The following is a 57,671-nucleotide window of genomic DNA, read 5'->3' as shown; positions in this document are numbered from 1 at the left end:
ATTCGTTATATTTTCTAAAATTCAAACTTCTTTATAACCGATGAATGGATGAAAAAATCAGGAGGAAACCTTATGAAATTCGATATCATTGGCGATATCCACGGCTGCTACGAAGAGCTGCTTACTCTCATACACAAACTAGGATACGAACTCAAACATGGATTACCCGTCCATCCTGATAAGAGAACGCTGGCCCTTGTTGGTGATCTAACAGATCGTGGACCTCAGTCAGTAGACGTCATGCGATTTGTCATTCATGCCTATTCACACGGCGCAATCCGCTATGTACCTGGCAACCACTGCTTTAAGCTTTATCGCTACTTAAAAGGAAATCCCGTCAAATTGCTTCATGGCATCGAAACAACAGTGAACGAAATAAAAAAACTGCCAATCCATGAACAAAACAAATTGTCACATGAATTTAAGCAGTTATTCGAGAAGGCTCCGCTTTATGATGTACTCATTCCTGATGAGCTGATCATTGCACACGCAGCGATGAAGGAAAAGGATATTGGAAAAAAGCCGAATAAACAAATGCGGTCCTATTTATTATTTGGTGCCGTCACAGGAGAAACATGGCCAGATGGACGGCCTGTTCGCAAGGACTGGGCAAAGGAATATCACGGAAAACCGTGGATTGTGTATGGCCATACACCAGTAAAAGAACCTCGATTCGTTGGCAGAACGGTCAATATTGATACAGGCTGCGTATTTGGCAACAAGCTGTCTGCCCTCACATACCCTGAGCTTAAAACGGTCTCCGTTCCTTCATCCATGCCTTATGACGATTCTAGATTTCAGCATTTCACATCATAAAAAAACCCGGCCCTGCGCTCCAGGTGACCGGGTTTCTCTATTTAAAAAAGCAATGATTTCATATCATCAGGAAGCGGGGCTGAAAATGTCATTTGCTCACCTGTCATCGGATGAGGAAACACAAGGGTTTCACTATGCAGTGCCTGCCGGTCTATCCGCTCGGTCGTTCCGCCATACAGCGTATCTCCGATGAGCGGATGCCCAAGAAATTGCATATGCACACGAATTTGATGTGTTCTCCCGGTTTCAAGTGAGAGAGACACATCCGACATGTTCAACTCAGCGATTACCGCTCGCACGGAATAATGCGTTACTGCCTCCTGCCCAGCATCATCAACCATCCGCTCGATAATACTATCCCCTTTTCGGGCAATTTTTGCAGCGATCGTTCCATGTTTTTCTGTGATCATGCCATGTGTAAAGGCTCTGTATGTTCGTTTAACCGCTCCACTTTTTTGCGCCTTTGATAAAAGGCTATGGGCAAAGCGATGCTTCGCCACAAGCATGACACCAGATGTATCACGATCAAGACGGTTCACCAAATGAACCGTATGCCGAACAGACTGCTTGGCATAATGATGCAGTAATCCATTCGCAATACTGTGCTCAGGGTGCTCCCGAGAAGGGATCGAAGGAATATACGGCCTTTTATTCAGCACAAGGACATGCTCGTCCTCAAATATAATATCAAGTGGAATCGGTGCAGGCTTCAGCCCTTCACTCACTTTTTCCTCGGGAAATAAAATGGTGAGTCTGTCCCCTTCATGCAGCTCGCACTTCACGGTAACATGCTCTCCATTAATGAGGAGGTCACCGCCATCAAACTTAATATCCGTCAACATTCTTTTCGAAATGCCAAGATCAATTAAATATTCCTTTAAAAGCAGCCCTTCTTCTTTGGCTGTTATGGTTTTGTTTAACGTAAAGTATTCCAGCGGGAACAACCTCTTTCTTATTCTCCTTTTCCGATAAAGGAATCTTGCACCCTTTTCCAAAACGGAAACGGTCTAAATCTGGCAAAACGGACATTCTCGTCTGCCACCCGGCATTGAATGGATTTGACGTCTTTATGAAGCAGTGTCAAATGATCAATGGTCACCTGAAAATCGACATCATTCCTCGGTTTAATCACACAAGTATGATGGTCAGGCAAAATAAGCGGTGAACCGACCGTCCGAAACACTCGGTTGTTGATTGAAGCCATTTCTGCCAGCTGAATGGCTCTAATGGAAGGATGAATAATGGCGCCACCCAGTGCCTTATTATAGGCCGTACTGCCAGATGGTGTAGACAGACAAAGGCCGTCACCTCTGAATGTTTCAAACAGCTGGCCTCTAATTTCAACATCTGCTACAAGTGTCCCTTCCATGCTTTTAATCGTACATTCATTCATTGCTAAATATTTCTCTTCTCTGCCGCCGTCGTTGTATCTGACAATGACTTCTAAGATCGGATATTCCACAATATGATAAGGCGTTTTCGCAATGGCTAAGACGAGTTTTTCAATTTCACTCGGCACCCAGTCAGCATAGAAGCCAAGATGACCTGTATGAACACCGACAAAAGCTGTTTCATTTAGACGGTCGCTATAACGGTGAAACGCATAAAGAAGGGTGCCGTCTCCACCAACCGTAATGACAAGATCCGGTTCCTCTTCATTTAGTTCCATCCCAAAATCCAATAAGTAGGTCTGAATTTTACTTTTGAGCGTGTCAGATACAGAATTCCCTTTTGAAGAAACTGCAAATTTCATGAATTCTTCTCCTTTTTCACCTTGCTGCTATGAGAGGGCAGCATCATATTTGATCAAACTGGCTCAGCTGTCGTTTTTCTTTTTCCGGGAAAATGCTACTTGTGCTTCTTGAATTTCCCCTCTGATTTCGGACATTTCTTCATCGAGACGAGATGCTGCCTCAGATGCTCTTTGAAGGCGCAGCTTGACCTTCTCCGGGATATTCCCGCTATATTTATAATTCAGAGAATGCTCAATGGTCGCCCAAAAGTTCATCGCAAGCGTACGAATTTGGATTTCGACGAGGAGCTGTTTCTCTCCACTTACGGTTTGCAGCGGATATAACACAACAAGGTGGTAAGAGCGGTATCCGCTTTCTTTATGTTCTGCAATATAGTCGCGTTTATCTACAACCACAAAATCTTTACGTGACTGGAGCATTTTTTTCACGACTTGTATATCTTCTACAAACTGGCACATAATGCGAAGCCCAGCAATATCCTGCATCGTTTCAATCTCATGCATCGGGATGTTTTTACGCTTTGCCTTTTCTAATATGCTGGCAACGGGTTTCACTCGGCCTGTGACAAATTCTACTGGTGAATGGTCATCCTCGAATTCATACAGCTTTCGAATGCCTTTTAGTTTCACTTTTAATTCTTCGACTGCTTGTTTATACGGTGCGAGGAATTGATCCCATTGTTTTTTGTCCATGAAACTTCCCCCAATTCCATATACCTAATTATTTCAGAGGAATGTGCTTTTCACTTTCTCTTCCATATCTCCGTAATTGGCATTGTCTTTAATATTGTCGATTAAATAATGTAATTCCTGTTGAAGCTGAATGAGTTCCAGCGAATATTCATCCGATGCCAAATAGACAGGGATGTCACGATTCATTGCTTCTTTTAATGGAGCCCATGTATGTTCCCCTAAAATAAGATACGAAAAGGACTCCTCGGTTTCAAGTATGTAAACGAACGCAAAGTGATCAGAATCAACAAGCATTTGTCCTGATGCTTTTGCTTTTTGAATTTGCTCTTCTGACTGGATTGTCAAAATCAGCCTGTCTTCTTTTAAAGTTGCTTCTGTGATTTCAATTCTGTTTTGCATCATGATCTCCTTTACAACAAAGTACAGCTTTATTTTATCATATCAAGTTCAATATTGATAAACCGAACTTTTTGAGAAAATCCTGTTTTTCTCTTTTAAATGACCCTTTCCCAAGATTCTTCATTCATTTTGGTCCATACCTAAATTGAAAATAGAGAGAAAAAAACAGTCTTTTACATGGTGAACACACTTCATGTACAATAATCATATTTCCTCTAATGAAAGGTTGATGTCAAAATGGCACAGGAAATTGAAATCGAACTAAAGCAATTATTAATGAAAGAAGAATTTGAACAGCTGAAACAGCATTTTCAATTGAAGGATGCGGATTTCCACACGCAAACCAACTATTATTTTGATACACCTCAATTTAATATAAAATCTCAATTGGCTGCATTAAGAATGAGAGAAAAAAACGGTCAATGGGTGCTCACATTAAAGGAACCTCACGAAATAGGCTTGCTCGAAACCCACCAAACGATCGCTCCCCCATCTCAACTTGACGATTTTGAGCTGCCAGATGGTGAAGTTGCGGAAAGATTAGACCACCTGAACATTCAAAAGGATCAAATTGTGTACTTTGGTTCACTTGAAACGTCAAGAGCAGAAAAAATGATCCAAGAAGGCTTAATTGTTTTGGATCACAGCCGATATTTAACAGTAGAGGACTATGAACTTGAATTTGAAGTGAGCGACCTGGAAATCGGACAAGCCGCTTTCTCCGCATTGCTCCGCAAATTTCATATTCCAGTACGAAACACGAAAAACAAAGTCGTTCGTTTTTATGAAGAAAAAATGAAAACACAGAATAGATGAATTCCTTGAAGGAGGAACATGATGAACGTCAATCAACTTCAATCCTTTATGCAGCTTCAAGCGCTTAAAACGTTACAGACAGATCCAGCACAAACGCCAATGTCTGCAGGTCAAGAATCGAATGCCCAAGCTTCATTTCAGTCGCTGCTGCAAGATTTTTTAGGCGGATCAGAATTATCACGTCTCCCGCTTTCCATCTCTGCTTTTATGGGCACGGACCCATCAACGGCTCCGAACACGCAATATGCGCGTACAAATCCATATTTATCTGCCATTTCCGGCAGTGAGCAGCTTCAGGCCCAATCTTTGTACGCAAATGACAATCAATTAAATACAGCGAATGGCATTGGAAATGTCTTAAACAACAGCTACACACCGCCGCTTCAAAAGGCAGTCTCAAGCGGCTCATCATCAAAAGAGATTAATCAAATCGTGTCACAAATGGCTCAAAAGCATGGCGTTCCCGAAAAGCTGATTCACGCGGTCATCAAGCAGGAATCCGGCTACCGCACAAATGCTGTCAGCCATGCAGGAGCGCTTGGACTCATGCAGCTCATGCCATCTACGGCTAAATCACTTGGCGTCAACAATGCCTTTGATGCCGCCCAAAACATTGAAGGCGGAACGAAGTATTTAAAACAAATGCTCCATAAATATAACGGAAATATCTCACTCGCCTTAGCGGCCTATAATGCAGGTTCAGGAAATGTTGATAAATACGGAGGCATTCCTCCATTTAAAGAAACACAAAATTATGTAAAGAAAATCACAGCTCAATATTTCGCTTAAACCGAAGAGAATAACCTCTTCGGTTTTTTGTATGTCGCTTTTCCCCCTTTTTTGACTGAATGTGTTATGATATGGTCAATTGATCACAGAATCCGATTCTCTCTTTATTTCGAGCAGACCAAAGCGGTTTGTTTGTGGAATTGAGATGAGGTTGTTAAAATAAGTACAAGAATAGAAACAATAAAATAGAACAAACTGAATATCACTTTTGAAATAAATGAAATGCGCAATAGGGTGAGTCATCCTATTAACTACGAGTAAAAGGAGTAGTCAACATGGTACAATCGTTTAACGCACCTTACGAAGCGGTTGGAGAGGAACTTCTATCGCAACTTGTTGATACTTTTTATGAAAATGTAAAGTGTCATCCTTTGCTTCATCCTATTTTCCCGGATGACTTAAAAGAAACAGCAAGAAAACAAAAACAGTTTTTAACGCAATATTTAGGCGGACCACCGCTTTATACAGAAGAGCATGGCCACCCAATGCTGCGGGCGAGACATCTCCCTTTTCCGATTACTGAGGAGCGGGCTGACGCATGGCTTGAATGCATGGAGGATGCAATGGATCAAGTAGGATTAACCGGCGATATTCGTGACTTTTTATTTGAACGGCTTTCTCTGACGGCTCGTCATATGGTCAACCAAACACCTGAAAAGGATGGACGATCTTGAGCTGCAATACGCACGATCAATATTTCTCACACTGTCACGGACATCCTCAAAAGCCGATTGAAATCTATGTATTCATTGATCCTCTAAGCCCAGACTGCTGGTTATTAGAGCCATCCATTAAAAAGTTGAAAATGAAATATGGCCGTTTTTTCACTTTACGAACGGTAACAAGTTCTAGTATTAATGCTTTGAATCGGAAAAGAAAGAAACATTTACTGACTGAAGCATGGGGGAAATTTGCCACTAAAACGCAGACCAAAAAAGAACAAATGCTGTCTGAACAAATTGTGACATCACCCTACCTCGCCTCACTCGCACTAAAAGCAGCGGAGCTTCAAGGCAGAAAATGCGGAATGAAATTTTTGCGTCTTATTCAAGAATCACTTTTTTGCCATCAGCAAGATGTCACAAGTGAGCAGGTACTGATAGAAAATGCAAAAAGTGCTGGTCTGGACATCGAGGAATTCCAGCGGGACATTCATTCTCAAAGTGCTGTGAAAGCCCTGCAATGTGATATGAAAATTGCAGCTGAAATGGACGTATCTGAGCTTCCGACCTTCGCCTTTTTTAATACCGTAAATGGAGATGAAGGATTAAAAATTTCAGGTGCCTACTCTTATGATATATACGAGGAAATCCTTTTTGAAATGATTGGTGAAAAACCAACACCATCAGAACGGCCTCCAATTGAATGGTTTATTGCTTACTTTCAATTTGCTTCCGCAAAAGAAATAGCCGTTGTCTATGACCTGACGCTTGAAGAAGTTGAACGAGAAATGAAGAAGCTGGCTTTCGCTCAAAAGGTAGAACGTGTACAAGTGCAGCAAGAAATGTTTTGGCGCTATAAAGAGAATGACCACCATACAGATCTTGATGTCTATCGCTGTGAAAATGAACATGGGTGCTGACCCATGTTTTTCTTTACCTTCACCAGGAACATGTGTTCTGTTTATAAATACGAAGAAACCGCGCCGGGATAAGCGCGGTTTCACTATGTCTTAACGACAACAAAGGGGATGGGAGAAATTTTTCACGGTCAAACAAAGGGGTAATGTTTGTATGTGATTAATTTCACATCTGTAGTATATCAAATTTTGTCGACTTATGACAACAGATATACTATATGTTCATATTTTTGTCACAAAACATAAGAGGGTTGTCACTTTCATATAGTAAAAGTAACAAAAAAATGGGGGGATCTGCATGCGCAGCACAACTATTGGACTTGTTGCCATTGGCTTATGTTTCTTTTTAAATATATTAGGCTTAATGAAGATGCTTCCTCTTTATTTGACGTCTCCACTCTTATTTGCTTCGATTCTTTTTACGCTTTATCGAATGAATCACCGTAAGACCTTTAGAGGTTTTAAAGGATGATTGACATGGAACGGCCTCGACATCTGAAGAGGTCTTTTTTTATGAGAAAAAAACTCCTGTCAAAAGATGAGATAGCACTCACACGTCTGACAGAAGTCTTTTCATTACTCACCTGTTTTGGAGATGAGCTCTTCCATTTCTTTTAGTTTTTCTTCGAACAATTGACATGCTGCTTCGATTGGTTCTTTAGAAGCCATATCAACCCCTGCCTTTTTCAGCACATTGATTGGATAATCAGAGCTTCCCGCTTTAAGGAAATCGGTGTAGCGCTCTACCGCTGGTTTTCCTTCTTGTAATATTTGCTTGCTTAATGCCTGCGCCGCACTATAGCCTGTCGCGTATTGATACACATAATAGTTGTAATAGAAATGAGGGATTCTCGTCCACTCTAATCCGATTTCCTTATCAACCACCATACCGTCACCAAAGTACTTCTTGTTCAGGTCATAATAAAGGTTCGTCATAAATTCTGGCGTTAAAGCCTCTCCTTCTTGTGCTTTCACATGAATAAGATGCTCAAACTCAGCAAACATCGTTTGTCTAAATACCGTTCCTCTAAATCCTTCTAACAAGTGGTTTAATACATACAAACGCTGTTTTTTATCGTCTAAATGATTAAGCAGGTATTCACCTAGTAACGCTTCATTTGTAGTGGAAGCCACTTCAGCTACAAAGATACTATAGTTTCCATACGGATATGGCTGGTGCTTTCTTGTATAGTAGCTGTGTACAGAATGCCCAAATTCATGAGCCAGTGTAAACAAATTATCAATATTATTTTGCCAGTTCATGAGGATATATGGATTTGTACCATAGCTCCCAGATGAATAAGCACCGCTTCGTTTCCCTTTATTCTCATAAACGTCTACCCAGCGATTTTCGAGTCCTTCTTTTAACACGGACACATATTCTTCTCCTAATGGGGCTAACCCTTTCAGCATATAATCCTTTGCTTCATCGTAGGTGAGCTTCATGCCAGCATCTTTCACAAGTGGTGTGTACAAGTCGTAATTGTGCACTTCATCAAGCTTTAATACCTTTTTACGTAATTCAATATAACGGTGTAATAACGGTAAATATTGATGAACTGTATCAATTAGATTGTCATACACTTCTTCCGGGATGCTGTTTCGTGATAATGCCGCTTCTCTTGCCGATTTGTAATTTCGTACTTTTGCATAAAAATTATCCTTCTTAATTGAACCGCTCAGTGTAGAAGCAAGTGTATTCTTATACTGATCATACGTTTTATACACAGCTTTAAAGGCATTCTTTCTCACTTCACGATCATCACTATTTAAAAATGTGATAAAGTTGCCGTGGGTAATCTTCTTTTCCTCCCCATTCTCATCCTTTACAGAAGGAAAAGAAATGTCGGCGTTGTTAAACATACTAAAAGTAGTAGATGAAGATGAAAGTGGTTCAGAGGCCTCAGCTAATAAAGCTTCTTGCTCCTCACTTAAAATATGTGGACGCTCTTTATTAATTTCTTCGAGAGCATGTGAGTACAGTTTTAATTCTTCTTTTTCTAGTATGAATTGCTGCAATTTATCTTCTTGAATCGATAAAATCTCTGGAACAATATAAGCAGATGTACTAGACAGCTGTGTAAAAAGATTTGATGCCTTATCATTTAACGCCTGAAATGATGAGTTCGTTGTATCTTCATCGTATTTCATGTGCGCATATGTATAAAGCTTGCCAAGCTTTTCAGAAAGTTGATCCTGAAAGGTTAGGGCTTCATACAGGACATCAGCAGAATGGGCCAGCTTGCCTTTAAACTGAGCCAGCTTCGGAATTTCTTTTTTGACCGCTTCGAATTCCTTGTTCCATGCATCGACGCTTTCAAAAATATCTTCAAGACGCCATTTGTTTTCTTCTTTTACTTCGCTTCTGTCTGGTAGATGATTGTTTTTGTTTTGTGAAGTCATATGAATCCCCCTTGCTTGAGTTGTGTTGAACCAACCTTTCGGAAAGTGAAAGAAATTGGTGTTGTATTTATCTTCTTTGTTTTGAACTATATTTGTCAAATCATATGCAGAAATAAATACCAAACAGACTAAAAAAATGAGAAAAAAGCGTTTCTTTTGATTCAATAGCAGCACCACCTTTTTCTTATCATGATCAAAGTGGTTATGAAACATGCTAATGAAATAAGAAAGCATCTCGTTTTAACACTTCATCTAGTGTTCGTATTGGCATTTGATTCGACGATACTTCATAATTACCCTCTTTCGTCATACGTAAAAACCCTTGTCTTACAAGCGCATTTACATATGCAGTGACCACCTCTTTTATTTCTTCTCTTGAAACATCGCCATATCGGAGTTTCACTTCTTTCATTTGCACACATCGATTGATTTCCATCATTAGCTGCTGAATTGTCACTCTTCCGCTTCCTTTTTTCCTCATCATCCAATCATAGAGACACCCCTGCCAAACATACACGGGACTTGTAAAAATATACGCTTCTTGCACTGGAATAAATAATTCAGTTGGCAAAAAAGGGAATGCTGTTTGATGATGCTCATAAAAAATATCTCTCAAACGTTTGCTTTCATTTGATAAAATGCGAGGAGGGCGCTGCCTAAATTGCTGTATACATTTAATCCATTGTTGGTTTACTTGACGCTTGCTTGAAGGCGGAGATAGAAATGCCGGAATTTCGCGGTATGCTGAAGGTGGTCTGACAGTCATTGCCGCACATATTTTCGTTGATTGAAAAACAAGGAATTGATCAAGATGGATGAACCTATTCTGGATCGGGCAGAAAAAAATCAACCGCCTTTCCTCTGATTCCCTTAAAATTCCCCAATGAATGGAGGAGAAAGAAAAAAGCTGGGCAGATTTTCGGTTTAAACGATTTGCCCCTATCATCCATATGGGAAAGAGCCCTGCCTCGCGGAGACCTGCTGTTCTTCTGCGAAGCTCTTGCCCGGAAATATTTGCACATTGAAATTCAATGGCATAAGTTTCATTTCCTATAGAGACGGTCACATCAGGACGCTGATGAATCTTTGACATATACTTTTCCAGCGCCGGTTTATGTCCAAGCCCCTTCAGCCAATTCATAATAGCTTCCTTTCCCGCCTGATGATAAGCCGTTTCGCCAGAGGCTAACGGACATGCTGTCAGCTGTTTATGCGCAAAATGATAGACACGATGCTCCCCTAGCTTTAATTGCACCTCCTCCCTGCACTCAGGACAATAAAATTTGCACGTCTTTCTTACATGCTCCAGACGGCTTTTCGATAAATGATGTGTCATTCGGATAAGCTTACCGTTATCCATCATTGCTGTATTCATTCAGTTCGCCCCTCGCTCTTTGATGACCGTATTATAGCTTGTTCGTTATAAGGAAGCGAAAAGGCAAAATGAATTTTTACCGTGTCAAAAGATGATTTTAATAATCATCTCTTCAGGAAAATCAAAAATCCCCCTTATAGAAAAGGGGGAAAATACAATCTTTATAAAAGTGGTGATAATAATCTTGCTGTTGATTCAAACAGTCTGACCCCCAAAGGTCTCTTTGCAAACTCTTCTGGAACAATTTCATGTGACTGCTCTAAATCACCTAAGAAATCGTTGACGAGCTTCTCGGTGCTTTTTGTTTTATAGAGGAAGGCATTCACTTCAAAGTTCAAATGAAAGCTTCTCATATCCATGTTTGCCGTTCCTATCGAAGCCAGCTCGCTATCCACAATAATAAATTTACTATGCATAAAGCCTTGATCATACTCGTACACCTTTGCCCCTGCGTCAAGAAGCTCCGGGAAGTATGAACGAGACGCATGGAAAACAATCCGTTTATCTGGATTCTTTGGAGCAATAATCCGTACATCTACTCCGCTCAATGCGGCAATTTTCAATGCGGACAAAATATCATCATCCGGCACAAAATACGGTGAAGCGATCCAGATGGACTTTTTGGCGGAGATGATCATGGAGAAAAAGAGATTTTTAATGACCTCCCACTGCTTGTCAGGCCCGCCAGCAATCATTTGTACGCCTTCTGTTGTACTCTCAAGGTGGCTGAAATCTTTGAAATAGTCCACACCAGAGCATCTTTCATTCGTCATATAATACCAATCCTGCATGAAAATCTGCTGGAGGTCACGAACAGCTTCGCCCTTAATCATCAAATGAGTATCACGCCAGAATCCATATTGTCTGCTTCTGCCCATGTATTCGTCTCCAATGTTAAGCCCGCCGACAAATCCCACTTCCCCATCAATTACGACAATTTTTCTATGATTTCGGAAGTTGATTTTATTATTTAAAAGGGGGAGCCTTACTGGTAAAAACGGAACGATCTGAACGCCAGCCTTTTCTAGGTCAGCAATATATTGACGGGAGAGATTTAAGCTTCCTACATCGTCATATAAAAAGCGGACAATCACACCATTTTTCGCTTTTTCAATGAGAATGTCCTTTAATTCTTGGCCAAGGTCATCGTGGCGGAGAATGTAATATTCTAAATGAATGTGGTGTGTTGCTTTTTTAATCTCTTCAAAAATATGAGAGAATGTTTCTTCACCATTGGTTAAGACTTTAGAGGACGTGCGATATGTAATAGGAGTATGTCCAAGTCTGTGGGCCAGCTTAAATAAGAGCTGCTGATGATCACCCATATGCGTCATTTTTTCAATTGCTTCTCTATGGATACTTTCATCTTCCTGGATTAACTTCTCGTCCAATACCGCCTTCTTTTCAAACAGCCGGCGCTTTTTAATATTGCGTCCAAAGAAAATGTAGAACAAAAAGCCGAATAACGGAAAGCTGCCAAGCAGGACAAGCCATGTAATCGTTTGAGACGGATTCCGGTTCTCCAAGAAAATAACAAATCCGATGAAAATAATCGATAAAGTAAATAGAACACTGACAGAACTTAATACACTTACCGCTAAATCACCGACAATCAATTGGATGATTAAATAAGCACCTATCGTAATGATTAGAAAAAATAGAACTTTGACTACATTTCTCATTTCATTTTTCTCCTTGCCGATCTCTTTATTTACCTATTCATTCAGATAAAAAAGCCGATTCCTCTATAGAAATCGACTTTTTGTGAGTTACGAGAAGTGCTGTTGAATCGTTTCAAGGGCATTCCCTTCGATAATCAGCTGACCGTATTCTTTCAGTCTGTAGATGCTGACCACTGATTCATGAGCATATTCAAGCAAAATGCTGAGCTTATTCTCCACTTGCTCATCTGACAAATCCTCGTGGAAGTCAACATATAGATAATAACGGTTTTCAAACGAATATAAACTTGTGGTAAAATCCTGAATATTTAATTGAGAAAGTGCAATCAAATCTTCAAAGTCATCCATTTTCAACACGAATTGAAGTTGAAGTTTTTTGTCCTTCTCATTATGGTCTTCTTGATCTTGCTCTTCTTTATGAAAATCATCAAGCAGTGCGTCTAAGCTTTCTTCATCTGTTTGATCTTTTTTATCTTCTGGAATCGGCAATTCGAGCTTTTGTCCATCTTTAGAAAGTTGGGCTTTTGTCACGACAATTTCAAGACCTTTATCAAGTGCCTGTACTTGAATCCAAAGCGGCCCCTCTACTGCAAATTCTTCTTCTTCGTGCACTTCGTCCATTACTTCCCAAAACAGCTCTTCACTGCGCTCACGATTATACCAAATTTCTTCACGGTCAAATCCGCGATCTTCAATATCACCGTAGGAAATATAAAATTTTACTGTATGTTCATTTATTCTTTCGATTTCCATTTTGCCAACCTTCCCTTCTATATAAGATGTTGAAGGGACATACAAGCTCCCAATTAATAGTACTTTACTACACTTTACCCGTTCCGTCTACATGTTAACCGTTTAAAGAATTGAGGTATTGCTTCGTACTGTCTATTTTATGATAAAACATGAATAAAAGAAATAAAAACGCATTTTTTGCAGAGAAAACTTGCAGAAACATATATTTGAATTGTCCTCATATATTGGTTGTACGAGCTTTATTAGGACAAGAGGTGAAATGGATGGAAACAGAGTGGATCGTATCCTTACTGATGATTATTGGCATAGACCTGATTTTAGGCGGAGATAATGCACTCATCATTGCGATGGCCAGTCGAAGTTTATCACATGACAAACGCAATAAAGCCATTTGGATCGGCACTCTTTTGGCCGTTCTGATGAGAATTACAATGACTGGTGCCGCAGTTTATTTATTGACTATCCCTTATTTGCAGTTTATTGGCGGTCTTTTTCTCCTTTATATAGGATACAATCTGTTAATTGAACAAAAGAAGGAATCCATTCGGATTAAGAGCAGCGGCTCCCTTTGGCGTGCAGTTCAAACCATTGTGATTGCCGACCTCTTTATGTCACTTGATAATGTCATCGCAGTTGCAGGTGCAGCAAAAGGGAACATGCTTCTGACCGCGTTTGGCCTCATGATTTCCGTACCGATTATTATTTGGGGAAGCAAACTGATTCATGCAGCTTTAACTAAATTTCCGTTTCTTTTATACGGAGGAAGTGCGCTTTTGGCCTATACTGGCGGTGAAATGATTGTGCGTGATGTGAAATTGACTGAATTTATGGCACAGCATGCCACGCTTGAATTGATGCTTCCGTTTTTAACCGTCATAGTGGTCATATTAGCCAGCCTCTTTTACGAACAAACGGCTGAAAACAAATAAAAAAAGCTGCCAAATGATCGGCAGCTTTTCGCGTTTTTATTAGTTAGCAAGTCGCTGAGCTTCTCTTAGTTGGAATGTACGAACCGTTCTTGGTAAGAAACGTCTAATTTCATCTTCATTGTACCCAACTTGTAATCTTTTTTCATCCAAGATAATTGGACGACGCAAAAGACCTGGATGCTCATTGATTAGTTTATACAATTGTTGAAGCGGCATTGTCTCAACATTGACATTTAGTTTTTGGAATACTTTTGAACGTGTTGAGATAATTTCGTCTGTACCGTCTTCTGTCATTCGAAGAATTTCTTTGATTTCATCGATTGAAAGAGGCTCAGAAAAAATGTTTCTCTCTTGATATGGGATATTGTGCTCTTCTAACCACGCTCTTGCTTTTCTACATGATGTACAGCTTGGTGATGTGTATAATGTTACCATAAATCTTCACTCCTCAATTTGTAGAATGAATATTGATCTGTATTCTTAAATTAAAATTGTTCTAAATAAGTAATCTTTATAGTGATTATACTATAAAAAAGTAAGTGTGAACAGATTTTCTTGCAATTTTTGTGACAAAAACTAGACAATTTCATTCATTTTGTCGTTCTGCTGGATGTCAGAACATTCTCATTTACTCGAGATGATCGAAAATATTTTTTTGTTTTCTATTTTCAATGATCTTCAATACATCATCAACATCCTCATACGATTGTCCATACCATTCTTCATCTTTATACGTATGGATTCGTTCATAGGTCTTCCTCATGGCTTCCATGATCTCTTCCTCATGATTTGTAAGAGGCGACCAATAAAGAATTTCCATGCGGTTCACTTCATTTGTTGCAAGTGACCTGCGTTTATAACCGATTGATTCTGCATGCTTGAAGTGCTCTCTTTGGTAAAACTTTAGGCGTTTTGCAGTATCTGCATCATCTTCATCTACAGGCTCGACCTCAAGCAAGATCGGTTTCTTTTTTTCCTTCAGCTTATGAATAAGCTTTGACCCGAGGCCTTCACCTCTTGCATCTTTGGAAACAAATAAATAATCAATAAAGATGAAAGAATCAAATTCGGCGTACATCATCACATGATGAGGTCCTTCCTCCTTATGATAAATATCACTTCTTTCCTTTAATAAAGCTTCCATATGCTCTTTTGACTTCATTTCTTCTATCGGGAAGTATTCACTGAGCTTTTCATACCAATTCATGGATTTGCTCCTTATGCTATAGTTAAGAACCACTTCCTTAGATATTCCCGATTTCCTGCTATTTAAACGCCTGTACTAGTAAGACGCAGCAAAGTCTAAAGTAGTTTCACTTTTTTTCAATTAACGCAAAAAAAGTTTTATAACGAACGATTCATGACGAGTTGAATACAGACAAACAGGATAATTGTCATCGCAATTTGAAGCATGATGAAATAAAGATATTTTACGCGCCGTGCTTCTTTCTTCTGACCGCTTGTCTTTCGGTTAAGCAAATATTCCACCGAAAAAGACACAATCCCAATGAGCACCATAAACGCGAGCATCCACTTTCCTCCGTTTGGTTTCCTGAAAAAAGACGTTGAAAAAAGCATGAATACAAGGAGAACATGAAGCAATGAATAACGAAAGGTTTTCCATCTCAACATCCTATTTTTCCCTCCTTTTATTTGTTTAATTCTTTGGTCAGAATGTTGATGGCTTCCTTAACTTCTAACATATTTTCTTTAGTGTTCATTTCATTTCTAGCGTGAAGTAATACTGGTCGGACTGATTCAACTGAACGACCGAAGTTATACATCCATTCATATCTTGGTACCATCCAAGTATGAAAATGATGGGTTGTATCTTCGTTGTAAAAATAATAGACATGTTCTATCCCTAAAGCGGTTCTTTGTGCTTTTCTTATCTTTGCTAAAACCTCTATGTAGTCTAATCTTTCCGAATTAGTTAAATCATCTAAACATTTGATGTGTCTTTTTGAAGCTAAAATTATTAGCCCTCTGATTGGATAAGCGACATCTTGATGGGCGTGAAAATACTCTGTTTCAATAACGACACCACCTTCTGGTACAACTAATCCATTCGTTAAAGCACAACTAAGACACTCGACTTCAACTGTTTCTCCATTTGATAATGTTATTTTTTTCAATTGTCCTCCCCCAAACGAAATAGTATACAATTTGAATTTTCATTACTTAAGCGTATCATATTTTTCCTTATTTTGAATTAAACTCCTTAATATCACTTCACCTGTGATTGAGTTATTTCTTTTTAACTTTCTAATATATGAAACCAGACCCAAATAAAAAGAAGCACTGACTTAGCAGTGCTTCTTCCTTCTTATGATTGTTTCGCCTGTAGCTCTTTGAATTCTTCCTCTGTGCAGCTCACAAAGTGACCTGGCTTCACTTCACGGAACTCGGTGTTTGTTCCTTTGTGAACAGATGGATCATACTTGATTCGTTTGCGGTTACGCTCATAATCAGGATCTGGAAGCGGAATCGCAGACAGCAATGATTTTGTATATGGATGAAGCGGGTTTTCGTATAATTCATTCGCTGGTGCCAGCTCAACCAATTTTCCGAAATACATCACGCCGATACGATCGCTGATGTATTTTACCATGGACAAGTCATGGGCAATGAATAAGTACGTTAAACCTTTTTCCTCTTGAAGCTCTTTCAATAAATTGACGACCTGCGCTTGGATCGACACGTCTAATGCAGAGATTGGTTCATCGGCGATGATGAAATCCGGCTCTACTGCTAATGCACGTGCAATTCCGATACGCTGCCTTTGACCGCCTGAGAATTCATGCGGGTATCTGTTCGCGTGCTCTTTGTTCAAGCCAACAGTTTCAAGTAATTGGTACACACGCTCTTTACGCGCCTGTTTTGTTTTTGCAAGGCCATGAATGTCGATGCCCTCTGCAATGATATCAAGCACTGTCATTCTAGGGTTGAGTGAAGCATATGGATCTTGGAAGATCATCTGCATTTGACGATTGAACTCAAGCATTTTTTGTCTTGATTTCTTCCCGTGTACATTTTCGCCCTTATAAAGAACTTCACCATCTGTCGCATCATAAAGTCTAATGATCGAACGGCCCGTAGTGGATTTACCACAACCAGACTCACCTACAAGACCTAGCGTTTCACCCTTGTAAATATCAAATGAAACCCCATCAACTGCTTTCACAGTTCCTCTTGCTGTATGGAAATGCTGTTTCAAATTTTTGATTTCTAACAGTTTTTCTGCCATGCTATTCACCCTCTTTTACTAATACAGGTTTTTCGTAGCTACCTTCTAGTTCACGCATTCTCGCCTTTACAGAAGCAGGCGGTTCAACTTTAGGTGCATTCGGATGAAGTAGCCATGATTTCACATAATGCGTATCTGATACTTTGAACATTGGTGGTTCTTGTTCAAAGTCAATTTTCATTGCATAATCGCTGCGGAGTGCAAATGCATCTCCTTTCGGCGGGTTTGTCAGATCTGGCGGTGTTCCTGGAATGGCAGTCAGCTTTCCTTCATCTCCGCCATCTGTGTCAAGACTCGGCATGGATGCTAAAAGTCCCCATGTATACGGATGCTTAGGATTGTAGAAAATTTCATCGACAGTCCCTGTCTCCACAATCTGTCCTGCATACATAACAGCTACACGATCAGCGACGTTGGCAACAACACCTAGATCATGCGTAATAAAGATAATCGAAGTGTCAACCTTTTTCTGAATTTCTTTCATTAATTCTAAAATTTGTGCTTGAATTGTTACATCAAGTGCAGTCGTCGGCTCATCGGCAATCAGCAGCTTTGGATCTGCTGCAAGCGCCATGGCGATGACAACCCTTTGTCTCATCCCGCCACTAAATTCGTGCGGATATTGTTTAATTCTTTTTTCAGGCATTGGAATTCCAACGAGCTCCAATAGTTCAATGGCTCTTTTTTCAGCCGCTTCTTTTGAAATTTGTTCATGCTTGAACAGCACTTCTGTAATTTGTTTCCCGACTTTCATCGTTGGATTCAAAGACGTCATCGGATCTTGGAAGATCATTGAGATATCTTTTCCTCGAATGGTTTGCATTTGTTTCTCAGTTTTCTTGACAATATCTTGGCCATCAAACAGGATCTGTCCGCGCTTGAAATAACCCGGCGGCATCGGAATTAATCTCATGATCGCTTGTGATGTTACACTTTTACCAGAGCCAGATTCACCTACAATAGCAAGTGTCTCGCCTTTATTTAAGTGGAAGTTCACACCACGAATGGCTTGAACCTCTCCACCATATGTTTTAAATGAGATTGCAAGGTCTTTCACCTCTAGAATACGTTCACGTTCCATCCTAATCACTCCTTATTTACGCAACTTCGGATCTAAAGCGTCTCTTAGTCCGTCTCCAACCACGTTAAAACCAAACATTGTAATACAGATAAATGCGGCTGGGAACCATAATCTCCAAGGGTAGTACGTCATGGCTGGAATTCCGTCAGACGCCATCGTTCCCCAACTTGCTAATGGCTGAGGCACACCAAGCCCTAGGTAACTTAAGAATGCTTCCGTGAAAATAGCAGAAGGAATCGTTAATGTCATCGTCACAAGAATTGGTCCCATTGAGTTAGGAATTAAGTGTTTAAATAAAAGTCTAGATGTTTTCGCACCTAATGTTTGTGCTGCAAGAACGTATTCTTGACTCTTTAATTGTAAAACCTGGCCCCGAACAATACGTGCCATGTTAATCCAGCCTACGACTGTCATGGCGAGGATAATCGTTAATAATCCTTTTGGCAGAACAACCATCATTAAGATAACCATTAATAGTGTTGGAATTGCCCATAAAACGTCTGCGATACGCATCATCACTTCATCTGTACGGCCGCCCTTGAACGCAGCAATACTTCCCCAGATAATACCGATGATCACGTCAAGGACCGCTGCAGCAAGACCGATGAAGATCGAAATTCTTGCCCCGACCCATGTACGGACAAACATGTCACGTCCTAAATCATCTGTACCGAACCAGTGCTCTTTTGAAGGCGGCTGGTCCGCATTCAGCAAATCAGTCGTTGAATAATCATACTTAGAAAACCACGGAACTAGGATGGCCAGCATCACAATAATAAAAATGATTGTGAGTCCAACCATTGCAAGTTTATTGGCACGGAAGCGAAGCATGGCATCCTTCCATAAAGATAGACTAGGTTTAGTAATTTTTTCAGATTCTGCTGCGTCAGCTGTCGCAGGCACAAATAAATCTTTTCTCATCTCTTCCATGTGTTAGACCCCTTTCTTCGCCTTCGTCAGTTTAATTCTAGGATCGATAATACCGTAGAGGACGTCAACGACTAGAATACTGATTAATAGAATAATACTGTAGAAGACTGTAACACCCATGATGACGGTGTAATCACGGTTTGTAATGCTTGTGACAAAGTGAGAGCCTAATCCAGGGATACCAAAAATCTTCTCAACGACAAAACTGCCTGTTAAAACTGAAGCAGCCATTGGTCCCATGTATGTGATAACAGGTAACAATGCGTTTCGGATGGCGTGTTTGATCGTCACAGCAGATTTTGTTAATCCTTTCGCTCTAGCCGTTCTAATGTAGTCACTATTTAGTACTTCAAGCATACTTGACCGTGCAAGTCTAGCGATAAATGCCATTGGCATGAAGGAAAGTGCAATAGAAGGTAGTACGGTGCTTGCCCAAGACTCCCATCCTGCAACTGGGAAGATCGCTATAATACTTGCCTCAGATGCAAATACATATTGTAGTAGCGCCGCTAAAATAAAACTTGGAACTGAAATTCCAAAGATCGTTAAAATGGCAATCGTATAGTCTTGCCACTTGTTATGATAGAGCGCTGCAAGGACCCCAAACAATACACCAAATGCTAATGCGAGGAGAATTGCCTCAATTCCGAGGGTAAAGGAAACGGGGAATCCAGAACTGATTAAGTCATTTACAGTTTGTCCTTTATATTTAAATGAGGGACCAAAATCTAATGTTGCAACTGAACCTAGGTAGCTTACATATTGAACAAATAAGGGCTTGTCCAATCCGTAGTGCTCGTTTAGGTTTGCTTCAATTTCAGCAGGAAGTTTCTTCTCTCCAGAGAATGGACCACCAGGTGCTGCCTGCATGAGAAAGAAAGTTGCAGTTACAATAACAAACAGTGTGATTAAAATATATATTAATCGCTTACCGATATATTTAAGCAACGGAATTGCACCTCCATGATTTTACAACAATTTCTCTAATCAGCAAGAAAGGTATATGGAGAGACATCCTCCATATACCTTAAGATCCTTGCCGTAGATCTCTTACACTATAACTATTACTTTTCGAAATGTGCCCATTTGTATTGAGCATCACCAAGACCAGATACAACTACACCTTTTAGTTTTGGATCTTGTACCCAAAGCTGAGTATAGAAGTAGATTGGTGCTATAGGCATATCGTTGATGAGAATTTCTTCTGCTTTTTTCAGCATTTCTTCACGCTTTGTTTTATCTGTTTCTTTTGCAGAATCATTCAACAATTGTTTATATTCCTTGCTTTCCCATCCAGTGTCGTTGTTTCCACCTTCTTTATCTTTGTAAAGCTCAAGGAAGTTCACTGGATCGTTGAAGTCACCTAACCAGCCCATACGTCCAATTTGATAATCACCACTATGAAGTTTATCGATATAAACGTTCCACTCAGAGTTATCAAGTTCTACTTTTAATCCTAAGTCTTTCTTCCACATTTCTTGAATTGCTTGTGCAATCTTTTGGTGGGCTTCATCTGTGTTGTAAGACAATTTCAATGTTGGAAGATCAGAAACTGACTTATAGCCTAATTCTTTTACACCTTTTTCAAGAAACTCTTTTGCTGCTGTTACATCATGATCTTTGAAGTAGCCAGTTTTGTTGCCCTCGAAACCTTCCATTGTTGGAGGAACGATTGCCATGGCAGGAACTTGTTCACCTTGCGTAATTTTGTCAACGATCGCTTGACGGTTAATTGAGTATGCAAGTGCCTTACGGATGTTTACATTGTTTAAAGGTTTTACTTCAGTGTTGAATTTATAGTTATAAACACCTGCGATCGTTTGGATGTTTAGATTGCCATCTTTTTTCAATTTTTGTAGAGACTCAGTTGGAAGGTTTCCAGTTGGAGAACCAGCCCAGTCAAGCTCCCCTTTTTGGAACATGCTAAGCTCAGTGTTTGTATCTTTGATCATAGACATGTTGATCTTTTTCAATTTCACAGTATCTTTATCCCAGTATTCATTGTTCTTTTCAAGCGTGATAGAACCGCCATGTTTCCATTTAGAAAGAACGAATGGTCCGTTAGATACGTAGTTTTCACCAGCATTTGTGTACCAGTTTTTATTCTTTTCAGCCACTTTTTTGTTGACTGGCATATAAGTATAGAATGCAGTTAGTTCAGTAAAGAACGGTGTTGGGTTCTCTAGCTCAACTACAAGCGTTTTGTCGTCTTTAGCTTTAATGCCAACATCAGCAACTTTCGCTTTCCCTTTGTTTGCTGCTTCAGCACCTTTAATATAGTAAAGCTGGTAAGCATATTGAGATTCATTTTTAGGATCTAATGCCCATTTCCAAGCATATTCAAAATCTTCTGCTTTTACAGGGTCACCATTAGACCATTTTGCATCACGAAGTGTGAATGTATAAGTTTTACCATCAGCACTTGTTTTGATATCAGAAGCCATTGCATTTTCTGGCTTTCCTTCAGCGTTAATTCTTGTTAATCCCTCAAAAGTCTGACGGATGACACTACCTGAAGTTGAATCATTTGCCAATCCCGGATGTAGAGAAAAAGGCTCAGTGGAGATATTCACATTTAATGTTGTTTTAGCCTCTCCAGAACTGCTCGTGCTGTCGCCTGATTTGTTTCCGCTGAAACCACAAGCGCTTAATACAAGTGTGAAAATAAGCATTAAAGTAACAACAGACCAACGCTTTTTCAACTGTATTCCCCCTTATAATATGTTTTTAGTTCAAAGGTCTCGATAGAAGATGAGATTCAGATTTAAGAAATAGCGTAAAAAAGTCCCTAAATAGCTCACTTTCTATTTCTTTTGTTTTTTCTGAATTTTCACTATGTAAAGAGCCTAGCACAAACGTGTGAACAAATTCATTATAATGAATAGAATAATTTATTGCAATATCAATTTCATATATTTTTTAAAAACGTAAATGGGGATAAAGAGGGATTTTTATAAACTAAAGTCTCAATCACTTCAACAAATTAAAGCGTAAATTGATTAAAATAATTTAACAAATTCAGCAGGAATAATGTTTTATACATATAATTAATCATCCTTTTTTAAAAAATTCTGACAGATATTTGGTATTTTATCTAAAATTTTAAGTGTCAATAGGCATGATGAGAAGGTCACATAATGGCTTCGTGACTTTTTCATGGTCATCCTTTATAATAGATAGACATATTGTTGCGATGAAAAAGAAGAGTACATATATTCACCATTTACAGAGAGTCTGCGGCCGGTGTGAGCAGATAATGGCATGTATGGAATGGGCTTTGGAGCAGCTAACCGAACACTTCTAAAAAAGTGAGTAGGCTTAGACGGAGCAGTCTCCGTTATCAACGTCTTGAGTGATTTCTATGTGAAATAACAAGGGTGGTACCACGGTTCATTCGTCCCTTTTCTGTTGAAAAGTGATGGGTGGGCCTTTTTATATTGAAGAAAAGAGGTTTTAGTATGACAAAGAAGACAATTTTTTCAGGCATTCAGCCGAGCGGTTCTGTCACATTAGGGAACTATATTGGAGCAATGAAGCAATTTGTCGATTTGCAGCATGACTATAATGGCTATTTTTGTGTCGTCGATCAACATGCGATTACAGTGAGTCAGGACCGATTAGCTCTCCGTCAAAATATTAGAAGCTTAGCAGCTCTTTATTTAGCTGTTGGTCTTGATCCAGAGAAAGCGACATTGTTTATCCAATCAGAGGTACCTGCTCACGCCCAGGCAGGATGGATACTTCAATGTGTTGCTTATATTGGGGAATTAGAAAGAATGACCCAATTTAAGGACAAATCCGCTGGTAAAGAAGCAGTTGTTTCAGGCCTATTAACGTATCCCCCATTAATGGCTGGCGATATCTTATTATATGGTACTGATTTAGTCCCTGTTGGAGAAGACCAAAAGCAGCATCTTGAATTGACTAGAACGCTCGCTGAACGCTTTAACCGAAAGTACAATGACATCTTCACTGTGCCTGAAGTGAAAATTCCAAAAGAAGGCGCACGGATTATGTCTTTAACAGATCCAACGAAAAAAATGAGCAAATCCGATCCGAACCAAAAATCTTTCATTACCTTATTAGATGAACCAAAGCAGCTTGAAAAGAAAATTAAAAGTGCTGTGACGGATTCAGAAGGCATCGTCAAGTATGACAAAGAGAACAAGCCTGGTATAGCCAACTTGCTGACGATTTACTCTGTATTAGGCAACATATCCATTGCAGAGCTGGAGCAAAAGTACGAAGGCAAAGGATATGGTGAGTTTAAAGGAGATCTTGCGAACGTTGTCGTTAATGCTTTAAAACCAATTCAAGATCGATACTATGAACTCATTGAATCAGACGAGCTTGACCGCATTCTAGACGAAGGTGCTGAAAAAGCAAACCGCGCAGCAAACAAAATGCTGAAAAAAATGGAGAATGCGATGGGTCTTGGCAGAAAACGCAAATAAAAAAAGCTTGCAGCACGACTCGCTGCAAGCTTTCTAATTTACTTTTGATTCGTTTTCCATTTCCCAAAGCTTTTCGAAAAAAGGCTGTCCTTTAATCATTTTTTCACAGAAGGCTAAATGATTCTCTGACCACCCATCAATCGTTTCATTGTAAAGCATGTTCCAAATCTCTTCGAAAGACATTCGTTTGATTTGGTTGTACATGCGCGGGTTCCATTCCGTATACCAATACGCAATCTCCGCCCTGTTTTTGAGCCCTTTTAATTGATCGAGCGCCATAAACATCAGCTGTTTCAGCTGTCTTTCTTTTCTCGTTAATCCGCTGATATGCTGCGGCGGCAGTGATAGAATGTGATACTCTTTCGTCGATTCAAGGCTGTCCTTAGAAAATTCATATTCCTCTGCCTTCACATCTTTCACCATTTCATACACCAATTGCTCCTGCCTTGGGATCAAGCGGCTTTTTCTCACAGGTATGGAATACCCAATCGTATCTACAGCAATAATTCGAATGCCGTCTGTGACCACAAAGCAATACTCTAATTTACGGCGTTCATGATTTTTTCGAATATAAGATTTCTCAAATACAGACTCTAGCAGTGTCTTCGGCAGCTCTGAAAGATCATTTTCTATGTAATCAAACAAAGGACTCTGCACCTTAAGTAAAGGCACTTGATCTAACAGTTCAACGCTGTCCTCCTTACGCCACTCATGAAAATGACACACATTGTAGCCATTTTCTTCCCCTTCAAACCAATTCACCCATACGTCATGAAGAAATAACATAACCAATCCCTCACTTTATAAAAACTGTTGTCCACAGTATGGGCAAGGGATAGAGAAATTATTCCAACTTTATCAAAACTTCAAGGTGAGTATATGATGGCTTCATGTCTTTCTTTCGTTCAGGAACCGCAGAGCCCCTTTAAATTTTATTTCAGCTTTTTAGGATCAAGCGCATCTCTCAGCCCATCTCCTAAAAAATTAAAGCATAAAACAGTCAGCAAAATGAGTAAACCTGGGAAAAGCGGGTACCACCACGCTTGCACCATAATCGAGAAATTTTGTGCATCTTGCAGCATGTTGCCCCAGCTTGCCGTTGGCGGCTGAATACCAAAGCCAAGGTAGCTGAGCGTTGATTCAGCTAAAATGACGGAGCCTACTTTTAATGTAGCTGATACAATAATAGGACCGATACAGTTCGGTAAAATATGCGAAAAGATGATGACATGATTTTTCGTTCCAATGGTTCTTGCCGCGAGGACGAATTCTCTTGTTCGAAGTGATAAGAATTCACTGCGGATGAGCCTGGCGGTTGTTGTCCAGCCTGTCAAAGCAAAGATTAAAATCAATTTATCAATGCCCGGTTTGAAAATGGTGACGAGCGTGATCAATAGAAAAATGTCTGGAATCGACAAGACGACATCCACAAACCTCATTAACAAGGAATCAACAAACCCTTTGAAATACCCCGCGACCGCGCCAACGACAGTTCCAATAGTGATTGCACCAACCACCGAGACGAAACCGACCAATAAAGAAACGCGCGCGCCATATAGCACCCTTGAGAAAATATCACGGCCAAACTTGTCTGTGCCCATAAAATGCTCAGCACTTGGCGGCTGGAGCCGCTTCAATAAATCTTGATGCTCTGGTGCATATGGAGCGATCACTGGAGCGAAAATGGCAGAAAAAATAATGATCAATAAGATCACGGAGCCGGCAACCGCCAATTTATTTTTGAAAAATTTCTCGCAAAACAAACGCAGCAACGTCTCAGGCTTTGGCGGAAGGCCCTCCTTTAATTTGATATCAACAGGAGGTGTTCCCATATTAGGCTGTGCCAATTGTGCTTCAGCTCCCTTCTAATATTCAATACGCGGATCAACGATCGCATATAAAATATCCGCTATTAAATTTCCAACCACCACAAGCACTGCGGAAATAACGGTCATTGCCATAATGACCGGATAATCTCTCGAAAAGGCAGAATCAATGAACAGCTTTCCAAGTCCAGGCCAGGTGAAGATTTGTTCCACCACGACTGCGCCGCCAATAAAAGATGGTATCATTAATCCGAAAATCGTTATGACAGGCATAAGACCGTTTCTTAAACCATGCTTAAAAATGACTTTGTTTTCTCTAAAGCCTTTCGCTCTTGCTGTGCGAATGTAATCCTGCCTCATCACATCAAGCATACTCGACCTTGTGTACCGGGTCAGCCCTGCCATATCAGCCGTTGCTAAAACAAAGGCAGGTAAAATGATATGATGGAGCCGGTCTAACACATTAAAATCGGCATTCAAGGTAGAAACTCCGCCAGTTGGAAACCAACCTAGATTCACGGATAAAACCATAATGAGGATGAGACCAAACCAAAAGTTTGGAATAGCCAGTCCGATAAAAGATGTAACCGTAATGCCATAGTCAAGCTTTGTATATGGACGTTTTGCTGAAAGGACACCAAATGGAATGGCGATCAGCAGGGCAACTAATGTAGAAAAGATCATGAGGATGAGGGTATTTGGCAGCCGGGCAAAAATCAAATCAGCCACGGGTGTTCCCTTTTTGACAATGGATGTGCCAAAGTCACCTTGAAGCATATTGCCAAGCCATTTCATATATTGGACATATTCAGGATCGTTCAAGCCGTACTTATCAATAAAGGCTTCCCGGTCTGCCGCACTAATGGTAGGGTCCATCATGAGTGACATCGGATCGCCTGGTGCTGCTTTCATAATGGCAAAGGACAAGATGGTAATCCCTAATAAAATGGGAATGGAGAGTAATGTCCTTCTAATGATATATGTAACCATATGCACAACTCCTTTTTCATCGGATCGCCAATCTGTAAAAAAAAGGCCAAAATGATGGATTTTAGCCCTTTGTCTGCTTTTCAGCGTGATCTGAAAACCCTTGAATTCTCGTGCTGATGCGGAGCGAACGAAGTGATCTTTTTAGCACCCACGCAGAGAACTGACACCGAATGCAAGGGATTGTTCTCACGGTGAAAGGGGAGAATCCCCCCCTTCTTCACTATCAGCCTACTGTTCAAGCCACCATTTTTCGATTTTGTAATATTCATCTTTCGGGTGGTAAGAGTAGCCTTGGAGATTAGATGGCATAGCACGATGTGAGTTAGCATAGTAAAGGAACGTGTACGGCTGATCCTCTGCGATCAGTTTATAAATTTTTTCATATGCCTTTGAATAATCTTTTCGATCGCTTAAGTTTTTAGCATCAACTAACAGCTTATCGACCTCTTTATTTTTATACCAGATGTTATTTAAACCTTTTTCTGACTGGCTTGAGTGGAATATGCTGAATTGATCAGGGAATGTCGCAAGGCTCCAGCCGAGCAGCAGCGCATCATAATCCCACTTAGGCGGTGTCGTCTGCTCAATGAGTGCACTGAATTCCACAATTTGCGGCTTCGCTTCCACACCGATTTCTTTGAGCTGTTGCTGGACAACGACAGCGATATCTTCACGAACTTTATTTCCTTGGTTGGTCTTTATGACAAAGGAGAATTTCTTGCCATCTTTATCAAGATAGCCGTCTCCATCTGTATCTTCCCAGCCCTCTTCTTTCAGCAACTTTTTCGCTTTTTCTTGATCAAACTCAAACACTGGAACATTTTCATCCTTTGGATAGTTCCAGGACAGCGGACTTTCTGGAATATTGGCTACTTTGCCGTCTCCATCTAGCACTTGGTCAACAATCGTTTGACGATCAATGGCATGTGTCAGTGCTTGGCGGACCTTTTTACTTTTAAAGAGTTCATTTTTCTGGTTCCAGCCAATGTATGAATAATTGAGTCCTAGATCAGATTCGATTTTAATGTTGCTCACTTTTTCAGCTGTTTGCAGCTCGGATCCTGGTACAGCAAAGAAATCAATATCTCCTGCTGACAGCTGGGCAATCGCTGCATTCTGATCAGGAATGGTTTTAATGGTGACAGTATCAAGGTAAGGACGTCCATCCCAATAATCGTCAAAGGCTTCTAGTTTGACGTAGTCTCCTTCTTTCCATTCTGCGAATTTAAATGGACCTGAACCGATTGGTTTTTTTCGGTTAAATTCGTTTTCACCGAGATCTTTTATAGGCACATCACCTAAAATATGCTTAGGTAAAATACCGTAGCTTCCTAGTGTGACATTATAAAAATAAGGATCTTTTTTATTGAGCTTGAATTCAATCGAGTAGTCCCCTGTCTTTTTAACAGACTCTAAAACTTCAAAGCCTGATCCGCGCTCCCCGTTGTAGTCCTTATTGATTGGTATGCTGTATGTAAACACAACATCATCAGCAGTCAGTTCTTCACCATCATGAAACTTCACACCTTTTTTAATGGTGACATCAAACTGCTTGCCGTCATCCGATTCTTTAATATCCTCTGCCAGCGATAGCTGAGGGTTGAGCTTTCCGTCTGTTTGAAGTAAGAAGCTGTAGATTCTTTCCTCAATATCAGAGCTTGCCACATCTGTAGAATACAGCGAGTTAAATAATGTTGGCTCTGCAATTGAACCGATGACAAGATCGCCGCCTTGTACCGGTTTACCTGTGGATTTCTTTTCACTGTCTCCAGACGTTTTATTTCCACCAGAACAAGCAGCAAGGATTAATGTAAAAATCAGCAGTAAACTGACCAGAATGGACTTTCTATTTCTACCTTTCATAGACAATTCCCCCTATTCTTTTTTAAAAATAATGACCGAATCCTGTTTCATCCCCCCTCTCAAAGATGAGATCATACAAGCTTGATCAAGCGTTGTAGAGGTGGCAGGCAACAAAGTGGTTCGTTTTTAACTCCTGAAATGCTGGTACTTTTTCTTTACAGATTTCTTTCGCATGCGGGCATCTTGTGTGAAATACGCAGCCTTTTGGCGGATTTGCAGGACTCGGCAAATCGCCTTGCAGCATAATGCGTTCTCTTTTCGTCTGCCCTTTTTTACGGGTGACAGGAACGGAAGAAAGCAGAGCCTGTGTATACGGATGGAGCGGTTCATCGTACAGACTGTGCTTGTCGGCAAGCTCCATCATTTTGCCGAGATACATGACGCCGACTCTATCGCTAATATGTCTGACCACACTTAAATCGTGAGAGATAAATAGATAGGTAAGGTCAAATTCCTCCTGAAGCTCCTCCATCAGATTAATAACCTGCGCCTGAATAGATACATCAAGTGCTGATACAGGCTCATCTGCGATGATCATGTCGGGATTCATGGCAAGCGCACGAGCGATGCCGATCCGCTGCCTCTGCCCGCCTGAAAATTCATGGGGATAGCGGTTCGCAAAGCTTGGATGAAGACCTACCTTTGATAAAAGCTGTTCTACTTTTTCATTTCTTTCTTTTAAGGAATATAAGTGATGTGTTTTGTAGGGTTCTTTGATGATGCTTCGAAGTGTTTTTCTAGGGTTGAGTGATGCAAAGGGATCTTGAAAAACCATTTGGATGTTTTTTCGTGTAGATTGTCTTAGCTTTGATTCTGACACGCGCGTGATGTCTTGCCCTTTAAAAAAGATTTGACCGTCAGTTGGTTCGTATAGGCGAATCATTGTCCGGCCTAGGGTGGATTTCCCGCATCCTGACTCCCCGACAATACCTAACGTTTCACCTTTATAAATCTTCAAGTCTATGCCGTCAACAGCTTTCACTGCACCGACTTTCTTCTGAAAGACGCCCGCTTTAATCGGAAAATGTTTTCGAATCTGTTTCAGTTCAAGGATCGTTTCTTTCTCTGGTAAGTCTGTTATGTGTGTTTGATTTTGAGCAAGTGTCATGTGTGGTCTGCCTCCTCATATAAGAAACATCTGACGCTTCTGCCATCTTCAAATGTTCTCAGCTTAGGCAGTTCTCCCAGGCAGCGTTCCTTCACTTGCGGACATCTAGGAGCAAAGCGGCAGCCGGCTGGAAGCTGATCTGGCGCAGGAACATTTCCTTTGATGGCTGTTAACGGCTGTATGTCTCCGTCAATGACAGGAATCGATTCAAGCAGCCCTTCTGTGTAAGGATGAAGCGGCTGTTCAAACAACTCTTCGACAGTCCCATTTTCAACAACCTGTCCGCAGTACATGACAATCACTCGATCTGCCACTTCAGACACGACACCTAAATCATGTGTGATAAGAAGAATAGATGTACCAAAGGTAGAGCATAAATCTTTCATTAAAGTGAGTACCTGTGCTTGAATGGTCACATCCAGGGCAGTTGTCGGTTCATCTGCAATGAGAAGCTTCGGATCACAGCTTAGCGCTATGGCAATCATCACTCTTTGCCGCATGCCGCCTGATAAACGATGCGGATAATCTTTCATGATTTGCTCCGGGCGGGAAAAACCAACAAGCTTCAGCAGATCAACCGCTTTTTTGACCGCTTCTTTTTTTGAAAGTTTTTTGTGATAGATGAGGATTTCTGTTATTTGTTCTCCGATGGGTAAGACGGGATTAAGTGAGGTCATGGGTTCCTGAAAGATCATAGATACATCATTACCACGGATGCTGCATAATTCCTTTTCACTATATGTAACAAGGTCCTTTCCATCAAGTTTGATGGAACCGTCCATAATTTTCCCGCCCGTGCCATGAATCAGACCCATAATGGATAAGGACGTAATGCTTTTGCCAGACCCAGACTCACCGACTAATGCGACAGTTTCTCCTCTGTTGATGCTGAAATCAACGCCATCCACAGCAGGTATCGGTTCCTTTTTTCGAAAAAAATAGGTTTTTAAGTTTTGCACTTCAAGCAGCGTGCTCATTCATTCGCCCCTTTCTCCTTAGATCAATAGAATCGAACCTGAATATTCTGTATTTTAAAAATAAAAAGAATTATTTGTATATTATTACATCGTTATGACGAAATCAAGAAGTATTTAGTAAATTTGTAATATGTCTCTTTTTATGTGAATTATTCACTTTGTGATTCTATTGCCTTTAAAAAGGTTTCTGCTGGCTCTGCAATCATAGATTCCTCGCTGATTCGGTGCTCATTGAAATATTTTTTCACGATATAAAACCCGGTAGCGTAACCAAGCATTTTAGGGTAGTTCCCTTTTCCATAAAGAAGATTCTGTATCAGCCTTTCGTCGTCCTGGACTCTTTGATCAAGATGACTGGATACCCATTTCTTGTACATACGCTGAAGCTGTTCTTCGCTATAGAAGGTGGTCCATTTCGCTGTATAGTTTTCTCCATATCTATGATACACAGCATATTCAGCGAGCCCCTCCATCATGATTGTATCGAGGAATGTAAAGTCTTTTTCTTCTTTTGAGAGAAAATGCAGCCTGCATACATGGTGATATTCATGAGTCAGCAATGTACCGATACGCTCCTTCGGGGTATTTGGAGACAAAAAAAGAAAGACCTTGTCATCAAATGCCATGCCGGATTGATAATAAAATTGCTCTCTGATTTCTCTGCTGCTCTCATTGACAGGTAAAATAAACACAGGAATGTCTGGACCTTCCCACTGCTTTTGAAGCGTTTGATATTCTTTCATGACAAGCTTGAAGTACCCTTTTTCCTTGAGCTTGTCGATCATGTTTTTGCACGAGCTCCAAGACCGAACCATCCCGTGATGCTGCAGGTGAGCGAGGATAGACGACCATTCTTTTTCCTCGGCCCCTTTAAAATAAGGAACAAAGCGCGCTGCAAGCTCCTGAAATGATGATGATTGATGAATGAGATATTGTGTATTGATCAGACCCATACCGCTGAACACCTCCATTTTCATCATATGCAAAAAAGCGGCGATCTGTTTATCGACCGCCGCTTTCTCAGAAAGTATTATGCTTCGTATTTTTTGAAAATAATTGTCGCATTATGCCCGCCAAAACCAAGTGAGTTACTTAAAGCCACTTGTACTTCTTTTGAACGTGCTTCATTTGCTACATAATCAAGATCACATTCTTCATCCGGTGTTTCAAGATTAATCGTTGGAGGAAGGACGCTGTCTTTAATCGCAAGAACAGAGAAAATGGCTTCTACTCCGCCTGCTGCGCCAAGTAAGTGACCTGTCATTGATTTTGTCGAACTGATCGCAAGCTTGTTTGCATGCTCTCCGAACACTTCTTTAATCGCCATTGTTTCAAATTTATCATTGTAAGGTGTGCTTGTACCGTGGGCATTGATATAATCAATGTCTTCCACAGACAAACCTGCATCTCGAATCGCTTCTTTCATTGCACGGACGCCGCCTTCTCCATTTGGAGCTGGTGCTGTTATATGGTAGGCATCTCCAGTTGAACCATAACCAACGATTTCTGCATAAATGGTCGCACCACGTTTTAAGGCATGCTCAAGTTCTTCAAGAACAATAATCCCTGCACCCTCACCCATGACAAATCCGTCACGGTTTTTGTCGAATGGACGGCTTGCTGTCTTTGGATCAGGATTTGTCGAAAGGGCTTTGTTCGCACAGAAACCTGCAAACGACATTTTTGTTAATGGCGCTTCTGTTCCGCCTGTGATCATCGCATCTGCATCGCCGCGTTGAATAACTTTAAATGCATCACCAATTGAGTTTGTTCCTGTTGCACATGCTGTCACTGTACAAGAGTTAACCCCTTTTGCGCCAAGTGCAATTGAGATTTGGCCTGTCGCCATATCAGGAATCATCATTGGGACGAAGAATGGACTGACGCGTCTTGCCCCTTTATTTGAATACACTTCGAACTGCTCTTCAAATGTTTCAAGTCCGCCAATACCAGACCCAACCCATACACCAACACGCGGTGCGATTTCATCTGTGATTTCAAGACGTGAATCTTCCAGCGCTTTTTGAGCAGCAACGACTGCATATTGCGTGAAGCGTGCCATTTTTCGCGCTTCTTTTTTCTCCATGTAATCTTCAATGTTAAAATCTTTTAGTTCTGCCGCTACTTTTGCGGTATATTCACTTGAATCGACACGTGTAATTGGTCCAACCCCTGATACACCCGCTAAAGCATTTTTCCATGTTGACTCTACATCGTTGCCAAGTGGTGTCAAAGCACCTAATCCTGTAACAACTACTCGTTTTTTATCCATTAATTTGTGCACCCCACTCTTTTATCGGCCCCATCGCATAGCGATTGCGCCCCAAGTTAATCCGCCACCAAAACCAACCATTACAATCACATCGCCGTCATGAATTTTTCCGGCTTCGATTTCTTCACATAGTGAAATTGGAATGGATGCTGCTGATGTGTTTCCATATTTATGGACAGTCTTCGACATTTTTTCAACTGGAAGCTCTAAGCGTTCGCGTGCTGCTTCCATAATGCGAATATTTGCTTGATGCGGGATCAAGAAATCAACGTCTTCTTTTGATAGTCCAGCTTTTTCAATGACATTTACACTTGACTCGCCCATTTGTCTTACAGCAAATTTAAATACTTCTCGTCCATTCATGATTGTATGATCTTTTTCATCTAAGTACAAGTGCTTCCCGCCGCTTCCATCTGCTCCAAGTTCAAATGATAGAATTCCTTTACCTTCGCTGACTTCTCCCAGCACAGCAGCTCCAGCTCCATCTCCAAACAAAACAGCTGTATTGCGGTCATCCCAGTCGGTAATACGAGAAAGCTTTTCAACACCGACGACAAGCACGTGTTTGTAAGTTCCTGATTCGATAAATTGTTTTCCAGTAACAAGCCCATACATAAAGCCAGCACACGCAGCGCTAATATCCATTGCACATGCTTTATGTGCACCGAGCTGCTCTTGAATCATACAAGCAACTGTCGGAAATGCTTGATCTGGCGTGACTGTCGCCACAAGAATCATATCGATATCTTCTGCAGCCACATCTGCGTCAGCTAATGCTTTTTTTGCAGCAGCAAGCGCCATATGAGATGTATTGACATCATCAGATGCAATTCTTCTTTCTTCTATACCTGTTCTAGTACGAATCCACTCGTCAGAAGTTTCAACCATTTTTTCTAAATCATGATTTGTTAATACTTTTTCAGGTATATAGCGGCCAAGGCCAATAATTCCAGCATTCATTGAATAAGACTCCTTTTACTCATACGAGCATGTGATATTGTGATCTTATATTAGTATCTGGTACTAATTTTACCTTATTTTTTTCTTCTTGGCAATACAAACGTCTAACCTTTCCTCTCACTTTTTTCATAGATTAATGATATATACCAATAGTAGAAAGGAACATGTGATATGGCGCAAAAAGATATTTTCTCAGCAATGATGTTTGGACAGCCGCTTGAAAAGGAGAAAAGCAAGACAGAGGCAAAGGAGGAACGTGCGGAGACATCTTCAAGTGAGGACTCAATTGACTACATGCATGTCATGAATCAAATTGGGAACATTATGAATTCCATCGATGAGCTGAAGCCTGTGTTTAAAGATGTTGGTCCTATGATTAGTGCCTTCAAGAAAAAATTATCATAAAAAAAAGCCACTATTCTGTGGCTTTTTCTGATTCTGCATCTGCTTTTCCAAGCTCGTATGCTTCTTGCATGACAGATGTAAATAATGTTAGAAGCGGCTGAAGTGCTTCAGGCTCAAGCTGAATCCCTGCTTTATCTAACTCTTCCTTCGCCTGCGGAAAATACTTCATGGCAATTTGTAAAAATTCCATCGATTTTTCGTGCTGCATGTCGTCGTCTCCTCACTTTTCATTTGGCAGTTTACCTGTTTTTTTGTATGACGCAATATCACTTTCAATGTCTTTCACAAAAGCGTCGTCAATGGTGGAACTAAATTTCCCCATCTCGACCACTCCTTCTTTAAAATCAAAGGAGTACTCATCTTGTTCATTTAGCTTGCCTTCATTAAACTTCTTTGCAATGATACTATACGCTTTATCAACATGCTGTACAGTGCTCGTTAAAACTGTATGGCTGCCTAGGTTGGATTGATCGGTGACGTACCCGATCGCTGATAAATTATCGGCTTTGATTTGTTCAATGACAGGGATATTATAACCATCACCTGCTGGATACACAACATCAACGCCCTGCTTTTTTAATTTTTGATAGAGCTCCACCGCTTTGTCAGCATCATCCCAGTTTTCGACAAACTCTGCTAATACTTGTACATGTTCATCTTGATATTTTGCTCCTTTGATAAAGCCGTCTACTTCACTTTGCCAATCATATGTAGCAAGAATACCAATCTTTTTTGTTTTTGACATATGTGCAGCTGTCATGCCTCCGAAAAAGCCCATCGCTTCACCTTTAAACGTCACGTTTGTGACATTGCCCGCCTGAGGCTTGTTTCCATTGACCGTAATAAATTGTATGTTTGGATAATCTTCACTGATCAAGTTAAAAATTTCACTGTATTCATTGCCATGGCCAATAATCAAATTGACTCCTTTTTTATGGAATTCTTCAATGGCATCAACGATTTTCTCCTTGTCGACCATTCCTTCCTTATAATAAACATCTACACCAAATGTTGATTGGATACTTAATAAGCCTTTATAACCTTTCGTTCCCCAAACTTGATCATTGATCGTATCGGGGACGAGTAAACCCACCTTCTCAATTTTTCCTTTTAAAGGCGCCTGCGAGCAGGCAGATAATAGAAGAAGGAACGAAAAGATCATGACAAGCCGCTGGTACTTCATGCCATGTTCAACTCCCTTTTACAACATGCAGTGATGAACCTGTATGTTAAATATAGGTTTATTTTATACTGAAAAAAGATAAGATGGAAGATCATTCTTGCTTTTTGTCGAAAAATGTTGAGTTTTGTCTTTTCCATTCTGCAATCATGTCTTCTGCTTGTTTGTCATCTGTTTGGCTCTCTACCTTCAATTCATACGTCATGTCCTGTCTTTGACCTGTGTCCGATGCCCATTGTAACAATTCCTTTGCCACATCTTCTACAAAAAGTGAATCTGCACGCTTTGTTTGATCTTCATTGAGTGTCCATGGTCCGAACATGCGAGGAAGAATAACTGCCGGCACATTCTGTTTCGCGGATTCGTTTTCAGGTTTTTCATAAAGAATCTGGTACATGCCATGCTCTGCTTTGATGTCTTTCTGCCTGTTATGCGGTTCCTCTGATTGAATAAAAATGAGGTCATACGTGTCTTTGCTATCCTGAAGGTCAATGACACGAACGAGATCATTTCTGCCCAGCCACATCATCCGCTCTTCTAACAGAGCCTTTTGTTCTTCTTTAAGATCATGAGGACGCGTGATATCCACTTGAATGCCCTCTTTCATCATATATTCACAAAGTGTCAGGCCAAAAAACTCATCTGCCCCTATGATCAGTCCTGTTTCCATGTTCATGTCCCCTTTTTTAATATCGAATAAAAAGAAGAGCCCTTTCTATGAAGGGCTGTTATCATCCTATTCATCACAATTCTCTTTCATGCGATTTATAAAACTTGTGAATGGATTGAAAGATTCTTCTCGGATGATCAAACATATGCAGCGTGAGATCGACCTGACAATGTTCTGGATTTTTCATATGCTGATCAATAAAAGGCTTTGCGTGAAGTTCATATGCATAAGGTGCGCCGTTTAGCCTTTGCCATATATGAATCGGCACATGAGCAGAATGAACAGGACAAGAAGGCAGTGGATACGTTTCAGCTTCCTTTTCAGAACAGCCATAGCTCTCTGCTAACTCTTTGAGCAGCTGCTTATAAAAGAATTTGTGTTCCTTTTCTCTTTCTCGTTGTGCATCCAGATTCAGACATGGATTCACCATCGCAATGGACCTTAGTACTTCAGGCATCTCCTCAGCAAGGCTCATGGCAACAAGTGCACCCATTCCCTCTGCGAGCACATGAATTTCCCGGTTTAATATTTCTTGTTTTAGTGTGTGATGCACGAGCTGCTTGGCACTAAAAACAGCATCTTCGCATCCCCAGTGATTCCCATGAAGATGACTATTAAACAATGTATATCCTTCATCCTTTAAGGCAGTTAAAAGCTGGTTTCTTCCATAATGCTGAAGCCAGAATGATGTATTTTCCTGCACAAAGTGATTTCGGTCACCGAGGATTAGAATGCCAAAGCCATTTGGTTTTTGAGGAAGGTGAATGATGTTCCACTGGGAACCAAGCTGGAAAAAACGTTCGCTTACACCCATATGGCCAGCCTCCTTTCAGTGATTCTGCTTTCTATGATATGAACAACAACTCTTGTAGGAATAAGGAAATCCCCTAAAGACAGAAGAATTCTTTTTATTTTTATAGCAGAAGGTCTCAGAATGGTCACATAAAGGCGGAAAACAGTCTTTTCCCTTCACTTGCATCTATGGTATGATAATCAATAGATTGTTACATAAAGGACGGTGGGATTATGCATTATATTATCACCCTCATTTGGACTTTTCTGCTGACACATATGGCTGGTTACATCGTTGCCTCTATGAATGGAGCTGCTTATGATTTTACGCTCACTTCCATTCTTGCAGTTGTGTTTACGGTTATTTTATTCATCTTTGCTGAAGTAAGTCCAATGAAAGAAACGGAAAGTTCAACAAAACATTCTTAATATGACTTGTGAAAAAGAGCTAAATTGATGTTTAGCTCTTTTTTCTTTTTTTCAGAGTGATTGCGGCACGCTAAAACCCCCTGCCTTCAACATACAGGGGGTTTTTATTGTTTATACCTCGACGGTTTCGGACTTCTGTTTGTCCGCTGTCAAATGGCTTTTCGCAAGCCCTGTAAACAGGAAGATCGCGATACCTGATAAAATTTCAAGGATTCCTCCGCCAGCAATGACAGGTCCCGCTCCAAATCTTTCTGCCAGGACGCCTGATACGACAGCTGCAAGCGGGAGAAAGACATTTGATGAGGCATTGATCACAGCATATACTTGCGGCTGATCCTCTTGGTCAACAGAGGTTTGAATAATGACCATTTCCGGCACATTGATCGCACTGACAGCAGCTCCGAAAATAAAGGAAGCAAGCAGAACAACCGGCAGCCATGTACTCATCCCTGTAATAAAGAATGCAGCCCCTTCAATCATGCCAGCGACAATAAAGAACAAACCAAATCTCTTAATTTTCACCTTTGCCAGAGCAAAGCCCATCATAAACGCGCCAACTGCGGCAACACCTCTTAAAATGGAATACACCATTGAGTCGCTTTGCAGCGCTTCTGCTACGTATACCGCTGACAGTGCCTGCCACGGAGCTGCTGCGACATTCATTAAGATACAATACAGCGTGAGCGCAAATAAAATGTGATGGTTTTTGACAACGAGAAAACCTCTTTTTAAGTTATACAAATATGTATTCTTCGCTTGTTTAATGCCCGCTGCTTTTTCTTCATCGGTTTTCTTTAGTTTGACCCCGATAATAAACAGACCAGAAATCACAAATAAAGCAGTGGTGATCAGCAGAGTATCTGCAGGTCCAATTAATTTAACCAAAAGGCCTGCCACCATGACTGCTGCAAGTGCAACAATCTCAAAAGAAGATTGCAGGATTGCATTTGCTTTTTGAATGAGATGCTTTGGAACAATCTGCGGTAAGATCGCCACCGAAGCTGGATTATAAGCTGCACCTGTTGCCGATTGAATAACCATTAATGAAATCAATAACCATAGAGGCAATAGATGCGAAAAGTGCAGAAGTGGAATAATGAGTACGATTGTTGCTCGAACAACATCTGAAGCGAACATCCATTTAGACAAATGGTGCTTTTTCATAAGAGGTCCTAATATTGGGGCTAACAAAGATGAAGGGAGAACAGTTACTGCTAGAAGAAGTCCTGTACCGAGCGCTCCATCCCCTCTTAAAATCAATAGCCAAAGGACGGATGTAAAAGCAAAACTTTCCCCTGTGTTTTTAATGAGTCTTGATATGAATAATGAGGTGAAGCGTTTATTCCAAACACTTTCACTGAGATTCATCTTTTCCATCACACAAATCCTTTCAACAATATATTACATATTTTACCTTAAGTTCTCTTTTTTTCATACTATTTATTTGAAAATTTGAACTTAATTGTTTTTTATTATAAAGAAAAAAGAGGCATGACACATGCCTCTAAAGTCTTATTCCTGCTGACTCTTAGTCAATTGCTTACGGCTTTCTTTGGTAGGTCCAAACACGATTATGGTTCGAGTTATCAGGAAAGACATCGCCTGCTTTAAGCTTAATCTTTAAAGGATCTTTCACCATACTTCCAGTTTCGCCGATCTCGATATACACACCATTATTCGGTGCTTTATTCCCTGATTTAAACTGATGCTGCTGACCCATTTTCATCCTCCTTTCTCGATTGATGTTATTATGTCCCGTCCCTTGGCTCTCCAATCCTTTATGCAAAAAGTCCCTGCTCATACGAGTCAGGGACACTTGGATTTATTTGGATGGTTGATACATAAGTTCTTTCATTAACGCTTTTTGCACATGCAGGCGGTTTTCTGCCTGTTGAAATACTTTTGATTGCGGCCCGTCAATAATATCTGGCGTCACTTCTTCCCCGCGATGTGCCGGGAGACAATGAAGGAAAATATAGTCCTTTGCTGCATGACTCATCAGTTCGTCATTGACTTGATATTCTTTAAATTCAGCAAGACGTTTCTCTGTTTCTGCTTCCTGCCCCATGCTTGTAAACACATCTGAATAAATAACATCTGCATCTTTTACAGCTGCAACAGGATCTGTTGTCACGGTCACTTCTGCGCCTGATTGTTTTGCAAACCCACGGGCAGTGTCTGTTACTTCTTGAAGTGGTTCATAGCCTTTTGGTGATGCAACCGCAATGTCACAGCCTAGCTGCGCACAGCCGACCATCAAGGAGTGCGCCACGTTATTTCCGTCACCGATATAGGCCACTTTGATTTCTTTTAAAGTACCTTTTGTTTCTTTAATGGTTAATAAATCAGCAAGCGCCTGACATGGATGTGAGTAGTCGGTTAATCCATTAATGACTGGAATAGACGCGTATTGTGCAAGCTCTTCAACCTTCTCATGTTCAAAGGTTCGAATCATAATACCGTCGACATAACCAGACAGCACCTGCGCTGTATCACTGATGGTTTCTCCTCTGCCAATTTGCAAATCATTTGAGCTGAGGAAGAGCGCATGTCCTCCTAGCTGCGTCATCCCCGCTTCAAACGAGACACGGGTTCTAGTTGAAGATTTTTCAAAGATCATCGCTAACGTTTTTCCTTTGAATAAATCTTGATATGGGTTTTGTTTCATTTCTTCCGCTTTTTCAATTAAATAAGCAATCTCATGGATTGAGAAATCTTTTAATGATAAAAAGTCTTTTCCGTATAATGCCGGTTGCACGTCGACTTGACTCATGCCGTCACTTCCTTTTTATATAATTCATGGAGCGATACTGGTGATACATCTCCATTTTTCCCTTGCAGGAATGCTTGAACTGTTTCATATTCGGTTAGGACTTGAACACCGTGTGTGAGTGCTTTTACACGCTGCTCTTTTGCCTCTTCATCTTCTCCTAAATGAATATGAAGGGATTTATCTTCATTCTGCAGCCAAGATTCAAAGCTGCCAGTCCAGACGTCAAAGCCTGCATGCTTCGCTTCATCTATCAATTGCTCGCTGCCTTGTATAAAAAGGCTTCCTTTTTTCTTCCAGATCGGCGCAAACACTTTTTTCAAGGCGCTTTCGGCGTTCTTGCCTACACACATTCCTTCTCCTGTCGCTTTCATTTCAGGTGTCAGCTTGAGGTCGATATCTTGAATGGCATGTGATGAGAACACTGGGAATTTGACCGCTGTCCCCCCTTTGTTTTTCGTTGCAGGGTTTAGTTCTTCAAGCGATGCACCGGCTAATAATTGAGTGGCCATTGGGATCATATCAATGCCCATTACCTTACTGACGACTGGTACAGTCCGGCTTGCCCGCGGATTCACTTCTAATACAAGCGCCTGATCCCCTTTGATGACAAATTGGATATTCATAATGCCCTTGAACGCTAATTTCTTCGCTATTTGTTCAGACGCGGTATACACCTGCTGTTTGATGTCTTCACTGATTGAGATACTTGGTAAAATGGCAAAGCTGTCACCTGAGTGCACGCCCGCTTTCTCAATATGTTCTACGATGGTTGGAATGAAGGCCTTTTTTCCGTCAGAAATAAGATCGACTTCAATTTCTTTTCCTGTGACGTACTCATCAATTAAGATTGGGTATGGTAAATGATCTGGCTGATCAAGCAGTGACGCCAAATGTGCTTCTGACTGAACAACGATCATTCCCATTCCGCCAATGACATACGATGGGCGAATTAATACAGGGTAACCGATGCTTTTCGCATGTACGAGTGCTTCTTCTTTCGAATGAGCCGTATCTCCTTTTGCGTGAGGAAGATTTAGTTCATCAAGAAGCTGATAGAATAAATCACGGTCTTCAAGTGCATCCAGCGTATCAAAGGACGTACCTAACAACGTGACACCGGCTTTTTCCAAGCCTTCTGCGACGTTAATCGCAGTCTGTCCGCCAAATTGGACAATGACAAAATCAATCTGTTCTGCTTCCACAACGTTTAGGATGTGCTCTAATGTAATCGGCTCAAAATATAAACGATCGGCAATCTCATAATCAGTACTGACTGTTTCTGGATTGTTGTTCATCATGATGGTTTCAAATCCAAGCTTTTGCAAGGTCAGAACGCCATGAACGGCACTGTAATCAAACTCGACCCCCTGCCCGATTCGAATCGGACCAGAGCCAATGATGAGTGCACGCTGCTTTGTTTTTTCTTGATGTTCACCATCGCTTTTGCCGAAGTAGGTGGAATAGAAGTAATTCGTTTTTGCATCAAATTCCGCCGCACATGTGTCAACAATTTTAAATGAAGCAGCAATACCGTATTCTTGACGAAGCTGCCTGATTGACTCTTCCGTGTGACCCGTAAGAAGAGCAATCGTTTCATCAAGGAAACCCTTTTCCTTTACCTTTTTCAAGGTATCTTTTGATAGCGTCCCCTTATGATCTTTCAATTCTTGTTCGAGCGTAATCATATTCTGGAACACATGTAAGAAGAATCGATCAATTTTCGTCGTTTGATGAATCGTTTCAACCGTTTCTTGTCTTGAAAGAAGCTCCATAACAGCGAAAAACCGGCGATCGTCTGGTGTTTTGATGAGTTCAAATAATTGTTCTGTCGATTGCTCTTTCAGTTCTGGAAGGTGGAAGCCCTTCGTTTTAATTTCAAGTGATGCAACTGCTTTTTGAATGGCTGACTCTAAATTCCGATCAATCGCCATGACTTCGCCAGTGGCCTTCATTTTTGTGCCTAATTGACGATCTGCCTGTTTAAATTTATCAAACGGCCAGCGCGGGAATTTCACGACAACATAATCGAGTGCCGGCTCAAAACTAGCATAGGTTGTGCCTGTGAGCGGGTTTTTCAATTCGTCTAGCGTATAACCCACCGCAAGCTTAGCTGCCATTTTCGCAATCGGATAGCCTGTTGCTTTTGATGCAAGAGCGGAAGAACGGCTGACCCGAGGATTCACCTCAATGACAAAGTATTCTTTACTGAGTGGATCAAGGGCAAATTGGATGTTGCAGCCGCCGACTACATCCAGCGCTGAAATGATTTTCAGGCTTGCAGAACGGAGCATTTGGTAATCCTGATCTGTTAATGTTTGGGAAGGTGCAACGACAATCGAGTCTCCTGTATGCACACCAACTGGATCGATATTTTCCATGTTGCATACCGTGATACACGTATTTTGACGGTCTCTCATGACCTCATATTCGACTTCTTTAAAGCCAGCTATGCTTTTTTCAACTAAACACTGGTGAATTGGACTCGCTAAAAGAGCTCCTTCAATGAGCGGCTTAAACGCCTCTTCTGTTAGAGCGATTCCGCCGCCTTTACCGCCAAGTGTGTATGCTGGTCTTAGGATAACTGGGAAGCCGACTTCTTTTGCAAATTGAAGAGCATCTTCCGCATTATCCACAATTTCACTATCTGGCACAGGTTCGTTCAAATGCTTCATGAGAGCACGGAATTTCTCTCGATCTTCACCGTTTTCAATGGTTTCAACTGACGTTCCGAGCAGGGTCACCCCATGCTTTTTCAGCACACCGGCTTTTTCCAGCTCGACAGCAAGGTTTAAAGCCGTCTGTCCGCCAAGGTTGGCTAAAAGACCATCTGGTTTTTCCTTTTCAATGATTCTTGTCACTGAATCAACTGAAAGCGGTTCAAAATAGATTTCATCAGCAAATGACTCGTCTGTCATAATGGTTGCTGGGTTATTATTCACTAAGATGACTTTGTAGCCTTCTTCTTTTAAGGCCATACATCCTTGTGTTCCTGAGTAATCAAATTCTGCTGCCTGACCAATGATGATTGGACCAGACCCGATGACTAGAATGGTTTGTATGCTTTGATCTTTAGGCATGTGCGACTTCTCTCCTTGCTTGTTTCACTTTCTCAATAAAATCATCGAATACCCATTCACTTTCAGCAGGCCCTGGGTGTGCTTCTGGATGAAATTGAACTGACATAATCAGCTTTTCTTTATGAATGAATCCTTCTACAGATCCATCATTGACATGAAGGAATTTCACGTCCACTTCTTTGTCATTCATGCTTTTTTCATTCACAACATAGCTATGGTTCTGACTTGTCATAAAGACACGTTTGGATTCTGTATCCTGGACAGGATGATTTGCTCCCCTGTGGCCAAATGGCAGCTTATACGTATCTCCGCCAAGTGCAAGAGCGATTAATTGGTGACCTAGGCAGATCCCAAGTGTCGGAAATGACATCATAATGTCATGAATTGTTTTTAAATACGGTGTCATGGTTTTCGGGTCTCCAGGTCCGTTTGAGAGCAGGATAGCATCCGGCTTAATCTCAAATACCTTTTCCATTTGTTTATATGGAATGACGGTTACTTTACAGCCGCGTGCTGCAAGCGAATCTGCAATTGATTTTTTAAAGCCAAAATCAATGAGCGCCACATGTTCTTCACCGCTGCCTTGTGTGTAAATCTCACTATCTGTCACCTGTGCGACGACATTGTCTTGTTTCATTGCAGGCGGTGTTTCGTTTTCGTCTACACTGAGCACAGCGTTCATCGTTCCATTTGCCCGGATGTTTTGCACGACTGCGCGCGTATCTGTATGTGTCAGAAGCGGGATATTCCACTTTTGTAAATAATCTTTTAAGCTGACCGCTGCAAGATGATGTGAAAAATGCTCTGCTGCCTCGTACACAACCACCGCTTTTACTTGAGGCTTCTTGCTCTCAAAGTCTTCATGGTTAATGCCGTAATTTCCGATCAGCGGATATGTGAAAACAATGATCTGACCTTTATAGGAAGGATCTGTGAGCACCTCTTGATAACCTGTCATACCTGTAAAAAAGACCACTTCACCTGTGATGCCAGCTTCTCCTGTCAGATCTCCTTCAAAAGAGGCTCCATCTTCTAAATTTAAATAACCTTTCATGCTTATGTCACCCCAAAAATTGAATAATTAATGATACAAATGTATTTTTATACGTTCGTTTGTAAAAAAATTTACACCGAAACTGTTTTATTGGCTAATACTTGAACAATTGCTTCGATCGCTTGATCCAGCTCTGCTTTCTTCACATTCAGCGGAGGTAATAAACGAATGACATTCGGACCAGCTGGAAGCACCAGCAGCCCTTGTTCTCTAAGAGCTGTGATATAGCCGGCGACTGGCTGATCACATTCAATACCTGCCATCAATCCTTTTCCCCGCACTTCTTTTACGATATTCAGCTGTTTGACATTTTGCAGCTTTTCTAACAGGTAATCACCCTTTTCTTTCACTTCTGAAAGAAACTCTTCTTTGAAAATGACATCGAGTGTCGCATTCACAGCGGCCATGGCGAGCATATTCCCACCAAATGTTGTACCATGTGAACCTGGAGAGAATGCATCTCCTAGAGCTTTTTTCCCTATGACTGCACCAACTGGAAAGCCGTTCCCTAACCCTTTTGCTGCTGAGATAATATCAGGGTCAAGACACGTCTCTTCGTACGCAAATGCTGTTCCTGTACGACCGATGCCTGTTTGAATTTCATCTACAATCAGCAGTGCTTCATGCTTTTTGCAAAATGCTTGAACGGCTTCAAGAAATGCTGGTGTCGCTGGATTCACTCCACCTTCACCTTGCACAACCTCCAGCATCACCGCTGCCACATCATCGACTGCACAGGCTGACATAGCGTCTGGATCATTAAACGGTACGTAGTGAAAGCCTTCTAGCATAGGGCCAAAGCCAGTTTTGATTTTATCTTGACCTGTGGCAGCCATACCAGCATACGTGCGCCCATGGAAAGAGTGCAAAAATGTGACGATATTTGTTTTCCCAGTCGCTTTACGTGCTAATTTAATGGCACCTTCATTTGCCTCTGCCCCGCTATTACAGAAAAACACGAGATCCCCTGAACTGTTTGCTGCCAGCTTTTCTGCTGCTTTTTCTTGCAGTCCATTTTCAAATAGATTCGATACATGCCAGACGTGGTCAAGCTGTTCCTTAATGGCTTGATTGACCTTTGGGTGATTGTGACCTAAATTTGTAACAGCAATGCCTTGTATAAAGTCTAAATATTTTTTTCCATTTGTATCGATTGCCCAAGAACCTGCTGCCTCTTTAATTTCAACATTCCACCGTCCATAGTTTTGAAAAAGATGACTCACAGGACCGCCTCCTTTTGTTTCACGATTCTTGTTCCTTTAAAGGTTTCTCCTGTAAAGATACTGCCTTTGCCATTTACGATCATCACTTCATCTACATCACCTGATAAAGCACTCAAAGCGGATTGTACTTTTGGAATCATTCCCCCGGAAATAATGCCTTCATCAATGAGTGAAAGGGCTTCTTGTTCTGTGACGACATCTAATAGTTCACCATTTTTTAAAATGCCTTCAACATCTGTGACAAACATGAGCTTATCAGCTTTCATAGCTCCGGCGACAGCTGATGCAGCTAAATCAGCATTCACATTTAAGGTTTGGCATTCTTCCGTCATAGACAGCGGCGCAATCACAGGAATGAATTGTTTCTCCATGAGTGCTTCTGCCATTTCTGGATGAACTTCTTTGATTTCACCAACGTACCCGTAAACGTCTTGATCAAGGAAATCGGCGACAAGCATCTGCCCATCTTTACCGGATACGCCGACAGATGATATATCATGCTTTGCGAGCTCTGACACAAAGTATTTATTGACTGTTCCTGAGAGAACCATTTCGGCTACCTCTAGCACAGGCTTCGTTGTTTTACGCTGACCGTCAACAAATTCTGTTTTCACTTCTAATTTTTGCAGCATGTCGGTGATTTCAGGTCCTCCGCCATGCACGATAGCCAGCTTAAATCCAGCAGCTTGAAGTGAGCGGACATTTTCATAAAATGTATCTGAAAGTTCTCGAATGACACTGCCTCCACACTTGAACACGATCGTTTTATTCATGTCTATCTCCTTCTTTATGTGCGATAGCTCGCGTTAATTTTCACATAATCATAGGTAAGATCACAGCCCCATGCTGCTGCTTCACCATTTCCCTCACTCATTTGAATGAAAATCGTAATCTCATCCTGCTCTAGATATGCTTTTGCTTCCTCTTCTGAGAATGGCTGCGGTTCATTGTGTTTGAATAAACATTGTCCGCCTAAATAAACTTCTACCTCTTCCGGAGTGACGGAAGCTGCGCTATGACCAATGGCTCCAACGATTCGACCCCAGTTAGCATCCGTACCATATACGGCGGTTTTGACAAGACTTGAACCAACGATTTTTTTCGCAATGATGCCGGCTTCCAAATTATTTTTAGCACCAGCGACTTTCGCTTCAATTAATTTCGTTGCACCTTCTCCATCTCTCGCAATCTCTTTGGCTAAATCCTCACAAGCTAGTTTTAATCCTTCTTTAAACAAAGGCCATTCTGGATGCTCTTCATTGAGTACATCGTTTTCTGCCATGCCATTTGCCATCACGAGCACCATATCGTTTGTCGACGTTTCTCCATCGACGGTAATTTGATTAAAGGTCACATCTGTAATGTCACGAAGCGCTTGCTGTAACGCTTCCTGTTCGACATTTGCATCTGTTGTGACAAAGCCAAGCATTGTGGCCATGTTCGGGTGAATCATGCCAGAGCCTTTTGCTGCGCCTGAAATGATGATCTCTTTTCCGTCTATCGTAAGGGTGTATGTTGTATTTTTAATGACAGTATCTGTCGTTAAGATCGCTTCTTCAAAATGGCCTTTTTCGGCTTTTGCTTCTTTTAACTCGGCGATGCCCTTTTTGATTTTATCCATCTCCAGACATTCCCCAATGACACCAGTAGAAGAAACAGCGATGTAATCAGGTGCTACACCTAACATATCTGCACAGGCTGCCTGCATGTCGTACGCGTCTTTTAATCCCTGCTCACCAGTACATGCATTGGCGATGGCACTATTGACAATGACACCTTTTAATTGTCCTGTCTTTTTTAAGCTTTGTTGTGTGACTTTGAGAGGCGCAGCTTGAAAATGACTTTGTGTGTAGACCGCTGCACTTGCTGCTGGTACTTCGCTGACGATGAGGCCAAGGTCTTTTTTTGAATAGCGCAAGCCAATGTGAATCCCCTTCGCTTCAAAGCCTTTTGGTGATGATACGTCACCGTCTATTTTGACAATGCTTTTTTCATTCAATTCGATCATGTTTGTTGTCTCCCCTGTTCTCTTATGGATAAAGAGGTGTCATTGTGAGGCCCGCCTCTTCATGTAAGCCTTTGATGATGTTGAAGTTTTGAACCGCTTGGCCGGCCGCGCCTTTCATGAGATTGTCTATGACCGACACGATTGTAAGTCTCCCTGTTCGCTCATCTAAATGAAAGCCAATGTCACAGAAGTTACTGCCATATACTTCTTTCGTTTGTGGATAAACGCCGTGATCTCTCACTCTGACAAAATAGGAATCTTCATAAAAGCCTTTCATTCGCTTCATCAATTCTTCTTTTGTGACATCGGTTTTTAATTGTGTATACATCGTCGCCATAATCCCTCTTGTCATCGGGACAAGATGCGTAGAAAATGTGACGTTCGCCGTCTGCGGATTCCATTCTCTTAATATTTGCTCTATTTCTGGCGTATGCTGATGCTCATTCACCTTATAAATTTTAAAGTTATCGTTTAGTTCTGAAAAATGCGTTCCAAGTGAGGCAGATCGTCCGGCACCGGACACCCCTGTTTTTGCATCTATTATAATCATAGATTCATCGATGACATTCTGTTTGATGAGTGGTGCTAAACCGAGAAGAACTGCGGTAGGAAAGCAGCCCGGATTGGCAATCACTTCAGCTTGTTGAATTTTGTCACGATTCAGTTCGGATAAACCGTACACCGCTTGTTGAACAGATGCTTCATCCGCTGCCCTTCGTTTATACCAAGCTTCATAGGTGGCTCCATCTTGAATGCGCAAATCACCTGATAAATCAATGATCGGCACTCCTTGATTCATAAGCTTTGGCGTCAGTTCACTTGATACGCCTGCTGGAGTCGCTAAAAACACAGCATCTGTCTCTTGCACAATAGCAGCCGGGTCAATGGCTTTTAATGTTTGGTCAGTAATCGTTGTTAGATGTGGATAAGATTGACTGTATGATTGCCCATCACCACTTGATGAATACAATATACATTCCTCCACATGCGGGTGATGCTTGAAGATACGAACCAATTCCGCACCACCGTACCCTGTAGCACCTATAATACCTATTTTCAACGTCAATACACCCTCTTGATCTTTGTGAAATTATTTAACATTATAACATGTATAAAAATTAATTCAATTGTATATTTAATATTTGTTTTCATTTTTTTTCAACAAAAAAACCGCATATCTTCACGAGACATGCGGATTTATCTTTCGTTTTTGATATAGATGACCATGAGCGCACTGCATAAATATAATATAGAGCTTGCATAAAAAATGAAGTAAACGGTAAAGAAATCAGCGAACAGACCTCCAAGCATAATAGCGATGGATGAAAAAAGGGCTGTCCAAAAATGATAGTGACCGACTTCTTTCATTCTTTTGTTCTCTGTTGTGAGGTCCGTGACGAGCAGTTTCTCTCCGTGCTTTTGAAAGCCGCCAAGCGCACCAAGTGCCAGCTGAATCATATACACTTGCTCCACTTCTGTTATATGCGGAAAAAGCAGCAAAAGAAACGCCATACCGAACGAATGAATGATTAAAAAGAGCCGCCTGTCGGTGGTTTCGGGCAGTTTCCCTAAGAGTAAATGAATAAATGCTCCGCTTAAACCAAACAGGCCGTAGGCAAGACCAAACTGTGAATAGCTTGACCCAACATTTTTAATAAAAAGAATGTAAAAAGGGAAAATCAAACTGCTGGCGAAAAACAGCAGACTTTGTGAGTAAACGAACCATTTCATTGCTTTTGCATTCATTGTGTATTGTACCTCTCATAAAAGTAGTTGGTGAACGTGCCATCTGGATCTGCTTGTTTTTTCTTTTGGAAGAATACATCGGTTTTAGGATACGCCCGCTTCATTTGCGCTTTCGTTTGATAAGGCATATACGGTAAGTAATAGCTTCCATCGTGCTGCAGCGTGATATCTGTCATTTTTCGAATGATTCGCTCGGCTTCCGCCTTCTCTTCTTTTTCGAACCCGTAATTCACTAAAAGCACAAGTGCAAACATATCTTGTTTCGCATAGGAGAGATCCGCTTTTTCATTTTTTTGTACATAACGTATTGTGATATTCATTAGATTCAAATCTTCTTGTTGTAAAAAGGATCTCATGTCATCAATGTACGCACGAAAACGGTCAACTGGGACGAAATATTCCTGCAGCACATCTGTGTCAGATTCATTTTCATATTCTAAAAAGGCAGAGTCAGAACGCATCACATTGTTTCTTGTGATCAGCTGATCATTTTGACTTAAGAAATACTTTTTTTGCAAATTCCAGAGCAGATCTTTTCCCATATCAAATCTTCTTGAAAGGCCGAGCATAAATTTCAAAGGCATGACGAGTTGGTCTTCTTTCAGCTCTTGATATGATGCGATCCCTTGTTGTGAAGTGAGTGAATAATTCGTCACATACATCTCTTTCAAAAAGTTTGATTTCGCTGTTGAGATTCTGGCAAGATGCATGCGTACTTCTTTATTGTGTTTGACATGCTTTTGAAAATAATCCGTATACTCATCGTAATCGAGAGAGGTTGTCTCCATTTTATATAGTTCATCTTTTGTTAAAGAAAGCTCCACATCTAAAATGACGCCGAATAAACCGTATCCCCCAATGACGGCAGTAAATAAATCATCGCCTGGCTTTACTGTGACAATCTCACCGTCTGCTTTTAACAGCCTGAATGAGCGAACTGTGTCAATGAGTGACCCGTAACGAATGTCACGTCCATGTGCGTTTGCACTTAAAGATCCGCCAATTGTAAAGATATTCTGCGATTGCATTACCTTCACAGCAAGACCATATGGATTCACATATTTTTGTATATCATCCCATGTAGCACCGCTTTGAACCCGAATCGTTTTCTTTTTAGGATCAAACGCTAAAATCTGGCGGAATTCCGTCATATCGAGCACGATGCCGTTTTCATAATATGTGTGGCCGCCCATACTATGCTGTTTACCGGCAATAGAAATCGGCAGGTGTTTTGCTTTTGCTTCTTTCAATACTTCTTTTAACGTGTCTATTTCTTTCCCTTGAACAACTTTTTTGATTTTGACAGGCATGAGATGACTAACATCAGTAAAAGCCTCAAGATCCTGTTTTTTGTGTGTTTGGCCTTCTCGTATAGTGATTGATACAAAAAATGCAGTAGCATATACGATCAAAAGAACGACCCATAGCCATTTTCGTTTCATAATAGGTACTCCGTTCTATAAAATTACATCCATTATATCAAGCCATTCTCTTCCTCCACCTTAATTTTTCATAAAAAAACCTGGCATGAGTTTATCTCATACCAGGCATTTTTCATTTTGTGCTTATTGAATACCGAGCGCGATTTTTGCGTATCTTGACATTTTGTCTCGTGTCCAAGGCGGATTCCATACGATGTGAACTTCTGTTTCTTTTACTTCTGGAAGATCACTTAATGCTTTTTTGACTTCATCCACGATAATTGGTGCAAGAGGACAACCCATTGATGTTAAGGTCATGGTGATATCCGCTTTTCCATTCTCATCAAGATCGACATCATAGACAAGTCCAAGGTTGACGATGTCAACATTCAGCTCAGGGTCAATCACCTGTTCTAGGGCACCTAAAATATTTTCTTTCAATGCTTCATCCATGATATCCACTCCTTTTTCCATTAGTATAACGTACTTTTTCTTATGACTAAACGTTTGTGCTTTTCAGATGAGTCACAAACCAGTCAATCGTTTCAAACATCGCTTGTCTTGAGACCTTATGGCCAGCTTGTCCATCAGTGATAAAGCGAATCAGGTGCGGATCCTGCTTATATTGTGTGGACGCTAACTCATCGTATAGGGATTTTGCGTGCCGGTAAGGGACTACAGGATCATTTTCTGCATGCCAGAATAACAGCGGTCTTTTGTTTAATCGATCCGTTTGCAGCGTTAAATCATATGGGCGCAGGGCGTCTAATTGCAGATGAACCTCTTCGTCTGTAATGTCTTTCATCAACCCTTTGTGACGCATGTCCATGATCTGTGCTTTTAGAAACGTCGTATAGTTCGGACTCCCCATCAAGCTGACAGCGGCTTTGATCCAATCATGCTTGGCAAGTGCGCCAAAGGTGGTGATGCCGCCCATGGAAGTACCTGCAACGCCTATCAAATCGGCTTCAATCAATTGTTTTTCTTGAAAGTATGTTTTGAGTATATCGATTTCACGAATTTCGTTCAGGACAATTTCCCAGAACTTTGATGCCAGTTCCTCTAAGTTGAGGTTTTCTGATCTTACACCATGATAAGCACAGTCAGGCAAAATGACTCTCATGCCTTTTTCCGCCAGATGGAAGGCGAAGTGTAAATTATGCTCTCGTGCACTTGTAAATCCGTGAATAAAAAATACAAGCGGCAGCGGTTTGTCTTTATTTTCAGCTTTTACGATATGTAAAAATGGAATATCGCGCGTAATTTGCTCATCAATGGTGATCACAGCCTATGAATCCTCCTTTATCATTCCCGTCTTTGTTTATTTTAACATGTAGACAACAAAGATGTGATAAAGATACACTATAGAAAGAGGCGCTAACATGGATTGCCTCCTATCACTTACAGATCAAAGGAGATTTTATGGAGACTAAACCTTATCTAATCGCACTTGACCTGGATGGCACATTATTAAAAGATGATAAAACCATTTCTGCGCACACACTTGACGTCATTCAAAAAGTGAGAGACAGCGGGCATCACGTCTGTATATCAACAGGCCGGCCATTTCGATCCAGCTCTCCTTATTATCAGCAATTACAGCTTGATTCACCCATTGTGAATTTTAACGGAGCGTTTGTCCATCATCCTCTTGATGAGAAATGGGGCAGATTTCATACGTCACTTGATCTTCAAGTGGTCAAACAGCTTGTAGACATTAGTGAAGAGTATAAAGTGCATAATGTGTTAGCTGAAGTGTTAGACGATTTGTATTTCCATTATCATGATGAAAAACTCATTGATATCTTTAATATGAATGCAAACAAAGTCACTGTTGGAGACCTAAGGGACAACCTTGGAGAAAATGTGACGAGCGTGTTAATTCATGCAAAAGAAGAGGACGTCGGAGCTATTCGAAGCTATTTATCAGATGTTCATGCAGAAGTGATTGATCACAGACGCTGGGCTGCCCCGTGGCACGTGATTGAAATCATTAAAACTGGCATGAATAAAGCTGTTGGATTGCAAAAGATCAGTGATTATTACGGTGTTCCTAAGGAGCGGATTGTGGCATTCGGAGATGAAGACAATGATTTAGAAATGCTTGAATTTGCTGGATGTGGTGTGGCAATGGGCAACGGAATTGATGCCGTGAAACGTGTCTCAAATAAAGTCACTGATACGAATGAACAAGACGGGATTGCTAAGTTTCTAACGAATTACTTCTCGCTTTAATTTTTCCATTCATACATAGCAGATGGAAGCGGGCATACTACCGTTAGACAGGTTGTCCTGTCAGCTTGTGTAAAGGGGCGGATTCCGAATGGGTAAAAGAAGCAAATCGAAACGCTTTATACAACAAGGTAAAGATTCAGTCAGTCTTCATGACGCACGTTTTCCTTACCGTTCGACACTTGAAGAAGCGTCAGACAGAGGAAATATGAAGACTGATGCTTCTGGAGGTTCATTGTGAGAAACGAACTTTTTGATCAAGCCAAATCATTTACTGAAGAAGCTCTTACTTCTTCATTTTCATCTGGGTTAGAGCGTCAACAGGCAGTCAAACGAGCGAAAAATGCCGTATCCTCTGCATTTGCCAATTCAACAGATGCAGAAAGAAACCAGCTGCATACCTTCCAAGACTTGCTTGATGATCTCTGACATAAAAAAGCTGTCCACATTTGATGGACAGCTTTTTCTAATTCCCATGCTTATTTGACTTGGAATGTTTTCTTCTCCGTGATTTGTTTCAGCCCTTCTGCTTTTCCTTTAAACGTTACAACCGCTTCGTATGTTCCGGGCTTTACACCGTTTGACCACGTGTCTTGAAAATCATAGGCCTCGCCTTTTTTCAGCACAAAAGTTTGGATGGCCTGTGTGAACATACGGTCTTTCGAATAGCGATATTGTTCGTTCCCGTTTTCGTCATACACACTGAGCTCGAATTTTTGGCTTGTGTTAAAGGTAAATTCAATATCTCGATCTGATTCATTTTTCAGTGACATGTTAAATTGAACTGAAGAACCTTTCTGGACGGGGTCTACTGTGAGTACAACCGTTTTTTCTCCCATTTGACCGGAAACCTCCTTGTCTGGTTCATCCTTTTTTTGTTGTCCACAAGCGGCTAAAAACAATAGAATGAGAAGAAGTACCAACCCTTTTTTCATCTGCTACCCACCTTTTAATCTCGTCTGAAAAATCCAAGAATATTGGTTGTCTGCACAATATTTGTAAAGGCTTTTGGATCGACTTCTTTAATAATTTGTTCAAGTTCATACAGCTCATACCTTGTAATGACGATCACCATCATTTCCTTTTGCTCGTTGGTGAATGCGCCTTTTGCAGGTACAGTCGTAATACCTCTGACCATTTTTCCGTAAATGGCTTCTTTGATTTCATCTGCTTTTTTCGTCACAATCATCGCGGTCAGCTTCTCATGTCTTGTATGGATGGCATCAATGACCCTTGTGGTCACATATAATGTGACAAGCGTATATAATGCTTTCTCCCAACCTTGTAATAATCCTGCTGTAAAAATGATGATTCCATTTAAAATGAAGAAATACGTGCCAACTGGTTTGTCTTTCCATTTCGCTAATACCATAGCAACGATGTCGAGTCCGCCTGTCGATGCCCCGTATTTGAGCGTGATCCCAATTCCTACTGCGGATATGACACCGCCAAACACAGCATTTAATAAAATATCATGGGAAACACTCGTTTCTGGTAAAACGCCAAGGAAAATGGTTGTCAGTGCAACACTGATGATGCTGTACAAAGTAAAGGAACGGCCAACTTTCATCCAGCCTAAAATGCCGACTGGAATGTTTAAAATAAATAATAGAATCCCTGTTGATACATAAAATGGCGCATATTGATCGATTAAGCTGGATAGCAGCTGGGCTACCCCTGTAAAACCGCTCGCATATACGTCAGCTGGGATTAAGAATAAATTCAGTCCAATCGCATTGAGTAATGCACCAATTACGACGACAATGAGTTTTTTTGCTTCTCCAATGAACATGTTGTCATTCCTCCACTTACCATTCTCTCTATGGTTTTCCCTAAAATTTAGAATTTGAACACGAAAAGATGATTTCTATGATATAGTTAGGCTAAAAAGATGTAAAATATGGCTTATTTTTTTAGAAAGAAGGGATTTATATGACTGTTCATATCATAGCAGACAGTGCTGCTGATCTGCCTCTTTCTTATTATGATGAACATAACATAACACTCATTCCGCTCCGCGTGTTGCTTGGCGAGCAGGAATTTGAGGATTTGATCACCATTGAACCAAAACAAGTATTTGATGCGATGAGACAAGGAGCCAGTCCAAAAACGTCACAGGCTTCACCAAACCGGATCAAGGAAGCCTTTGTTTCTGCCGCTCAAACCCATACATCTGCCATCTATGTCGCTTTTTCATCAGAGCTTTCAGGTACATATCAGACAGCTGTGATGATGGCAAATGAAGTGAAGGAAGAATATCCTGATTTTGATTTACGAATCATTGATTCTAAATGCGCTTCACTCGGCTATGGGCTTGCTGTCAAACACGCTCAATCACTTGCCATTGACGGAAATACAATACAAGAAATTGAAACGTCTGTAAAGCATTTTTGTGAATCTTTACAACATATTTTTACTGTAGACGATTTAACGTATTTAGCAAGAGGCGGAAGGATCAGTAAAGCGTCCGCATTTGTTGGCGGTTTGTTAAGCATTAAACCCATTTTACATGTCGAAGATGGAAAACTCATCCCACTAGAAAAAATCCGCGGACGTAAAAAGCTGCTGAAACGTATTATTGAACTAATGAAAGAACGCGGAACGGATTGGCCTAATCAAACGGTTGGCATTAGTCATGGTGATGATCCTGCACTTGCAGAAGACATGAAACAACTGATTGAAGACGAATTTCATCCTAAAGAAATTGATGTTCATATCATCGGCGCCGCTGTGGGGTCCCATTCAGGACCTAGCACGCTTGCGATCTTTTTTACAGGCAAATGATCATAAAAAGCACCCTTCCCTGATACAACACGGGAAGGGTGCTTTTCTTATGAAAGTTTAAATCGCTGGACAGTTTCATTTAACCTTGCCGTCATACTCATCAATTCTTCGACTTGTTTGTTCATTTGATGGAACGATTGCAGCTGTTCATTGGCTGAGGCAGAAATTTCTTCGCTGCCAGCTGCTGTTTCTTCTACTACTGCACTAATATTTTCAATCGAGTGCAGTACTTGTCCGCCAAGTTCTGTTGATTGGATAATTTGGTCATTTAAGACCGCCATTTCTTGTTTAATATGCTGCGCTTTTGTTTCTATATCTTCAAAGGAGTGTGAGGTTTTGTCCATCGCATCCTGCTGCTGAAGTGAAAGCTTGACCCCTTCTTGAACCGTTTGACTAATGGATTGAATCCCTCTTTCAATATGACTGACCATGTCAAAAATTTGTCTTGTTGCATTTGACGATTCATCGGCAAGCTTGCGAATTTCATCTGCTACAACGGCAAAGCCTTTTCCAGCTTCGCCTGCCCTTGCCGCTTCAATGGCTGCGTTTAAGGAAAGTAAGTTTGTTTGATCCGCAATGTCAGAAACCGTTTTGGCCATGGCCGAGATTCCGCTGGCGTATTGCGTGAATTCTCCTGCTGATTCTTCGATTTGTCTCGTGGCATGTGTATTTTTTTCAATCGCTGATTTTGTTTCTGTTAACGTGTGCTTTCCGCTTTCTACGGCTTCGATGGCATCCTCTGTACTGCGGATGACCGTTTGTGAGCGTTCGGAATTTTTACGTCCATGCTGGTCCATTTTCTCAATCAAGCTGACGCCATGCTGGAGATCTTCTGAAATCGCTTGTGACCCATTGGCCATTTCGTCTGTTGAGACAGATACTTGATTGGCAGATTCCATCATCTTTTTATTTTCATCATTCAGGTGGATCGAGAATGTCTCTACTCGGCTTGAGACATGGCTAATTTCTTTAATCAAACTAATCAACTGATCTGTCATTTGATTAAAGGATTCATTCAAGCCGCCGATTTCATCCTTACGCTGAATATCTGTCCGCTCCACAGCAAGATTCCCTTCTGCGATCTGCTTTGCTCTGTAGGATAGTGATTTGATAGGTGTCACGATGGATCGCGTTAACCCCATATTCAAAAAGACGGCAATGACAATCAGTGTGAGGGCTGAGACGAGTGCACTTGTAATAATCCATTGTACATTGTCTGCTGCATCCTCTAGATTTTGTTTATACGCTTCTTCTGCTCTTTTATTCATCGTATGCACATCGTTTAAAACGCCATCAATTCTTGCTGCCACACGTCTTGCATCCGAGGCGTTTTTTTCACCAATGGCATTGTTTGCTTCTTTGGTCCATGTGTCATATTTTGAATTTAACCTTGTTAATGCCTCTTTGTTCAAATTTCCTGCATACTTGTTTAACGTTTGCAGCTGTTTTTTTGCTGTAGAAATATCGTTTTGAACGATCTCTAGCTGTTCATCTGAAAGTGTCATCGAATAATTGGTCATCGCTTGCTCGACACTTTCAAAGCTTGCCTTCGTTTTTTGTACGTTTAATAAGGTTTGGACATCTGCTTCATTTGATGATTGGATCTTTGTCATGCTGACAATGATAAAGGCAATGACACCAACTGCTAAAAGAAGTGAGATAAGTGAGTTGAGTAAAATTTTGACGCGTAAACTCATGATGCGCCCCCCTCTTCTTTTAGAAGCGTCTGCTTCAGACCATTTAATTTATTGGTCAGTGTGTCAGCATTTTTTAAGATCCGAATTTTTGCCATATCGATTCCATCATTGCTTAAGTCATAGACAACATGTCCGCTTTTAATTTGATTGTTCTTAACGACCTGTTCGCTGAATTGATAAACCACTTCATCGACTTTTTTCACCATAGATGAAATCACAGCTTTTTCCGCAGTATAGTACTGATCGCTGTCAACACCAATGGCATATTTGCCTTGCGATTGCGCTTCTTTTAATACACCAACACCTGAATAACCGGCTGCAGCATATAAAACGTCTGCTTTCTTTTTGATCATATCTTTGGCTATTTTACCGCCCTTACCTGCATCACTAAATGTACCGGCATAGGTAGATAAGATTTTGATTTTTGGATTGACTGATTTGGCGCCTTTTTGAAACCCTTTTTCAAAACGATGAATGACGTCTGC

At 40.9% G+C, this 57,671-nt stretch carries 61 protein-coding genes and 1 other annotated feature (1 of these 62 cut by a window edge); of the genes, 14 read left to right on the top strand and 47 right to left on the bottom strand.

What is annotated here, in order from left to right:
* Positions 1–72: 72 nt before the first annotated feature.
* Entirely contained in the window at positions 73–816 is a 744-nt protein-coding gene (prpE, locus tag MHI23_RS05750; RefSeq protein ID WP_056766163.1) for a bis(5'-nucleosyl)-tetraphosphatase PrpE, read from the top strand.
* 41 nt (positions 817–857) lie between these two features.
* Here prpE and MHI23_RS05745 read toward each other — a convergent pair whose 3' ends face one another.
* The 4 genes from MHI23_RS05745 to MHI23_RS05730 form a co-directional block, all read right to left on the bottom strand.
* Positions 858–1,760, bottom strand: a complete 903-nt coding sequence (locus MHI23_RS05745) for an RluA family pseudouridine synthase (RefSeq protein WP_025093412.1) — start codon at positions 1,758–1,760, stop codon at positions 858–860.
* Between the two features lie 8 nt (positions 1,761–1,768).
* Positions 1,769–2,569, bottom strand: coding sequence for an NAD kinase (locus MHI23_RS05740; protein WP_003211364.1), 801 nt, complete (start codon positions 2,567–2,569; stop codon positions 1,769–1,771).
* Positions 2,570–2,632: 63 nt separating this feature from the next.
* On the bottom strand, positions 2,633–3,262 hold the full coding sequence (locus MHI23_RS05735; RefSeq protein WP_024425028.1) for a GTP pyrophosphokinase family protein: 630 nt from the start codon (positions 3,260–3,262) through the stop codon (positions 2,633–2,635).
* A gap of 33 nt (positions 3,263–3,295) precedes the next feature.
* On the bottom strand, positions 3,296–3,661 hold the full coding sequence (locus tag MHI23_RS05730; RefSeq protein WP_024425029.1) for a hypothetical protein: 366 nt from the start codon (positions 3,659–3,661) through the stop codon (positions 3,296–3,298).
* 237 nt (positions 3,662–3,898) lie between these two features.
* Here MHI23_RS05730 and MHI23_RS05725 point away from each other — a divergent pair, with 237 nt between their 5' ends.
* The 5 genes from MHI23_RS05725 to MHI23_RS05705 all read left to right on the top strand — a co-directional run bounded on the left by MHI23_RS05725 (position 3,899) and on the right by MHI23_RS05705 (position 7,317).
* Entirely contained in the window at positions 3,899–4,477 is a 579-nt protein-coding gene (locus MHI23_RS05725) for a CYTH domain-containing protein (protein WP_034621763.1), read from the top strand.
* 21 nt (positions 4,478–4,498) lie between these two features.
* A complete protein-coding gene (locus tag MHI23_RS05720; RefSeq protein ID WP_098676819.1) occupies positions 4,499–5,266 on the top strand; it encodes a lytic transglycosylase domain-containing protein in 768 nt (255 codons plus the stop codon).
* A gap of 275 nt (positions 5,267–5,541) precedes the next feature.
* A complete protein-coding gene (locus MHI23_RS05715; RefSeq protein WP_008355333.1) occupies positions 5,542–5,940 on the top strand; it encodes a thiol management oxidoreductase in 399 nt (132 codons plus the stop codon).
* Entirely contained in the window at positions 5,937–6,848 is a 912-nt protein-coding gene (locus MHI23_RS05710; protein WP_024425033.1) for a ClpXP adapter SpxH family protein, read from the top strand. The genes MHI23_RS05715 and MHI23_RS05710 overlap by 4 nt, the downstream gene beginning before the upstream one ends.
* A 295-nt stretch (positions 6,849–7,143) precedes the next feature.
* A complete protein-coding gene (locus MHI23_RS05705; RefSeq protein WP_024425034.1) occupies positions 7,144–7,317 on the top strand; it encodes a hypothetical protein in 174 nt (57 codons plus the stop codon).
* Positions 7,318–7,421: 104 nt separating this feature from the next.
* On the opposite strand, the gene pepF is transcribed toward MHI23_RS05705, so the two are convergent.
* From pepF to mecA, 4 genes are all read right to left on the bottom strand, one after another.
* Entirely contained in the window at positions 7,422–9,248 is a 1,827-nt protein-coding gene (pepF, locus tag MHI23_RS05700) for an oligoendopeptidase F (protein WP_281733681.1), read from the bottom strand.
* 214 nt (positions 9,249–9,462) lie between these two features.
* Positions 9,463–10,623 carry a competence protein CoiA family protein gene (locus MHI23_RS05695; RefSeq protein ID WP_197172773.1) on the bottom strand — a complete coding sequence of 387 codons (1,161 nt, stop codon included), beginning with the start codon at positions 10,621–10,623 and terminating at the stop codon, positions 9,463–9,465.
* A 161-nt stretch (positions 10,624–10,784) separates the two neighbouring features.
* Entirely contained in the window at positions 10,785–12,305 is a 1,521-nt protein-coding gene (gene cls, locus MHI23_RS05690; RefSeq protein ID WP_024426475.1) for a cardiolipin synthase, read from the bottom strand.
* 87 nt (positions 12,306–12,392) lie between these two features.
* Positions 12,393–13,058, bottom strand: a complete 666-nt coding sequence (gene mecA / locus MHI23_RS05685) for an adaptor protein MecA (RefSeq protein WP_125586500.1) — start codon at positions 13,056–13,058, stop codon at positions 12,393–12,395.
* A gap of 263 nt (positions 13,059–13,321) precedes the next feature.
* Here mecA and MHI23_RS05680 point away from each other — a divergent pair, with 263 nt between their 5' ends.
* Positions 13,322–13,987 carry a TerC family protein gene (locus MHI23_RS05680; protein ID WP_098676815.1) on the top strand — a complete coding sequence of 222 codons (666 nt, stop codon included), beginning with the start codon at positions 13,322–13,324 and terminating at the stop codon, positions 13,985–13,987.
* Positions 13,988–14,026: 39 nt separating this feature from the next.
* On the opposite strand, the gene spxA is transcribed toward MHI23_RS05680, so the two are convergent.
* The 9 genes from spxA to MHI23_RS05635 all read right to left on the bottom strand — a co-directional run bounded on the left by spxA (position 14,027) and on the right by MHI23_RS05635 (position 21,947).
* Positions 14,027–14,422 carry a transcriptional regulator SpxA gene (gene spxA, locus MHI23_RS05675; RefSeq protein WP_003211421.1) on the bottom strand — a complete coding sequence of 132 codons (396 nt, stop codon included), beginning with the start codon at positions 14,420–14,422 and terminating at the stop codon, positions 14,027–14,029.
* Positions 14,423–14,615: 193 nt separating this feature from the next.
* Positions 14,616–15,194, bottom strand: coding sequence for a GNAT family N-acetyltransferase (locus MHI23_RS05670; protein ID WP_034282062.1), 579 nt, complete (start codon positions 15,192–15,194; stop codon positions 14,616–14,618).
* Positions 15,195–15,331: 137 nt separating this feature from the next.
* Positions 15,332–15,619: a hypothetical protein gene (locus tag MHI23_RS05665; RefSeq protein ID WP_342492361.1), complete on the bottom strand. Its 288-nt coding sequence runs from the start codon at positions 15,617–15,619 to the stop codon at positions 15,332–15,334.
* Positions 15,620–15,636: 17 nt separating this feature from the next.
* Complete coding sequence (locus MHI23_RS05660; protein ID WP_024426478.1) at positions 15,637–16,122, bottom strand: diadenosine tetraphosphate hydrolase; 486 nt, start codon at positions 16,120–16,122, stop codon at positions 15,637–15,639.
* 191 nt (positions 16,123–16,313) lie between these two features.
* Positions 16,314–17,234 (bottom strand): ATP-binding cassette domain-containing protein, encoded by a 921-nt coding sequence (locus MHI23_RS05655; RefSeq protein WP_024425041.1) that lies wholly within the window; start codon positions 17,232–17,234, stop codon positions 16,314–16,316.
* Position 17,235: 1 nt separating this feature from the next.
* Positions 17,236–18,324 carry an ABC transporter ATP-binding protein gene (locus MHI23_RS05650; RefSeq protein ID WP_099663154.1) on the bottom strand — a complete coding sequence of 363 codons (1,089 nt, stop codon included), beginning with the start codon at positions 18,322–18,324 and terminating at the stop codon, positions 17,236–17,238.
* A 3-nt stretch (positions 18,325–18,327) separates the two neighbouring features.
* Positions 18,328–19,245 carry an ABC transporter permease gene (locus MHI23_RS05645; protein ID WP_024426480.1) on the bottom strand — a complete coding sequence of 306 codons (918 nt, stop codon included), beginning with the start codon at positions 19,243–19,245 and terminating at the stop codon, positions 18,328–18,330.
* Between the two features lie 3 nt (positions 19,246–19,248).
* Positions 19,249–20,193 carry an ABC transporter permease gene (locus tag MHI23_RS05640; protein ID WP_024426481.1) on the bottom strand — a complete coding sequence of 315 codons (945 nt, stop codon included), beginning with the start codon at positions 20,191–20,193 and terminating at the stop codon, positions 19,249–19,251.
* A gap of 116 nt (positions 20,194–20,309) precedes the next feature.
* Complete coding sequence (locus MHI23_RS05635; RefSeq protein WP_024426482.1) at positions 20,310–21,947, bottom strand: peptide ABC transporter substrate-binding protein; 1,638 nt, start codon at positions 21,945–21,947, stop codon at positions 20,310–20,312.
* A 482-nt stretch (positions 21,948–22,429) separates the two neighbouring features.
* Positions 22,430–22,650, top strand: a binding site (T-box leader).
* A 53-nt stretch (positions 22,651–22,703) separates the two neighbouring features.
* Here MHI23_RS05635 and trpS point away from each other — a divergent pair.
* Positions 22,704–23,699 carry a tryptophan--tRNA ligase gene (gene trpS, locus MHI23_RS05630; RefSeq protein ID WP_342492360.1) on the top strand — a complete coding sequence of 332 codons (996 nt, stop codon included), beginning with the start codon at positions 22,704–22,706 and terminating at the stop codon, positions 23,697–23,699.
* 33 nt (positions 23,700–23,732) lie between these two features.
* Here the strand turns inward: trpS and MHI23_RS05625 are convergent, their stop codons facing one another.
* From MHI23_RS05625 to MHI23_RS05585, 9 genes are all read right to left on the bottom strand, one after another.
* Positions 23,733–24,485: a YjbA family protein gene (locus tag MHI23_RS05625; protein ID WP_024426484.1), complete on the bottom strand. Its 753-nt coding sequence runs from the start codon at positions 24,483–24,485 to the stop codon at positions 23,733–23,735.
* A 146-nt stretch (positions 24,486–24,631) separates the two neighbouring features.
* Positions 24,632–25,531, bottom strand: a complete 900-nt coding sequence (opp4C, locus tag MHI23_RS05620; RefSeq protein ID WP_342492466.1) for an oligopeptide ABC transporter permease — start codon at positions 25,529–25,531, stop codon at positions 24,632–24,634.
* Between the two features lie 33 nt (positions 25,532–25,564).
* Complete coding sequence (locus MHI23_RS05615; RefSeq protein ID WP_024426486.1) at positions 25,565–26,515, bottom strand: ABC transporter permease; 951 nt, start codon at positions 26,513–26,515, stop codon at positions 25,565–25,567.
* A 228-nt stretch (positions 26,516–26,743) separates the two neighbouring features.
* Positions 26,744–28,378 (bottom strand): peptide-binding protein, encoded by a 1,635-nt coding sequence (locus tag MHI23_RS05610; protein WP_056766154.1) that lies wholly within the window; start codon positions 28,376–28,378, stop codon positions 26,744–26,746.
* 85 nt (positions 28,379–28,463) lie between these two features.
* The gene (locus tag MHI23_RS05605) at positions 28,464–29,486 is read right to left on the bottom strand and encodes a dipeptide ABC transporter ATP-binding protein (RefSeq protein WP_342492359.1); all 1,023 of its coding nucleotides are present in this window, start codon (positions 29,484–29,486) and stop codon (positions 28,464–28,466) included.
* Positions 29,483–30,463 (bottom strand): ABC transporter ATP-binding protein, encoded by a 981-nt coding sequence (locus MHI23_RS05600; protein WP_024426488.1) that lies wholly within the window; start codon positions 30,461–30,463, stop codon positions 29,483–29,485. Before MHI23_RS05600 ends, MHI23_RS05605 begins: the two co-directional genes overlap by 4 nt.
* A 149-nt stretch (positions 30,464–30,612) precedes the next feature.
* Positions 30,613–31,416 carry a DUF2268 domain-containing protein gene (locus tag MHI23_RS05595; RefSeq protein WP_024425050.1) on the bottom strand — a complete coding sequence of 268 codons (804 nt, stop codon included), beginning with the start codon at positions 31,414–31,416 and terminating at the stop codon, positions 30,613–30,615.
* A gap of 77 nt (positions 31,417–31,493) precedes the next feature.
* Positions 31,494–32,735, bottom strand: coding sequence for a beta-ketoacyl-ACP synthase II (gene fabF / locus MHI23_RS05590; protein ID WP_024425051.1), 1,242 nt, complete (start codon positions 32,733–32,735; stop codon positions 31,494–31,496).
* A gap of 21 nt (positions 32,736–32,756) precedes the next feature.
* Complete coding sequence (locus MHI23_RS05585) at positions 32,757–33,695, bottom strand: beta-ketoacyl-ACP synthase III (RefSeq protein ID WP_024425052.1); 939 nt, start codon at positions 33,693–33,695, stop codon at positions 32,757–32,759.
* A gap of 171 nt (positions 33,696–33,866) precedes the next feature.
* On the opposite strand from MHI23_RS05585, the gene MHI23_RS05580 reads away from it, so the two are divergent.
* Positions 33,867–34,100 carry a hypothetical protein gene (locus tag MHI23_RS05580; RefSeq protein WP_024426489.1) on the top strand — a complete coding sequence of 78 codons (234 nt, stop codon included), beginning with the start codon at positions 33,867–33,869 and terminating at the stop codon, positions 34,098–34,100.
* A 10-nt stretch (positions 34,101–34,110) separates the two neighbouring features.
* On the opposite strand, the gene MHI23_RS05575 is transcribed toward MHI23_RS05580, so the two are convergent.
* The 4 genes from MHI23_RS05575 to MHI23_RS05560 all read right to left on the bottom strand — a co-directional run bounded on the left by MHI23_RS05575 (position 34,111) and on the right by MHI23_RS05560 (position 36,764).
* On the bottom strand, positions 34,111–34,308 hold the full coding sequence (locus MHI23_RS05575) for a ComZ family protein (protein ID WP_024425054.1): 198 nt from the start codon (positions 34,306–34,308) through the stop codon (positions 34,111–34,113).
* A 12-nt stretch (positions 34,309–34,320) separates the two neighbouring features.
* On the bottom strand, positions 34,321–35,283 hold the full coding sequence (locus tag MHI23_RS05570; protein WP_024425055.1) for a BMP family ABC transporter substrate-binding protein: 963 nt from the start codon (positions 35,281–35,283) through the stop codon (positions 34,321–34,323).
* Positions 35,284–35,374: 91 nt separating this feature from the next.
* On the bottom strand, positions 35,375–35,950 hold the full coding sequence (locus MHI23_RS05565) for a hypothetical protein (RefSeq protein WP_024426490.1): 576 nt from the start codon (positions 35,948–35,950) through the stop codon (positions 35,375–35,377).
* Between the two features lie 73 nt (positions 35,951–36,023).
* Positions 36,024–36,764 carry a hypothetical protein gene (locus tag MHI23_RS05560; RefSeq protein ID WP_024425057.1) on the bottom strand — a complete coding sequence of 247 codons (741 nt, stop codon included), beginning with the start codon at positions 36,762–36,764 and terminating at the stop codon, positions 36,024–36,026.
* Between the two features lie 212 nt (positions 36,765–36,976).
* Between MHI23_RS05560 and MHI23_RS05555 the strand changes: the two genes are divergently transcribed.
* Positions 36,977–37,171, top strand: a complete 195-nt coding sequence (locus MHI23_RS05555; protein ID WP_003211779.1) for a YjzD family protein — start codon at positions 36,977–36,979, stop codon at positions 37,169–37,171.
* Positions 37,172–37,282: 111 nt separating this feature from the next.
* Here MHI23_RS05555 and MHI23_RS05550 read toward each other — a convergent pair whose 3' ends face one another.
* From MHI23_RS05550 to MHI23_RS05490, 13 genes are all read right to left on the bottom strand, one after another.
* Positions 37,283–38,548, bottom strand: a complete 1,266-nt coding sequence (locus MHI23_RS05550) for an MFS transporter (protein ID WP_024426491.1) — start codon at positions 38,546–38,548, stop codon at positions 37,283–37,285.
* 163 nt (positions 38,549–38,711) lie between these two features.
* Positions 38,712–38,891: a YjzC family protein gene (locus tag MHI23_RS05545; RefSeq protein WP_008348517.1), complete on the bottom strand. Its 180-nt coding sequence runs from the start codon at positions 38,889–38,891 to the stop codon at positions 38,712–38,714.
* A gap of 102 nt (positions 38,892–38,993) precedes the next feature.
* Complete coding sequence (argF, locus tag MHI23_RS05540) at positions 38,994–39,944, bottom strand: ornithine carbamoyltransferase (RefSeq protein WP_342492358.1); 951 nt, start codon at positions 39,942–39,944, stop codon at positions 38,994–38,996.
* Positions 39,941–43,021 (bottom strand): carbamoyl phosphate synthase large subunit, encoded by a 3,081-nt coding sequence (locus tag MHI23_RS05535; protein WP_268423309.1) that lies wholly within the window; start codon positions 43,019–43,021, stop codon positions 39,941–39,943. The genes argF and MHI23_RS05535 overlap by 4 nt, the downstream gene beginning before the upstream one ends.
* The gene (locus MHI23_RS05530; RefSeq protein WP_024425061.1) at positions 43,014–44,075 is read right to left on the bottom strand and encodes a carbamoyl phosphate synthase small subunit; all 1,062 of its coding nucleotides are present in this window, start codon (positions 44,073–44,075) and stop codon (positions 43,014–43,016) included. The genes MHI23_RS05535 and MHI23_RS05530 overlap by 8 nt, the downstream gene beginning before the upstream one ends.
* Before the next feature lie 71 nt (positions 44,076–44,146).
* Complete coding sequence (locus tag MHI23_RS05525) at positions 44,147–45,298, bottom strand: acetylornithine transaminase (RefSeq protein ID WP_034621780.1); 1,152 nt, start codon at positions 45,296–45,298, stop codon at positions 44,147–44,149.
* Positions 45,295–46,071 (bottom strand): acetylglutamate kinase, encoded by a 777-nt coding sequence (argB, locus tag MHI23_RS05520; protein ID WP_025093396.1) that lies wholly within the window; start codon positions 46,069–46,071, stop codon positions 45,295–45,297. The genes MHI23_RS05525 and argB overlap by 4 nt, the downstream gene beginning before the upstream one ends.
* 14 nt (positions 46,072–46,085) lie before the next feature.
* Positions 46,086–47,306, bottom strand: coding sequence for a bifunctional ornithine acetyltransferase/N-acetylglutamate synthase (gene argJ / locus MHI23_RS05515; protein ID WP_039177764.1), 1,221 nt, complete (start codon positions 47,304–47,306; stop codon positions 46,086–46,088).
* A gap of 22 nt (positions 47,307–47,328) precedes the next feature.
* Entirely contained in the window at positions 47,329–48,366 is a 1,038-nt protein-coding gene (gene argC, locus MHI23_RS05510; protein ID WP_047201777.1) for an N-acetyl-gamma-glutamyl-phosphate reductase, read from the bottom strand.
* Between the two features lie 137 nt (positions 48,367–48,503).
* Positions 48,504–49,052, bottom strand: a complete 549-nt coding sequence (locus tag MHI23_RS05505; protein ID WP_039177758.1) for an MFS transporter — start codon at positions 49,050–49,052, stop codon at positions 48,504–48,506.
* Complete coding sequence (locus MHI23_RS05500) at positions 49,049–50,494, bottom strand: FAD-binding oxidoreductase (protein WP_125586511.1); 1,446 nt, start codon at positions 50,492–50,494, stop codon at positions 49,049–49,051. Before MHI23_RS05500 ends, MHI23_RS05505 begins: the two co-directional genes overlap by 4 nt.
* Before the next feature lie 123 nt (positions 50,495–50,617).
* On the bottom strand, positions 50,618–50,926 hold the full coding sequence (locus MHI23_RS05495; protein WP_024425066.1) for a metal-sulfur cluster assembly factor: 309 nt from the start codon (positions 50,924–50,926) through the stop codon (positions 50,618–50,620).
* 46 nt (positions 50,927–50,972) lie between these two features.
* Positions 50,973–51,758, bottom strand: a complete 786-nt coding sequence (locus MHI23_RS05490; RefSeq protein WP_039177751.1) for an alpha/beta fold hydrolase — start codon at positions 51,756–51,758, stop codon at positions 50,973–50,975.
* Positions 51,759–51,895: 137 nt separating this feature from the next.
* Here MHI23_RS05490 and MHI23_RS05485 point away from each other — a divergent pair, with 137 nt between their 5' ends.
* The 3 genes from MHI23_RS05485 (at position 51,896) to MHI23_RS05475 (ending at position 53,134) form a co-directional block, all read left to right on the top strand.
* Positions 51,896–52,708: a Cof-type HAD-IIB family hydrolase gene (locus tag MHI23_RS05485; protein WP_125586513.1), complete on the top strand. Its 813-nt coding sequence runs from the start codon at positions 51,896–51,898 to the stop codon at positions 52,706–52,708.
* Positions 52,709–52,796: 88 nt separating this feature from the next.
* The gene (locus MHI23_RS05480; protein ID WP_024425069.1) at positions 52,797–52,946 is read left to right on the top strand and encodes a hypothetical protein; all 150 of its coding nucleotides are present in this window, start codon (positions 52,797–52,799) and stop codon (positions 52,944–52,946) included.
* On the top strand, positions 52,943–53,134 hold the full coding sequence (locus tag MHI23_RS05475; RefSeq protein ID WP_024425070.1) for a DUF3813 domain-containing protein: 192 nt from the start codon (positions 52,943–52,945) through the stop codon (positions 53,132–53,134). The genes MHI23_RS05480 and MHI23_RS05475 overlap by 4 nt, the downstream gene beginning before the upstream one ends.
* Before the next feature lie 50 nt (positions 53,135–53,184).
* Here the strand turns inward: MHI23_RS05475 and MHI23_RS05470 are convergent, their stop codons facing one another.
* On the bottom strand, positions 53,185–53,640 hold the full coding sequence (locus tag MHI23_RS05470) for a BsuPI-related putative proteinase inhibitor (protein WP_039177744.1): 456 nt from the start codon (positions 53,638–53,640) through the stop codon (positions 53,185–53,187).
* 14 nt (positions 53,641–53,654) lie between these two features.
* Positions 53,655–54,497: a YitT family protein gene (locus MHI23_RS05465; protein ID WP_039177740.1), complete on the bottom strand. Its 843-nt coding sequence runs from the start codon at positions 54,495–54,497 to the stop codon at positions 53,655–53,657.
* 140 nt (positions 54,498–54,637) lie between these two features.
* Between MHI23_RS05465 and MHI23_RS05460 the strand changes: the two genes are divergently transcribed.
* Positions 54,638–55,489: a DegV family protein gene (locus tag MHI23_RS05460; RefSeq protein ID WP_064498286.1), complete on the top strand. Its 852-nt coding sequence runs from the start codon at positions 54,638–54,640 to the stop codon at positions 55,487–55,489.
* A gap of 47 nt (positions 55,490–55,536) precedes the next feature.
* Here MHI23_RS05460 and MHI23_RS05455 read toward each other — a convergent pair whose 3' ends face one another.
* Positions 55,537–57,186, bottom strand: coding sequence for a methyl-accepting chemotaxis protein (locus MHI23_RS05455; protein WP_107163855.1), 1,650 nt, complete (start codon positions 57,184–57,186; stop codon positions 55,537–55,539).
* Positions 57,183–57,671: the final stretch of a BMP family ABC transporter substrate-binding protein gene (locus tag MHI23_RS05450; protein ID WP_107163854.1), read on the bottom strand. Its footprint extends 489 nt past the window's final position; the window shows 489 of its 978 coding nt (coding positions 490–978); the start codon falls outside the window, past its right edge; it ends in the stop codon at positions 57,183–57,185. The genes MHI23_RS05455 and MHI23_RS05450 overlap by 4 nt, the downstream gene beginning before the upstream one ends.

Source organism: Bacillus sp. FSL M7-0003, assembly GCF_038628485.1.
Classification (GTDB): domain Bacteria; phylum Bacillota; class Bacilli; order Bacillales; family Bacillaceae; genus Bacillus; species Bacillus safensis.
The sequence above is the reverse complement of the archived record's forward strand: the minus strand, read 5'-3'. Positions and strand labels throughout refer to the sequence as shown.

What these genes read in the sequence shown, in the direction of transcription:
- prpE (WP_056766163.1), top strand. Translation starts at nt 73, where the DNA reads ATGAAATTCGATATCATTGGCGATATCCACGGCTGCTACGAAGAGCTG.
- MHI23_RS05740 (WP_003211364.1), bottom strand. Translation starts at nt 2,569, where the DNA reads ATGAAATTTGCAGTTTCTTCAAAAGGGAATTCTGTATCTGACACGCTC.
- MHI23_RS05735 (WP_024425028.1), bottom strand. Translation starts at nt 3,262, where the DNA reads ATGGACAAAAAACAATGGGATCAATTCCTCGCACCGTATAAACAAGCA.
- MHI23_RS05730 (WP_024425029.1), bottom strand. Translation starts at nt 3,661, where the DNA reads ATGCAAAACAGAATTGAAATCACAGAAGCAACTTTAAAAGAAGACAGG.
- MHI23_RS05725 (WP_034621763.1), top strand. Translation starts at nt 3,899, where the DNA reads ATGGCACAGGAAATTGAAATCGAACTAAAGCAATTATTAATGAAAGAA.
- MHI23_RS05720 (WP_098676819.1), top strand. Translation starts at nt 4,499, where the DNA reads ATGAACGTCAATCAACTTCAATCCTTTATGCAGCTTCAAGCGCTTAAA.
- MHI23_RS05715 (WP_008355333.1), top strand. Translation starts at nt 5,542, where the DNA reads ATGGTACAATCGTTTAACGCACCTTACGAAGCGGTTGGAGAGGAACTT.
- MHI23_RS05705 (WP_024425034.1), top strand. Translation starts at nt 7,144, where the DNA reads ATGCGCAGCACAACTATTGGACTTGTTGCCATTGGCTTATGTTTCTTT.
- pepF (WP_281733681.1), bottom strand. Translation starts at nt 9,248, where the DNA reads ATGACTTCACAAAACAAAAACAATCATCTACCAGACAGAAGCGAAGTA.
- MHI23_RS05695 (WP_197172773.1), bottom strand. Translation starts at nt 10,623, where the DNA reads ATGAATACAGCAATGATGGATAACGGTAAGCTTATCCGAATGACACAT.
- cls (WP_024426475.1), bottom strand. Translation starts at nt 12,305, where the DNA reads ATGAGAAATGTAGTCAAAGTTCTATTTTTTCTAATCATTACGATAGGT.
- mecA (WP_125586500.1), bottom strand. Translation starts at nt 13,058, where the DNA reads ATGGAAATCGAAAGAATAAATGAACATACAGTAAAATTTTATATTTCC.
- MHI23_RS05680 (WP_098676815.1), top strand. Translation starts at nt 13,322, where the DNA reads ATGGAAACAGAGTGGATCGTATCCTTACTGATGATTATTGGCATAGAC.
- spxA (WP_003211421.1), bottom strand. Translation starts at nt 14,422, where the DNA reads ATGGTAACATTATACACATCACCAAGCTGTACATCATGTAGAAAAGCA.
- MHI23_RS05670 (WP_034282062.1), bottom strand. Translation starts at nt 15,194, where the DNA reads ATGAATTGGTATGAAAAGCTCAGTGAATACTTCCCGATAGAAGAAATG.
- MHI23_RS05665 (WP_342492361.1), bottom strand. Translation starts at nt 15,619, where the DNA reads ATGTTGAGATGGAAAACCTTTCGTTATTCATTGCTTCATGTTCTCCTT.
- MHI23_RS05655 (WP_024425041.1), bottom strand. Translation starts at nt 17,234, where the DNA reads ATGGCAGAAAAACTGTTAGAAATCAAAAATTTGAAACAGCATTTCCAT.
- MHI23_RS05645 (WP_024426480.1), bottom strand. Translation starts at nt 19,245, where the DNA reads ATGGAAGAGATGAGAAAAGATTTATTTGTGCCTGCGACAGCTGACGCA.
- trpS (WP_342492360.1), top strand. Translation starts at nt 22,704, where the DNA reads ATGACAAAGAAGACAATTTTTTCAGGCATTCAGCCGAGCGGTTCTGTC.
- MHI23_RS05625 (WP_024426484.1), bottom strand. Translation starts at nt 24,485, where the DNA reads ATGTTATTTCTTCATGACGTATGGGTGAATTGGTTTGAAGGGGAAGAA.
- opp4C (WP_342492466.1), bottom strand. Translation starts at nt 25,531, where the DNA reads ATGGGAACACCTCCTGTTGATATCAAATTAAAGGAGGGCCTTCCGCCA.
- MHI23_RS05615 (WP_024426486.1), bottom strand. Translation starts at nt 26,515, where the DNA reads ATGGTTACATATATCATTAGAAGGACATTACTCTCCATTCCCATTTTA.
- MHI23_RS05610 (WP_056766154.1), bottom strand. Translation starts at nt 28,378, where the DNA reads ATGAAAGGTAGAAATAGAAAGTCCATTCTGGTCAGTTTACTGCTGATT.
- MHI23_RS05605 (WP_342492359.1), bottom strand. Translation starts at nt 29,486, where the DNA reads ATGACACTTGCTCAAAATCAAACACACATAACAGACTTACCAGAGAAA.
- MHI23_RS05600 (WP_024426488.1), bottom strand. Translation starts at nt 30,463, where the DNA reads ATGAGCACGCTGCTTGAAGTGCAAAACTTAAAAACCTATTTTTTTCGA.
- MHI23_RS05595 (WP_024425050.1), bottom strand. Translation starts at nt 31,416, where the DNA reads ATGGGTCTGATCAATACACAATATCTCATTCATCAATCATCATCATTT.
- fabF (WP_024425051.1), bottom strand. Translation starts at nt 32,735, where the DNA reads ATGGATAAAAAACGAGTAGTTGTTACAGGATTAGGTGCTTTGACACCA.
- MHI23_RS05585 (WP_024425052.1), bottom strand. Translation starts at nt 33,695, where the DNA reads ATGAATGCTGGAATTATTGGCCTTGGCCGCTATATACCTGAAAAAGTA.
- MHI23_RS05580 (WP_024426489.1), top strand. Translation starts at nt 33,867, where the DNA reads ATGGCGCAAAAAGATATTTTCTCAGCAATGATGTTTGGACAGCCGCTT.
- MHI23_RS05575 (WP_024425054.1), bottom strand. Translation starts at nt 34,308, where the DNA reads ATGCAGCACGAAAAATCGATGGAATTTTTACAAATTGCCATGAAGTAT.
- MHI23_RS05570 (WP_024425055.1), bottom strand. Translation starts at nt 35,283, where the DNA reads ATGAAGTACCAGCGGCTTGTCATGATCTTTTCGTTCCTTCTTCTATTA.
- MHI23_RS05565 (WP_024426490.1), bottom strand. Translation starts at nt 35,950, where the DNA reads ATGGAAACAGGACTGATCATAGGGGCAGATGAGTTTTTTGGCCTGACA.
- MHI23_RS05560 (WP_024425057.1), bottom strand. Translation starts at nt 36,764, where the DNA reads ATGGGTGTAAGCGAACGTTTTTTCCAGCTTGGTTCCCAGTGGAACATC.
- MHI23_RS05555 (WP_003211779.1), top strand. Translation starts at nt 36,977, where the DNA reads ATGCATTATATTATCACCCTCATTTGGACTTTTCTGCTGACACATATG.
- MHI23_RS05550 (WP_024426491.1), bottom strand. Translation starts at nt 38,548, where the DNA reads ATGGAAAAGATGAATCTCAGTGAAAGTGTTTGGAATAAACGCTTCACC.
- MHI23_RS05545 (WP_008348517.1), bottom strand. Translation starts at nt 38,891, where the DNA reads ATGGGTCAGCAGCATCAGTTTAAATCAGGGAATAAAGCACCGAATAAT.
- argF (WP_342492358.1), bottom strand. Translation starts at nt 39,944, where the DNA reads ATGAGTCAAGTCGACGTGCAACCGGCATTATACGGAAAAGACTTTTTA.
- MHI23_RS05535 (WP_268423309.1), bottom strand. Translation starts at nt 43,021, where the DNA reads ATGCCTAAAGATCAAAGCATACAAACCATTCTAGTCATCGGGTCTGGT.
- MHI23_RS05530 (WP_024425061.1), bottom strand. Translation starts at nt 44,075, where the DNA reads ATGAAAGGTTATTTAAATTTAGAAGATGGAGCCTCTTTTGAAGGAGAT.
- argB (WP_025093396.1), bottom strand. Translation starts at nt 46,071, where the DNA reads ATGAATAAAACGATCGTGTTCAAGTGTGGAGGCAGTGTCATTCGAGAA.
- argJ (WP_039177764.1), bottom strand. Translation starts at nt 47,306, where the DNA reads ATGATCGAATTGAATGAAAAAAGCATTGTCAAAATAGACGGTGACGTA.
- MHI23_RS05505 (WP_039177758.1), bottom strand. Translation starts at nt 49,052, where the DNA reads ATGAATGCAAAAGCAATGAAATGGTTCGTTTACTCACAAAGTCTGCTG.
- MHI23_RS05500 (WP_125586511.1), bottom strand. Translation starts at nt 50,494, where the DNA reads ATGAAACGAAAATGGCTATGGGTCGTTCTTTTGATCGTATATGCTACT.
- MHI23_RS05495 (WP_024425066.1), bottom strand. Translation starts at nt 50,926, where the DNA reads ATGGATGAAGCATTGAAAGAAAATATTTTAGGTGCCCTAGAACAGGTG.
- MHI23_RS05485 (WP_125586513.1), top strand. Translation starts at nt 51,896, where the DNA reads ATGGAGACTAAACCTTATCTAATCGCACTTGACCTGGATGGCACATTA.
- MHI23_RS05480 (WP_024425069.1), top strand. Translation starts at nt 52,797, where the DNA reads ATGGGTAAAAGAAGCAAATCGAAACGCTTTATACAACAAGGTAAAGAT.
- MHI23_RS05470 (WP_039177744.1), bottom strand. Translation starts at nt 53,640, where the DNA reads ATGAAAAAAGGGTTGGTACTTCTTCTCATTCTATTGTTTTTAGCCGCT.
- MHI23_RS05465 (WP_039177740.1), bottom strand. Translation starts at nt 54,497, where the DNA reads ATGTTCATTGGAGAAGCAAAAAAACTCATTGTCGTCGTAATTGGTGCA.
- MHI23_RS05460 (WP_064498286.1), top strand. Translation starts at nt 54,638, where the DNA reads ATGACTGTTCATATCATAGCAGACAGTGCTGCTGATCTGCCTCTTTCT.
- MHI23_RS05455 (WP_107163855.1), bottom strand. Translation starts at nt 57,186, where the DNA reads ATGAGTTTACGCGTCAAAATTTTACTCAACTCACTTATCTCACTTCTT.